Origin of the sequence: Fibrobacter sp. HC4 (assembly GCF_023373925.1) — a bacterium.
Lineage (GTDB): Bacteria > Fibrobacterota > Fibrobacteria > Fibrobacterales > Fibrobacteraceae > Fibrobacter.
The window spans coordinates 20,384-76,578 of the sequence record NZ_JALCZV010000020.1 but is presented as its reverse complement, the minus strand read 5'-3'; the positions used below and the strand labels follow the sequence as shown (position 1 = coordinate 76,578).

General features: G+C 48.0%; 47 protein-coding genes and 2 pseudogenes. 18 read left to right on the top strand and 31 right to left on the bottom strand.

Features of this window, described 5'->3' with window-relative positions; genetic code table 11:
- Window positions 1-43: 43 nt before the first annotated feature.
- Together MMG03_RS12705 and MMG03_RS12700 are read right to left on the bottom strand one after the other, a co-directional pair.
- Entirely contained in the window at window positions 44-220 is a 177-nt protein-coding gene (locus MMG03_RS12705; RefSeq protein WP_158535508.1) for a hypothetical protein, read from the bottom strand.
- Between the two features lie 213 nt (window positions 221-433).
- A complete protein-coding gene (locus tag MMG03_RS12700; protein ID WP_249506434.1) occupies window positions 434-2,041 on the bottom strand; it encodes a substrate-binding domain-containing protein in 1,608 nt (535 codons plus the stop codon).
- A 51-nt stretch (window positions 2,042-2,092) separates the two neighbouring features.
- On the opposite strand from MMG03_RS12700, the gene MMG03_RS12695 reads away from it, so the two are divergent.
- Window positions 2,093-2,785, top strand: a complete 693-nt coding sequence (locus MMG03_RS12695) for an AzlC family ABC transporter permease (protein ID WP_073157778.1) — start codon at window positions 2,093-2,095, stop codon at window positions 2,783-2,785.
- Window positions 2,782-3,120, top strand: a complete 339-nt coding sequence (locus MMG03_RS12690; protein ID WP_073157775.1) for a branched-chain amino acid transporter permease — start codon at window positions 2,782-2,784, stop codon at window positions 3,118-3,120. Before MMG03_RS12695 ends, MMG03_RS12690 begins: the two co-directional genes overlap by 4 nt.
- Here the strand turns inward: MMG03_RS12690 and MMG03_RS12685 are convergent.
- The 4 genes from MMG03_RS12685 to MMG03_RS12670 form a co-directional block, all read right to left on the bottom strand.
- Window positions 3,101-3,724: a flavodoxin family protein gene (locus MMG03_RS12685; protein WP_073283496.1), complete on the bottom strand. Its 624-nt coding sequence runs from the start codon at window positions 3,722-3,724 to the stop codon at window positions 3,101-3,103. The genes MMG03_RS12690 and MMG03_RS12685 overlap by 20 nt on opposite strands.
- Window positions 3,725-3,935: 211 nt before the next feature.
- Window positions 3,936-4,709: an SDR family oxidoreductase gene (locus MMG03_RS12680; RefSeq protein WP_073157769.1), complete on the bottom strand. Its 774-nt coding sequence runs from the start codon at window positions 4,707-4,709 to the stop codon at window positions 3,936-3,938.
- Between the two features lie 132 nt (window positions 4,710-4,841).
- A complete protein-coding gene (locus MMG03_RS12675; protein WP_073157767.1) occupies window positions 4,842-5,072 on the bottom strand; it encodes a DUF167 domain-containing protein in 231 nt (76 codons plus the stop codon).
- 15 nt (window positions 5,073-5,087) lie between these two features.
- Window positions 5,088-5,627 (bottom strand): DivIVA domain-containing protein, encoded by a 540-nt coding sequence (locus tag MMG03_RS12670; RefSeq protein ID WP_083538306.1) that lies wholly within the window; start codon window positions 5,625-5,627, stop codon window positions 5,088-5,090.
- Window positions 5,628-5,818: 191 nt separating this feature from the next.
- Here MMG03_RS12670 and MMG03_RS12665 point away from each other — a divergent pair, with 191 nt between their 5' ends.
- The 5 genes from MMG03_RS12665 (at window position 5,819) to yidC (ending at window position 9,631) form a co-directional block, all read left to right on the top strand.
- Window positions 5,819-6,901, top strand: coding sequence for a GGDEF domain-containing protein (locus tag MMG03_RS12665; protein WP_158236542.1), 1,083 nt, complete (start codon window positions 5,819-5,821; stop codon window positions 6,899-6,901).
- Window positions 6,902-7,018: 117 nt separating this feature from the next.
- Window positions 7,019-7,174, top strand: a complete 156-nt coding sequence (gene rpmH, locus MMG03_RS12660) for a 50S ribosomal protein L34 (RefSeq protein ID WP_073157761.1) — start codon at window positions 7,019-7,021, stop codon at window positions 7,172-7,174.
- A gap of 15 nt (window positions 7,175-7,189) precedes the next feature.
- Window positions 7,190-7,555, top strand: coding sequence for a ribonuclease P protein component (locus tag MMG03_RS12655; protein WP_249506433.1), 366 nt, complete (start codon window positions 7,190-7,192; stop codon window positions 7,553-7,555).
- Entirely contained in the window at window positions 7,527-7,796 is a 270-nt protein-coding gene (gene yidD, locus MMG03_RS12650) for a membrane protein insertion efficiency factor YidD (protein ID WP_083541928.1), read from the top strand. Before MMG03_RS12655 ends, yidD begins: the two co-directional genes overlap by 29 nt.
- The gene (gene yidC / locus MMG03_RS12645) at window positions 7,793-9,631 is read left to right on the top strand and encodes a membrane protein insertase YidC (protein WP_249506432.1); all 1,839 of its coding nucleotides are present in this window, start codon (window positions 7,793-7,795) and stop codon (window positions 9,629-9,631) included. The genes yidD and yidC overlap by 4 nt, the downstream gene beginning before the upstream one ends.
- Window positions 9,632-9,724: 93 nt before the next feature.
- On the opposite strand, the gene MMG03_RS12640 is transcribed toward yidC, so the two are convergent.
- The 11 genes from MMG03_RS12640 to hisE all read right to left on the bottom strand — a co-directional run bounded on the left by MMG03_RS12640 (window position 9,725) and on the right by hisE (window position 20,119).
- Complete coding sequence (locus MMG03_RS12640) at window positions 9,725-10,657, bottom strand: hypothetical protein (protein WP_249506431.1); 933 nt, start codon at window positions 10,655-10,657, stop codon at window positions 9,725-9,727.
- A gap of 2 nt (window positions 10,658-10,659) precedes the next feature.
- Window positions 10,660-13,032: a ribonuclease R family protein gene (locus MMG03_RS12635; protein WP_249506430.1), complete on the bottom strand. Its 2,373-nt coding sequence runs from the start codon at window positions 13,030-13,032 to the stop codon at window positions 10,660-10,662.
- Window positions 13,033-13,045: 13 nt separating this feature from the next.
- Window positions 13,046-13,798: a 1-acyl-sn-glycerol-3-phosphate acyltransferase gene (locus tag MMG03_RS12630; RefSeq protein WP_073157749.1), complete on the bottom strand. Its 753-nt coding sequence runs from the start codon at window positions 13,796-13,798 to the stop codon at window positions 13,046-13,048.
- Window positions 13,799-13,909: 111 nt separating this feature from the next.
- A complete protein-coding gene (pyrC, locus tag MMG03_RS12625) occupies window positions 13,910-14,911 on the bottom strand; it encodes a dihydroorotase (protein WP_073157746.1) in 1,002 nt (333 codons plus the stop codon).
- Between the two features lie 157 nt (window positions 14,912-15,068).
- Window positions 15,069-15,884, bottom strand: coding sequence for an ABC transporter ATP-binding protein (locus tag MMG03_RS12620; protein WP_083538298.1), 816 nt, complete (start codon window positions 15,882-15,884; stop codon window positions 15,069-15,071).
- Window positions 15,884-16,762, bottom strand: coding sequence for an ABC transporter permease (locus tag MMG03_RS12615; RefSeq protein ID WP_073157744.1), 879 nt, complete (start codon window positions 16,760-16,762; stop codon window positions 15,884-15,886). Before MMG03_RS12615 ends, MMG03_RS12620 begins: the two co-directional genes overlap by 1 nt.
- Window positions 16,762-17,400 (bottom strand): ribosome biogenesis GTP-binding protein YihA/YsxC, encoded by a 639-nt coding sequence (gene yihA, locus MMG03_RS12610; RefSeq protein WP_073157742.1) that lies wholly within the window; start codon window positions 17,398-17,400, stop codon window positions 16,762-16,764. Before yihA ends, MMG03_RS12615 begins: the two co-directional genes overlap by 1 nt.
- Window positions 17,397-17,993: a recombination mediator RecR gene (recR, locus tag MMG03_RS12605; protein WP_083538296.1), complete on the bottom strand. Its 597-nt coding sequence runs from the start codon at window positions 17,991-17,993 to the stop codon at window positions 17,397-17,399. Before recR ends, yihA begins: the two co-directional genes overlap by 4 nt.
- Window positions 17,990-18,853 (bottom strand): EAL and HDOD domain-containing protein, encoded by an 864-nt coding sequence (locus MMG03_RS12600; protein WP_073157739.1) that lies wholly within the window; start codon window positions 18,851-18,853, stop codon window positions 17,990-17,992. The genes recR and MMG03_RS12600 overlap by 4 nt, the downstream gene beginning before the upstream one ends.
- 169 nt (window positions 18,854-19,022) lie before the next feature.
- Window positions 19,023-19,862: an ATP phosphoribosyltransferase gene (gene hisG, locus MMG03_RS12595; RefSeq protein ID WP_073238009.1), complete on the bottom strand. Its 840-nt coding sequence runs from the start codon at window positions 19,860-19,862 to the stop codon at window positions 19,023-19,025.
- Window positions 19,859-20,119: a phosphoribosyl-ATP diphosphatase gene (gene hisE / locus MMG03_RS12590; protein ID WP_073157733.1), complete on the bottom strand. Its 261-nt coding sequence runs from the start codon at window positions 20,117-20,119 to the stop codon at window positions 19,859-19,861. The genes hisG and hisE overlap by 4 nt, the downstream gene beginning before the upstream one ends.
- 131 nt (window positions 20,120-20,250) lie before the next feature.
- On the opposite strand from hisE, the gene MMG03_RS12585 reads away from it, so the two are divergent.
- Together MMG03_RS12585 and MMG03_RS12580 are read left to right on the top strand one after the other, a co-directional pair.
- Window positions 20,251-21,306 (top strand): hypothetical protein, encoded by a 1,056-nt coding sequence (locus MMG03_RS12585; RefSeq protein WP_249506429.1) that lies wholly within the window; start codon window positions 20,251-20,253, stop codon window positions 21,304-21,306.
- Window positions 21,307-21,356: 50 nt separating this feature from the next.
- Window positions 21,357-22,583 carry a hypothetical protein gene (locus MMG03_RS12580; RefSeq protein ID WP_088666522.1) on the top strand — a complete coding sequence of 409 codons (1,227 nt, stop codon included), beginning with the start codon at window positions 21,357-21,359 and terminating at the stop codon, window positions 22,581-22,583.
- A gap of 95 nt (window positions 22,584-22,678) precedes the next feature.
- Here the strand turns inward: MMG03_RS12580 and MMG03_RS12575 are convergent, their stop codons facing one another.
- The 6 genes from MMG03_RS12575 to MMG03_RS12550 all read right to left on the bottom strand — a co-directional run bounded on the left by MMG03_RS12575 (window position 22,679) and on the right by MMG03_RS12550 (window position 35,288).
- Window positions 22,679-23,416 carry a tRNA (guanosine(46)-N(7))-methyltransferase TrmB gene (locus tag MMG03_RS12575; protein ID WP_073157724.1) on the bottom strand — a complete coding sequence of 246 codons (738 nt, stop codon included), beginning with the start codon at window positions 23,414-23,416 and terminating at the stop codon, window positions 22,679-22,681.
- On the bottom strand, window positions 23,416-24,666 hold the full coding sequence (locus MMG03_RS12570) for a carboxypeptidase-like regulatory domain-containing protein (RefSeq protein ID WP_139258236.1): 1,251 nt from the start codon (window positions 24,664-24,666) through the stop codon (window positions 23,416-23,418). The genes MMG03_RS12575 and MMG03_RS12570 overlap by 1 nt, the downstream gene beginning before the upstream one ends.
- Window positions 24,667-24,701: 35 nt before the next feature.
- Window positions 24,702-25,559, bottom strand: a complete 858-nt coding sequence (locus tag MMG03_RS12565; protein WP_073157948.1) for a TIGR02147 family protein — start codon at window positions 25,557-25,559, stop codon at window positions 24,702-24,704.
- 114 nt (window positions 25,560-25,673) lie between these two features.
- Window positions 25,674-27,791, bottom strand: coding sequence for an ATP-dependent RecD-like DNA helicase (locus tag MMG03_RS12560; RefSeq protein ID WP_249506428.1), 2,118 nt, complete (start codon window positions 27,789-27,791; stop codon window positions 25,674-25,676).
- Window positions 27,792-27,802: 11 nt separating this feature from the next.
- Window positions 27,803-31,588, bottom strand: a complete 3,786-nt coding sequence (locus MMG03_RS12555; protein ID WP_249506427.1) for a UvrD-helicase domain-containing protein — start codon at window positions 31,586-31,588, stop codon at window positions 27,803-27,805.
- Between the two features lies 1 nt (window position 31,589).
- Complete coding sequence (locus MMG03_RS12550) at window positions 31,590-35,288, bottom strand: exodeoxyribonuclease V subunit gamma (protein ID WP_249506426.1); 3,699 nt, start codon at window positions 35,286-35,288, stop codon at window positions 31,590-31,592.
- 131 nt (window positions 35,289-35,419) lie between these two features.
- On the opposite strand from MMG03_RS12550, the gene MMG03_RS12545 reads away from it, so the two are divergent.
- The 3 genes from MMG03_RS12545 (at window position 35,420) to MMG03_RS12535 (ending at window position 38,527) form a co-directional block, all read left to right on the top strand.
- Entirely contained in the window at window positions 35,420-36,751 is a 1,332-nt protein-coding gene (locus MMG03_RS12545; RefSeq protein WP_249506425.1) for an FISUMP domain-containing protein, read from the top strand.
- 121 nt (window positions 36,752-36,872) lie between these two features.
- On the top strand, window positions 36,873-37,940 hold the full coding sequence (locus tag MMG03_RS12540; protein WP_249506424.1) for a glucokinase: 1,068 nt from the start codon (window positions 36,873-36,875) through the stop codon (window positions 37,938-37,940).
- A 182-nt stretch (window positions 37,941-38,122) separates the two neighbouring features.
- The gene (locus tag MMG03_RS12535) at window positions 38,123-38,527 is read left to right on the top strand and encodes a hypothetical protein (RefSeq protein WP_083538295.1); all 405 of its coding nucleotides are present in this window, start codon (window positions 38,123-38,125) and stop codon (window positions 38,525-38,527) included.
- Window positions 38,528-38,583: 56 nt separating this feature from the next.
- Here MMG03_RS12535 and MMG03_RS12530 read toward each other — a convergent pair whose 3' ends face one another.
- Both MMG03_RS12530 and MMG03_RS12525 read right to left on the bottom strand, forming a co-directional pair.
- The gene (locus MMG03_RS12530) at window positions 38,584-39,372 is read right to left on the bottom strand and encodes a hypothetical protein (RefSeq protein WP_249506423.1); all 789 of its coding nucleotides are present in this window, start codon (window positions 39,370-39,372) and stop codon (window positions 38,584-38,586) included.
- Between the two features lie 9 nt (window positions 39,373-39,381).
- Window positions 39,382-40,794 carry a hypothetical protein gene (locus tag MMG03_RS12525; protein ID WP_249506422.1) on the bottom strand — a complete coding sequence of 471 codons (1,413 nt, stop codon included), beginning with the start codon at window positions 40,792-40,794 and terminating at the stop codon, window positions 39,382-39,384.
- A 267-nt stretch (window positions 40,795-41,061) separates the two neighbouring features.
- Here MMG03_RS12525 and MMG03_RS12520 point away from each other — a divergent pair, with 267 nt between their 5' ends.
- Together MMG03_RS12520 and MMG03_RS12515 are read left to right on the top strand one after the other, a co-directional pair.
- Window positions 41,062-46,779 (top strand): InlB B-repeat-containing protein, encoded by a 5,718-nt coding sequence (locus MMG03_RS12520; protein ID WP_249506421.1) that lies wholly within the window; start codon window positions 41,062-41,064, stop codon window positions 46,777-46,779.
- Between the two features lie 40 nt (window positions 46,780-46,819).
- Window positions 46,820-48,415 (top strand): DEAD/DEAH box helicase, encoded by a 1,596-nt coding sequence (locus MMG03_RS12515; RefSeq protein WP_249506420.1) that lies wholly within the window; start codon window positions 46,820-46,822, stop codon window positions 48,413-48,415.
- Between the two features lie 217 nt (window positions 48,416-48,632).
- On the opposite strand, the gene MMG03_RS12510 is transcribed toward MMG03_RS12515, so the two are convergent.
- Window positions 48,633-49,040 (bottom strand): Acyl-CoA dehydrogenase C-terminal domain-containing protein, encoded by a 408-nt coding sequence (locus tag MMG03_RS12510; RefSeq protein ID WP_346348720.1) that lies wholly within the window; start codon window positions 49,038-49,040, stop codon window positions 48,633-48,635.
- Window positions 49,026-49,187: pseudogene (locus MMG03_RS16165) on the bottom strand (acyl-CoA dehydrogenase family protein); the annotation flags it as partial. The pseudogene MMG03_RS16165 and the gene MMG03_RS12510, both read right to left, overlap by 15 nt.
- Window positions 49,188-49,773: 586 nt before the next feature.
- Between MMG03_RS16165 and MMG03_RS12505 the strand changes: the two are divergent.
- The 4 genes from MMG03_RS12505 (at window position 49,774) to MMG03_RS12490 (ending at window position 54,024) form a co-directional block, all read left to right on the top strand.
- Window positions 49,774-50,094 (top strand): hypothetical protein, encoded by a 321-nt coding sequence (locus tag MMG03_RS12505; protein WP_139259093.1) that lies wholly within the window; start codon window positions 49,774-49,776, stop codon window positions 50,092-50,094.
- Window positions 50,095-50,111: 17 nt separating this feature from the next.
- Entirely contained in the window at window positions 50,112-51,788 is a 1,677-nt protein-coding gene (locus tag MMG03_RS12500) for an FISUMP domain-containing protein (protein ID WP_158535534.1), read from the top strand.
- Window positions 51,788-52,309 (top strand): hypothetical protein, encoded by a 522-nt coding sequence (locus MMG03_RS12495; protein WP_112132653.1) that lies wholly within the window; start codon window positions 51,788-51,790, stop codon window positions 52,307-52,309. Before MMG03_RS12500 ends, MMG03_RS12495 begins: the two co-directional genes overlap by 1 nt.
- A gap of 95 nt (window positions 52,310-52,404) precedes the next feature.
- Window positions 52,405-54,024, top strand: coding sequence for an FISUMP domain-containing protein (locus MMG03_RS12490; protein WP_249506418.1), 1,620 nt, complete (start codon window positions 52,405-52,407; stop codon window positions 54,022-54,024).
- Between the two features lie 134 nt (window positions 54,025-54,158).
- Here MMG03_RS12490 and MMG03_RS12485 read toward each other — a convergent pair whose 3' ends face one another.
- The 4 genes and pseudogenes from MMG03_RS12485 to MMG03_RS16325 form a co-directional block, all read right to left on the bottom strand.
- Complete coding sequence (locus MMG03_RS12485) at window positions 54,159-54,959, bottom strand: nucleotidyl transferase AbiEii/AbiGii toxin family protein (RefSeq protein WP_249506417.1); 801 nt, start codon at window positions 54,957-54,959, stop codon at window positions 54,159-54,161.
- The gene (locus tag MMG03_RS12480) at window positions 54,959-55,501 is read right to left on the bottom strand and encodes a hypothetical protein (RefSeq protein WP_073283448.1); all 543 of its coding nucleotides are present in this window, start codon (window positions 55,499-55,501) and stop codon (window positions 54,959-54,961) included. The genes MMG03_RS12485 and MMG03_RS12480 overlap by 1 nt, the downstream gene beginning before the upstream one ends.
- Before the next feature lie 186 nt (window positions 55,502-55,687).
- Complete coding sequence (locus tag MMG03_RS12475; protein ID WP_406600064.1) at window positions 55,688-56,023, bottom strand: Acyl-CoA dehydrogenase C-terminal domain-containing protein; 336 nt, start codon at window positions 56,021-56,023, stop codon at window positions 55,688-55,690.
- A 30-nt stretch (window positions 56,024-56,053) separates the two neighbouring features.
- Window positions 56,054-56,134: pseudogene (locus MMG03_RS16325) on the bottom strand (acyl-CoA dehydrogenase family protein); the annotation flags it as partial.
- Window positions 56,135-56,195: the final 61 nt, after the last annotated feature.

The window sequence follows — 56,195 nt, the reverse complement described above, 5'->3', positions numbered from 1 at the left end:
AACGACGTCTAGTAAAGTTGTCGCTTCGCTTGTCTTGAATCAATTAAGCCTTCTTCGGCTTTTCGGCAGGGGCGGCATGATTCAAGCCCAGAAGCATCATGATTTCTTCACGGCCGCCCACGACGTTCGTTGCGTTCACGTAAAGGCTTTTCATGTTGCCGTCGTTCCAGACTACTTCTGGAAGGGAGTTGGCCGCTTTATTTTCTTTTTTTTCGTTCATGAGAATAGCTCCAAATAAAATGGCTATGTTCTACTAATTAGTAGGACTGCCATTTTATGTTGAATTTACTGAAAAAATACTAAAAAATGGTCTAACCCAACAAAAATTAGGTTAGACCAAGTATCTAAGATAAAGTTTTTAGATAGTTATATTACATCTACACTTTGAAAGAACATAGCCAATTTTATTTTTGAACGTTACACAAGGGACGTACTAGGAACGGGGATTTTTACCGAAAAATTCCTTGTAGCACTTGGTAAAATAGGAGGGAGCGGAGAACCCGACGCGGTAAGCCACCTCGGAAATACTAAGGCTCGGATCCTGCAAAAGCTCGCTGGCCCGTTGCAGACGACGCTCGCGGATAATCTCCACAGGGGACTTCTGGGCTAGACTTTTCACCTTGCGGTACAGCTGCACGCGAGAAACGCACATTTCCTGGCTAATATCTTCTACGGAAAGAGTGGGACTGTCCAGCTTTTTATCCACGCAAGCCAGGAATTTCTCCATAAATTCAATCTTTTGAGGGATTTCTGCGGACTTTTCCGGTTCCGTCGGCTGATTTTCAGTCAAAGTTTGGGTTGTAGCGTCCAAAAGTTGGTCTCTTTGTTCCTCAAGTTGGTCTCTTTGCAGTTCCACACGGGCCTTTTCAGCATCAAGTTCCTCATTTTTGCGGATCAGTTCGTCATTTTTCTGACGAAGTTCCTCATTCAGGCAGTCTTTTACACGATTTGCATGAATAATCAGGATCAAGAAAACGAAAACAACGCCAGTGAAAAGGCACATGGCAATGCTAAGCATGGCTCGAGTTTCCGATTCATCCTTGATTTTACCAACCAGATTGTGCATCTTGGCGATATAGCCCGCCCTTTTTTGGACTTCGCGGTACTGAAGCAGCAAAACATTGGCATTTTCCTTGGTAACAATGCTGGTTTCTAGTACATTGTTCTTTTCATAGGGTTCGCCACGGAGAATTTTTAACGCAAGTTCAATCAGCTCATCGCCGCAGATGGGGTAAATGCCTGAAGCGATCAGCAGACCGTCACGGACATTTTCCATACCGCCATCGGGAATGGGCAGGGCGTCCACACCCAAATACAGAACTTCATTTTTCTGACCATCCAACTGCCCGCGGGACGAAAGCACCTTGCGAGCCCCCAGGGCCATGCGGTCGTTATCCCCAAAAACCAGGTCGATGGGGCCATCATAATACTTGAGGATTTCCTCCATGGCCTTGGCACCGGATTCTTCCTTCCAGTCGCCCTCGGCGTAACCCACAATTTTCAGATCCGGATATTTTTTGATGGCGTCCGCGAAACCCTGATGGCGCTCCTTAGCCGGAGAAGAACCCTTGAGGCCACCGATTTCGGCAATGTTTCCCTTGCCTTTCAGCTGGGCTGCCGCAAATTCTCCCATCATATTTCCGATGGCGTAATTGTCTGCTCCCATGAACGCTGTAAATTCCACGTCGTTCATCTTGCGATCATAAAGGATCACAGGCACCTTCATGTCCTGGGCCCGCTTCATACTTCCAGAAAGGCCCTTCACCTGGTTAGGAGACACAATCAGAAGGTCTAGTCCTGTATTCAGAAGAGAATCAATCTGACGGCTCTGCTGCACATCATCGTCGTCGGCAAAGGCCATACGGATTTCCACATCCTCATTAAAATAGGATGCCAGCACCAGCTCATCTTTTAGCTGGTAACGCCAATCCGTTAGCGAACACTGAGAAATTCCAATCACATACTTGTGTTCGTGACTGCCACAGCCCATAAGGGTCGCGCACACAAACGTAACAAATAACGCCCCAAACATTTTCATCATGTTTCCAATATACAATAAATTTTCGGTTCTGTTTTCTATATTCCCACTACAATGCAGCCGACTCAATCCTCATTCAAGAATTCTCTGAAGATCGCCTTCAAGCGTTCTTTGCCAGTACTTACAGGGTACTGGTTTCTGGGCATTACTTATGGGGTGTTGGCGGAGTCCATGGGCTTCAGCTATCTTTACCCGCTGAGCATGGCGCTGTTTATTTTTAGCGGGTCTGCGGAGTTTCTTGGCCTGGGAATGCTTGCGGCGAATTTCAATCCGCTGGCCGCTGCAAGTATGGCTCTGGTGGTGGGCGCACGTCATCTGTTTTACGGAATTTCCATGCTGGACCGTTATCGCGGTATGGGGTGGCGAAAGCCCTTCCTGATTTTCTGGCTTACGGATGAAACCTTCGCCATCAACTATAACGCCAAGGAATCAACGCCTACGGAAATGCTGTTGGTGAGCCTCCTGGATTACCTTTACTGGATATCCGGCGGCTTTATGGGCTACATGTTCGGTTCCCTTCTGAAGGTGGATATTCACGGTCTGGAATTTGTGGTGACCGCCATGTTTGTGGCCATCTTCATGGATCAGTTCCTGAAAGAAAAGGAACATCGTCCGGCGTGGATTGGAATCGGTTGCACGGCGGCGGCGCTGTTCATTTTTGGAAGTCAGTACTTTGTGATTCCTGCCATGATTGGTATTCTTTTGCTGTTGACCACTTTCCGTAAAAAGTTAGAGGTAAACCTTTGACATCCCAACAACAAATATTGACCATTGCCATTCTGGCCTTGATGACGGTGTTGACGCGAGCCTTGCCTTTCATCATCTTTTCGGAAGGGAAGTCCCGGAAAAAAGAAACGCCCAAGTATATTCAGTACCTGGGCAAGGCTTTACCGCTAGCTGTTTTTGGAATGCTGGTGGTGTACTGCCTTAAGGATGTTCAGTGGCTTCAGGGGGTGCACGGCATTCCCGAGGTAGTGGGCATTTTGACTACCGCGGCAGTTCATGTGTGGCGTCGTCAGCTGTTCCTCTCCATGGCTGTAGGAACCGCGATCTACATGATTCTTATTCGCGTTCTGCAGTAGCCTTCATCTTCTTTGCGAAATCTGCCATACGCTGCAGGTCGTTTTCGTTAGGTCGTGTTGCTGCATCGGCCCAGCGTTTCTTGCAGGCTTCAAGGTCTTCGCCCCTGTGGCCGGGAACGCTTCCTTCGAGGCGTCGCTTGATTAGTGCCGGGTTGACGGCTCCCTGGCAGCTGAAGGTCCCGAGGATCCTGTTGCCTGGTCCCAGCATGGAACCTGCCCGGGCAAAGGCCGTGATGGTGTGTTCCGTTCCGTCGTAGGCACCGTGGGTCTGGAACAGGGCGACCTTCTTGCCGGAAATTCTAGAAAGTAAAATGGAGGACTTGCGGTCGGGAGCGCCCTTGCGGAGCCAGTAACCTACCATGACTCCATCGTAGCCGGAAAGTTTTTCTTCCAGCTTTCTGTCGAGAGTTTCCGATGAAATGGCGAGACTGTTTCTGCAGACGTCGATGGAGACAGATTCCTCATCGTCTTCTTCGCGAATATCTGCGGGTCCAATAATTTCCTGAACGTTCAATAAATCGGCGCCCATTTCACGGGCGGCCACTTCAGCCAGTTTGCGGGTGTTCCCCGTAACGCTGGAATAAACAACAATCCATTTCGCCATGTCCCTAATCTAATACCAAAAGCGCGGGGCAAAAATCATTTTTTTCTTATTGTTGAACATAAAAAACGCCCGCGTTTCCGCGAGCGTTTTTAGCTTAAAGCTTAAAGTTTAAAGTTTAAAGTTTAAAGGTTAAAGGAAAGCGGATTTTTTTCTGAATTTCTTTCCGCTTTCTACATTCACCTTTCCGCTTTACTCTATCCGCTTTCACCTACTACATGCAGGTGTAGCCACCGTCAACCGGAACCATGATGCCGGTAACGTAGCTGGAAGCCTTGGATGCAAGGAAGATTGCGGCGGTATCCAGTTCGCCTTCGTTTCCATAGCGTTCTGCCGGGATCATAGTCTTGGCATTTGCCTGGAAGAAGTCGGAATCCAGGGTTTCCTTGGTGAGCGGGGTGTAGAAGTAACCCGGGCAGATGGCGTTAACGTTGATGCCCTTGCTGGACCATTCAGCGGCCAGGGCGCGGGTCAGGTTAACAACTGCGCCCTTTGCGGCGTGGTACGGTGCAGAACCGCAGATCTTGTTACCAACAAGGCCGTACATAGAGGCGATGTTGATGATACGGCCATACTTTGCCGGGAGCATTGCCTTCTTGGCGACGGCGCGAGCCATCTTGAAGGTGCCGCCCAGGTCCACGTTCATTTCGTGGTTCAGCTGGTCGTCGGTAATGTCTTCTGCCGGAGCGACAGCGCCGGTACCGGCGTTGTTGATCAGGATGTCGATGCGGCCAAGCTTTGCGAGGATTTCGTCAACGGCTGCTTCGACCTTGGCTGTGTCGGTAATGTCGCACTGGACTGCGATAGCTTCGACGCCGTAGGTTTCAGAAATTTCCTTGGCGACAGCTTCGATCATTTCCTTGCGGCGGGCGATTGCAACAATCTTTGCGCCCTGATTTGCAAGTGCCTTGGCCATCTGAACGCCAAGACCAGTGGAACAACCAGTAACAACTGCGACCTGACCGGTCAAATCGAAATAATTCTTCATCTTTATTCCTTGTGTGATGAGTTTTTTAATGCGAAAATAAAATACACTTTAAAACCTTTAAAGTGCTACAAATTGGAGCAATTTTTCAAAAAAATTACGGAAGTTCGTTGAAAATCACAAAAAAAGACCCGATTACGGGTCTATTCCGTCGATCTCGACGACTTTCTTGTTGTTCGTTGAGCCTAAAACCACCCGAACATCCCGCTTGTGAACCTTAAAATGGTCCGCCAGCAGCTCGCAGATGGCTTCGTTGGCGGCACCCTCTACCGGCGGGGCCTTGACTTCCACCTTAAAGCTGCCGTCGGGCTGGGGCGTTACCGATTCCCGCTTGCTGCGGGCGTGAACCTTGATATTGATTCTCATGGGGTTCCTGCGGGCTTAGGCCAGGACGTTTCCCATGGTGGGAACATTGACCTTGGCAGGAGCCACGCGCTTGGGTTCCCGTTCCAGGGCTTCCATTTCGCGCTGGTCGTTTTCCATGGCGGTCAGCAGGTCCTGCTGGCCCTTGATCAGGGCGCGGCAGCGGATGAAGTAGTTGGTGCGCAGCTGTTTCAGCTGTTCGATTTCGGCGCGGAGGTCTTCGGCTTCACGCTTGGTACTTTCCACTTCGCGGACGGCGCGGGCCTTGGCTTCGGCGATAATAATTTCGGCTTCCTTTTCGGCGGTAGACTTTACTTCGTCTACAGTCTTCTGCATGGTCACTACGGCGTCCTGGATTGTCTTTTCAATCTGGCGGTAATAGTTGACGCGCTCTTCGGCCACCTTCAGACGTTCAGTCAGGTCGGTTCGCTCCCTGGACATCTGTTCAAAGGCGTTGGCTGCCGTTTCCAGGAATGCCTTGACTTCTTCGGGGTCGATGCCGCCAAAGCTCTTCTTGTGGAAAGTCTGATTTCGGATATCTAGAGGTGTCAGTTCCATAATTAACCTTGTAAAGTTGGAAGTCCTTTTTAAGACGTGTAGAAATATAATAATAAGAATTCCCAATTTAGTCCGTCTAACTTTATAAAGTGGGTTAGAGGTGCCGAAAATTGAAAAAAAATCAATTAAAAATGTGGACTTTTTTTGTTTTCTGCAGAATTCGTTTTATATTTTGGTGCAGGATAGGATTGATGAGAATAATAAAGAATTTCTGGAAACAGCAGAACACCCTGGAAAGGAAACTTTTCTGGTCGATTCTTGTTGTGGTGACCCTGGCTTCTACGGGTTCGGCTATCTTTACGGTAGCTGAAGGGATGAGCGCCATAGCTGCGGCCTGTGGCTTCGGCTGTGTACTTGTCTGCTTGATGGTGGCTGCCGTTGCAGTAAAAACTTCCCTGTATAACCAGTGTTATCTGGTGATGTGCTGCCTGCTCACCTGCTTTTTGATGCCGTTGCTGTTCTTGTTCTGCGGCGGTATTACCAGCGGAATGCCTCTTTACTATGTGACGGCCATTGCCTTGATCGCCTATGCGGCGCGGGGGACGGCCAAGATCGTGGCTTTTTCTGTGTCGGTCCTGGTGAACGCCATTGTGTTTTTGGCGTCCTGGGTCTACCCGAACCTGGTGGTGGCGGAATTGGATCGGGATGGCGCCTACCTGGATATTCTGGTAACGAGCCTCTTCACTTCGTTGACCCTTTTTGCTGTGGGGGCGTTCTCTTTGAGGGCTTATGCCGAAGAACGCAAGAAGTGTGAAGTTTTGCTGTATAAATTGGATTATTTATCGCAGCGAGACCCGCTAACCGAGATTTATAACCGCAGGCACTTGATTTCCCACTTGCAGGATGTGGTCTGGCGCCGTCGAAATGAATTTTACCTGCTGATGCTGGACCTGGATGACTTTAAGCGGATAAACGACCGTCTTGGACATCCGTTCGGGGATCAGATTATCAATGCCGTGGCTCGAATTCTGGCAAATCATCAGGACGAAGGTTGTGGGGAATGTGTTGCCCGTTACGGCGGCGTTAATTTTGTGTATGCCATGAACGCGTCGTCCGAAGGCGAGGCTTTTGCCAGGGCGGAAGTTATCCGCAAGGAAGTTCGCCAGCTCCAGTTTGAAGATTTTCCAGACGTTTCCGTGACTATAAGCGGTGGTTTTGTGCCTTGTTCTGGGCGGTCTTTCTCTGATATTCGGCAGGTTTTGAGCCACGTGGATGAACTTCTGGTATTTGCGAAAACCCATGGAAAAAATCAAATTCGCAATGGGGCTGATTAAGAAATTCGTGGAAAAGGTGTTGATAACCCCGATTTCTTAGACTACCCCCCTTGATTTATCCTTGAACTTTACTAAATTTGCATTTCAAAAATTTGACTTTTAATAAAGGTTACTACAATGAAAAGAACTTTCCAGCCTCACAATCGTAAGCGTGTCAACAAGCATGGTTTCATGACCCGTATGGAAGACCGTTGGGGTCGTGCTGTTTTGAGCCGTCGCCGCGCCAAGGGCCGCAAGCGTCTGACCATCAGCGACACTATCTACAAGAAGTAATTTGGGAATTGGCTCGTGGCCAGTCTACGTTCTTATAGGCTGCCCAACCAGCCCGCTTACCGGCAAGTAGCCGTCCAAGGGAAGTATGTCCGCGGTTCATCGTTCTCGATGAGGTGGATTGATAGTCCGGACGGTTTTTGTCGTTTCTGCTTTTTGGCAAAAAAGAAAAACGGTAATGCCGTTTATCGCAATAGGTGCCGCAGACTTCTGCGCCCGTTGTTCTATGGGATGGTTCCCCAGATCACCAAGCCTGTTTGGGCTATGATCATCGTAAACGATAAGGCCGAAGAAGTTACTTCGGAACGTTTCCGCGAAACCGCCGAGAAAATCTTCAAAAAGATGGAATGGAGCCATGCAGACTCCGACGTCAAGAATGGATAAGATACGGGATGTTGCCCGGAGCGTGATGATTGCTCCCATACGTCTGTACCAAATTATCCATCCTTTTTTCTTTAGTGGCGTCTGCAGGTTTCAGCCGACCTGTTCTCAGTATGCAATTGAGGCTATCCGCGTCCACGGAGTCTTCAAAGGTTTCTATCTTGCGGTTTTTAGAATTTTAAGGTGCAATCCATTTTGCAAGGGCGGCTACGATCCCGTACCCCCTAAAAAGGAAAGAAGATGAACAAGAATACCCTAGTCGGAACTATTCTTATTGTAGCCATCATGATCTGGTGGTTCAGTACCAATGCCGCTAATAACGAGGCCTCCATGGCAGCCAGGGCCGCCCAGAAGGCTGCTGCAGATTCTGTTGCTGCCCTCCAGGCCGAACAGTCTGCCTCTAATGGTAGCCTGGTTCTCCCGGTAACGGGAAATACGGAACTGAAGGCCGCTCCGGTTCTGGGTGGTGCTCCTGCGGTTGCCGCAGCGGATTCTTCTGCCAAGGATTCTGCAGCTGTTGATTCTTCCGCTGCACCTGCCAAGGTGATTGAAGCCCGTTCCGTCGTGGTGGAAACCGAAAAGTTCATCATGACCCTCACCAACAAGGGTGCAAAGATCCAGAGTGTGATCGTGAAGGCCCTGCCGGATTCCGCAGGCAAGTTCCCCGAACTGATTCAGGATACCACCCTCGGTGCCCTGGACCTGAAGATTGACGGTGCTGACCTGAGCGAAGTGCTGTTTGATGCTGGTGAAGTTCCCGCTAAGATTGATGTGGCTTCCGATACTACAGTGCAGTTTGTTTTCAAGGACGCCAATGGTAACCAGGTTATCCGTAGCTATGGCTTTACCAAGGATGGTGCTGCTGTTCGCCAGTCCAACAAGGTGGTGGGTTTCCGCGCTAACGGTTATGAACTGTCCTGGAAGGGCGGCATGAAGGAATCCGAAGACATTCCTCAGGGTAAGAGCTTCGGTGGCGCCTCCTACTTCTTCAGCGAAGTCGTCTACAATAATACCAGCAATGTGGAACGCGAAATGGTCCGCGAAGAAACTTCCTTCAACGATGGCCGTCTTTCCTGGGCTGGCCTTCGTCGCAAGTATGTCGCCATGACCATGCAGTTTGACACTCCGGTTCCTGCGACCCTCAAGGCAAAGCCCATGAAGGTGATGGAAAACGACAAGGATCCCGGTACCTACAAGCTGACTGTTTCTGATGAATTCCATGGCGACGAACTGGCTTACAACTTCATGGTTCTCCCGCTGCAGTGGAACGAAATTGAATCCCTGAACCAGGACTACGAAAAGATCATCGTCAGTGGCTGGACCTGGTGCGGAGCAAACGTTTGGTTCGTATGGATCTGCAAGATGTTGCTGAAGCTCCTGAACCTGTTCTACAGCATGTTGCCCAACTACGGTATCGCCATCATTCTGGTGACCTTCATTGTCCGCGGTATTACCACTCCGTTTACTGTCAAGCAGATGAAGTCTACCAGCGCCATGAGCAAGCTGAAACCCCAGCTGGATGAAATCAACGTGAAGTACCGTAGCGATCCTCAGAAGAAGCAGGCCGCTATTATGGAACTTTACCAGAAGAATGGCGTGAACCCGCTGGCTAGCTGCACTGGTGGCTGCCTCCCCATGCTGTTCCAGATGCCGGTGTTCATGGGCTTGTTCTTCGTGCTTGGCCGTGCTGTGGAACTCCGCGGTATGCCGGCATTCCTCTGGATTACCGACTTGAGCCGTAGCGATGTTATTTTCGATGGCTTCAGCATTCCGTTCCTCATGCCTGCCGGTCTCGCTGTTCTCCCCTGGATCATGGTGGTTACCACCTATTTCCAGACCAAGGTGACCATGGGTAGCAACTCCGCGATGGATCCTGCCCAGGCTAAGATGATGGCTTGGATGATGCCCGCCATGATGTTCCTGTTCAGTGCCGTGATGCCTTCTGGCCTTGTGCTCTACTGGATTGTTTCTAACATCTGGTCCATTGTCCAGTACAAGATCATCAAGCGCGATCAGAACGGCTCCGATTCCAAGACTATTAAGGGCAAGAAGGTCCAGGACGCTGAAATCGTCAAGTAGTCTGCTGGCTTTCTAGACTGTAGTCTTATAGAATTGAAAAACTCCCGAGTCTGAACTCGGGAGTTTTTTTATAGTATGAATTTTTCCGTTTGACTACTCGTATTCTGCGCCGTCTAATTTGCGGCCGAGAATCTTGTATTTCATCTTGATTGCCTTCCGCAAAATGGGCCAGCCGATTTTATGGAATCCCTTTTCCAGCAGGGTGTCTCGGGTCTGGGTGATGATGTTCCCTGCGGGCTTGGGGAGCCATTCTTCCTTGAAATCGTTTGCGAGACCTGCTTCCTTGATAAGGGCTGCGTAGTCTGCCGAGAGGGCGTCGTAGGCCTTGTTTCGGATAAAGTGCATTCTTTCCTTGGCGTCGAATCGGTGCTGCAGGAGTTTGCGCTTTACAAAACCGCAACCTTGTGCGATCAGTTCCGGATAGGCGAACATGACAGGTCGTTCTGTGTAGAAAAGACTTTCCGTCTGAACTTCAGCTTCTAGGAATGCGTTGGAAAGCCCGATTTCAAGACGATGGACCACATCGTAGAAAGTTTCCTGTTCGGGAGTTTCCATGAGGTGCATATAGAAGGCCCCAAGTGCTTCCTGTTTTAGATAAAGGAAGAAAGACTGCAGGTGGGGAGTGACTTCGTTGTTCATGGTAAGAGAAACCGCGTCGGCAGTGCAGGTTTCGGCCCGCTTGATAAAATCGGCGAAACGGTTCTGGTAGTAGACGATAGAATCGTTTACCAGCAGGATTCGTTCGATACTGGTCAATGGGGCAAACTTGCCTTTGCCTTGTGCCAGATCCTTGAGAAAACGGTGCCACATGCCGAAGTCGAAGCCGTGGTTTTCTGTAAGGTAAAGCCTGATCCCGTTTTCTTCGAGGAACGTGTTTGTTTCTGCAGAAAGCGGACGGTTATTTGTCAGAAGGACCACGGTAAAGTCGGTTTCTGCCAAGTGCTTTAACGCAAAGCGGACGTAGCCGGGGAGGTCTTCCCCGACTTGGTACGAAGCGTATAGGACTAGCTTGGAATTTGTAGGCATGATTACCTGCGGCGGGTGCGGACCTTGCCTTTACGGGGCTTTTCGCTGCGGCTTCTGGGGGTAGCGCGAGTTTCCTTGGCGGCTGAACTGTGTCCGCGGTCGGCTCTGCCTCGGGCGGCACGTCCGGTGCGTTCGAAGCTGGGTGCGTCCATGTCGGAACCACGGCGGCCACGACGTCCTCGTCCGCGCATGCCTGCGGAAAGGAATGCCGGCATGCCGTCATCGCGATCGTCATCGTCGGGCTGACTCAGGTAGCCCATGGCTTCTGCGGCTTCGGCTCGGTCCATGCGTTCGTTGTAGTTGCGAGCGTCTTCTTCCACGTCGCGGCGGGTGCGGCGCTGCTTCTTGGGCTCGGGAGAGAGTTTCTCGATAATGGAGAAGTCCACCTGGCCGCGTAGCGGGTCCACGCGGAGCAACTGAGCCATCACCTTGTCGCCACGGCGGAAGGTGCGGCCACAGCGCTTGCCGAATGCAAGACCCTGATCCGGATTGTATACGTAGAAGTCATCGCCGGCGATGTCGCGGTAGCGGCACAGACCTTCGGCGATGGGATCGTTAATGGAAAGGTAGATGCCCCATTCCTCGATGCCGTTGACGGTGGCCTCGAAGTTGTCGCCGATGCGGTCCTTCAGGAGCCAGGTAGAGCAGACCTTGATGGCCTGGCGTTCCACCTTCATGTTCTTGATTTCGTTGGCGGAAATCAAGTCGCATACGTCAATGACGCTTTCCTTGCGCTCTGCGGAAATTTCCTTGCCCTTGCGAGCCAGTTCGCGATGGCACCAGAGGTCGGCGTAACGGCGGATGGGGGAGGTAAAGTGAGAGTAGTCCTGCCAATTCAGGGCGAAGTGGCCGAAACTGTTGCTGTCGTAATGAGCCTTCTGCATACTACGCAGAATACGGTTCATCAAGGTCTCGTCGTCACCAGCCTTCTGCACCAGGTGTTCATAGAGCTTGAACGCGGTGGGATTCAGGTTGGTGTCGCCGCTGCGGGGTTTGCCCAGATCGCGAAGCATCACCGGAGCGCCCTGGAACAGGTTGGGGTACATATAGTACAGTTCCATGATGTCCTTGGTGTCGGGGGCTTCGTGAATACGGTAGATGCCCTGCAGACCGCGCTTCTTCAGTTCCTTGGCGCAGCAGTTGTTGGCAATCAACATACATTCTTCAACCCAGGAGTTGGAGATGTCTGTGGTGCGGGGGTAAATGTCAGTGGGTTCGCCGGCTTCGTTGAAGTGGCAGCCCAGTTCGGTACTCTTGAATTCCAGCAGGCCTTCCTTGGTACGGTTGGCTTTCAGCTTGGCGGTAACTTCGGCCAGGTCCTGCATATCCTTGTCACCTTCTTCCCACAGCTTCTTTGCTTGCTGGTAGGTGAGGGAGCGGGTAATGCGGACGATACTGCGATGGAAATCCCAGCTGAGAACATTGGCGTTCTTGTCCAGCATGATCATGCAGGTGTGGGCGCAACGGTCCACATCTTCGTGGAGGGAGCAGATGTCGCTGGAAAGTTCGTCGGGAATCATGGGGACTGCGGTCCAGGGCAGGTACTGGGTGTAGCTGCGTTCCATGGCTTCCTGGTCCAGGGCGCTGCCCTCGGGAACATAGTAGCTTACGTCAGCGATATGGACTCCCAGCTTGTAGCCGCCATCTTCTGTACGTTCGATAGAAATGGCGTCGTCATGGTCCATGGCGCCTTCGGGGTCGATACAGAGGATGGTGGTCTTGCGGTAATCCACGCGACCCTTGAAATCTTTTGCGGTAGGAGCCTTGATGGTCTTGATGTAATCCTGGATTTCCTTGCTGAAGCCCTTGGGAAGGTTAGACTCTTCCATGAACTTCTGGGTAATCTCGGACCAGGAAACGTTCAAGATTTCGGCGGAATGGTCCACCTTGGCTAAATAGCTGTGCTTCAGACGGGGGTGGGGGTACAGGGTAAAGCTGATGACTTCCCCTTCCTTACCCGGAGCCTGACGGCGGTGGCACATTTCGAACTGCTGTTCTGAATCCAGTTCGGTGACGATCCAGGATTCTTCGCCAGTCTGGTGCAGTACGCCTCGGCGGACGCGGGTGCTCTTATCGTCGGTGGTCTGGCGGCGGCTACGGGCTCCCGGACGGCGGTTGTCGCCATCGCTTGCTTCTGCCAGCTTTTTCAGGCGTTTTTCACGCTTTTCTTCCAAAGGTTCGCCGTCACCAATCTGGTATTCCTTGTGATTGGTACGCTTCAAGACGCCCTGGCTGACCAAATCGGCCAGAAGCTGCTTGAATTCCATTTTCTGTTTCTTGGGAAGGCCGAGGGAGGCGCGGAGTCTGCTCCCAACCATGGGTTCTTCTCGGAGAACGGCGACAATCTGCTCGACTGTCGGTAATTGCTGTGCCATGTTAAGCCTCCTTTTATGCTTCGGCCTGGGCCGCTGCCATTTCCGCCTGCTTATAGGGCAATGCGGATTCAATCAAATCGTGTACTTCGTCGCGGAAGTCTGCCATAGGTTTATCGGCGTAATCTTCGTATTTGTAAACCGGATGGACGACAATCTTGACTTCACCGGGAACGAGCGAAAACTTCGTCTTGGACAGACGTTCGCCGGTTCCAATTAATGTAATTGGCAAAATTGCAAAATGTTCTTCTTTCGCCATGCGAAATATTCCATTTTGGAACTTCAGCATTCGGCCATCGGCACTACGGTGTCCTTCGGGGAACACGCTGATGGTGTAGCCCTTGGAAAGTCGGTCACTGACCAGCTTGCCCATGCCGGCATTTTTCTTGGGATCCTTGTGGTTTACTGGGATACAACCTACGTGGTTGAGGACCCATCCGAAAATGGGGATGTTCCAAAGTTCGCCCTTGGCGATAAAGGAGCTAATGATGATGCCCGGCCAGATAACGTTGATGTCCAGGAAACTCTGGTGGTTGGACACGATAACGAAATTGGTGCCTTCGGGGATATTTTCTTTGCCGATCACGTTCAGCTTGATTCTAAAAATCTTGAACAGTACGTTAAAATAGGTGATACAGACACGGGTACATTCTTGCCATTGACCCAAAAGTCCACCACGGAAAAGCATGTAGGGGACGCCGATGATGATAAGGGAAACGGCGATGGTCAGGTAATAAAGTATTGCTCTAATAAAAGATACAAAAGCCATAATTGGAACCTTAATGTTGTGATGCGATGGGTCCTTGTTCTCTTGTAGACAATCTACATAAAAAAAGGGACCCCTGCGTCATCAAGGGTCCCGTACTAGATGTTTTTTAGCTTACTTCAACTTCCATTCCAAGGTTTGGCCGGCTGCCAGGGGAACCACTCCGTTGACGACCTGGGGAACAGTCCAGTTTTCCTTGACCACTTCGATTTGACTGGTGGTTCGGGGAAGTCCGTAGAAGTCTGCACCGAAGCCCGCGATGAAATTGGCTAGCTTGTCCAATGCACCTGCCCGATCAAATTCCTGCACGAGAAGCGGGATGGCTACGGGGGCGCTATAGACGCCAGCGGCACCGCAGGGGCATTCCTTCTTACCCTGCTGATGGGGAGCGGAATCGGTGCCCAGGAAGAACTTGGGATTGCCGCTAAATGCGGCTTCGCGAATGGCGGCGCGGTCTTCGGGGCGCTTGGGCAGAGGTTTGCAGAAGTGGTGGGGACGCAGGGCGTCGCCAATCACATCGTCCAGAGTCATCATCAGGTGATGAACGGTAAAGGTGGCTGCCACATTGGCGGGCAGACGCTTTACGGCTTCTACGGCCTTTGCACTGGAAAGATGTTCAAAGACTATCTTCAGCTTGGGGAATTTTTCGGCCAGAGTTTCCACGCGCTTGATGAATGCGGGTTCGCGATCCAGGCAGAATTCGCCCGGTTCTTCACCATGGACGCAGAGAATAAGGCCCAGTTTTTCCATCATGGCCACTACGGGGAATACGGCTTCGAAATCACTGATTCCGTCGGCGCTGTTGGTGGTGACGCCTGCAGGATAGTACTTGCCTGCCACGACACCTTCTGCCATCATGTCCTTTAGATCCTGTTCGGTGTAGTTCGGATTCAGCTTGAAGGTCATGAGGGGCTGGAAATCCGGGCGGACACTCTTGGCGGCTTCAAGAATCTGCTGCTTGTATTCCTTGATGGATGCGGCAGATGTCATGGGGGGCATGGTGTTGGGCATGATGATGGCACGGCCGAATTGTGCAACAAGGTCGCGGACATAGCCGGGCATCAGTTCGCCCTGACGGAGATGGGCGTGAAAGTCATCGGGTAAAGGAAGGAACATAATAGTGAACAGTGAATAGTTGGGAGTGAATAGTGAAGAGTTATGAGCGATGAGTTATGTGCTAAAGTTAGGTGCCTTCGGCGCGATTATCTAGCTCATTGCTCTCGGCTCAAAACTCACCGATGAAAGGAGCCGTAGGCGACCGCCCTCGCGCCTCTTATCCGCTTGTTCTTAGGTCTCGGAACAGTTCCCTGGAGATTTCGCTGTTGGAGGTTCTCCAGTATTCAAAGGAGTTGGGTTCCGTAAGAACTTTGCGGTGCAAGAAGCAAATATTGCAATCCAATTCTTTAGAAATCAGCAAGTCATGGGTCACGATGATGATTGTTGTCTTAAACAGCATTCGCATGTTGTCGATCAGAGGCAACAGGTTTCGGCGATTGTAGTTGTCCAGACCTGCGGTAGGTTCATCCATCAAAAGGAGCTTCGGGTCCATGGCCCAGGATCTTGCGATGGCCACGCGCTTCTGCATACCCATAGAAAGCTGGTGCGGGTAAAGGTCTGCTTCTTCACGGACTCGCATCAAGTCCATGGCCATGTTGATCTTTTCGTCGATTTCGTCGGGTGAGCCCATCTTGTGGTATCGCAGGGGGAGGGCGATGTTATCTCGCACCTTCAGATTGGAAATGAGGGCTCCATTCTGAAAAACCAGTCCTACCTGACGTTTTGCCACTTCCAGTGCCGTTAGACGTTCCGGTGGGATGTATTCACCAAAATAATATAGGTTCCCCTTGGTGGGGCGCACCAACCCTGCAATGATTCGCAGAATGGCACTTTTTCCCTGACCGGATCCACCACCGATACAAATAGTGTCGCCACGGGTCACGGTAAGATTCGCTCCGGTCACTAACTCTTTCTGGGGGTCGTCTTCAACTTTCTTGAAGAATCCCAAGGCTCGGGGCTTTGAGAAAATCGTTCCTGCCAGATCGTTGTAGGACAGGTGAATATCTTCCATTCTTAAAGCTTCGTCAATCATTAGATAATCGAGTTGATGTTGTTCATGTAGTCGACGAAATAGAATATAGAAAGCACTACGTCTGCGCACACAATATACAGGAAGGACTTGATAACGGATCGGGAGGTGGCCTTGGGGACCTGGCGGATGTCTCGCGGAATATTCAGTGCCTGGTAACAGGCGTTGGTTGTAATGATTGCCCCGAAAACGAGAGGCTTGATTATGATATAGACGAAATCTGTAAGGGTCAGTGCGCTCAGGATTTCAGTGGTCAGATAATCCCAGGTCAGCTGGATGTTGATGATATTTCCGGTGAGGGCGATCATGGCCTTGGTTACGAGGAACCCTGCACAGATGGCGCTTGCACTGAAGATGATGTTCATGAAAAACAGGGCGATGCATCCACCAAAAAGGCCCGGCATAACAAGGAATCGAATCGGGTCCACACCCATGGTGGCCAGCGCATCAACTTCCGAATTAATGACCATGCTTCCGATGTATGTGGTCAGCGAGGATCCACTTCGGCCAGCGATAAGGAATGCCGTAAGAATGGGCCCTAATTCTCGGATGATTACAATAACAATCAGACTTCCAACCACATCGGAGAAACCCATCCTGCCCATGAGGGAGATTACTTCGATGATGACGACTGTACCGAACAAGGTGGCCACGACGAACAATACCGGAAAAATTTCTACGCCGGTAAAGAACGTCTGGGTGATGATATTCTTGGTGTCTGTCTTGAAATTACGGTTGCGAGAGAAAAGACTGGTGATGGCGTTCCAGAAAAGAGCGCACTGCTGCCCAAAGGTACGATGCAGCAAGAACATTCCCAGGTAGTGGAATATCTTTGCCGGGGGGCTGAGCTTCTGCCAGTTTTTTGATCTCTTTGTTCTCACTAGACCTTTTCGCCTTGGTTCATTGCTTCAAGAATTTCAGTCCAGAGCTGGTCAAGACCGAATTTTTTTAGGGAGCTCACGCAAAGAGGGTTAGATTCAAGACCGAACTTTTCCTTGATGGAACGAAGTCCCTTGGCAAGTTCAGACTGATTGACCTTATCGCGCTTGCTGGCAACGATCAGCACGGGGCATCCTGCGGCGCGGATATTTTCCACGGCGTCGATGTCTACGTCATGTCCGCCGTGGCGGATGTCTACCAGATAGACCAGACCCTTCAAGTCCTTGCATTTTGCGATGTAGTCTCGAATGGCGGTGGACATCTGCTCGCTTTTGGACGAACTGACCTTTGCGTAGCCTACACCTGGTAAATCTACTAGAAAAAACTTGTTGTTGACTTTGAAGAAATTGATTTCGCGGGTTTTTCCGGGGGTAGAACTGACCTTGACCAGTCCGTTCTTGCCCATAAGTGCATTCATAAGGGAAGATTTTCCCACATTGGATCGTCCAAGAAATGCGATTTGAGGGAGGCGTTCCTCGGGAAGCCCTTTCATGTTTACGGCTGCCGTTACAAAGACTGCCGAGGTGACGGTGAAGCCGCCCACTTCAACGGGGGCTTGGTGCTTTACGGGTGCGCTCATAGGCTTACTCTTCCTTCGAAGGCTCTTAACATGGTGACTTCGTCTACAAATTCAAGATCGCTGCCCATGGGGATGCCGCGGGCCAGGCGGGTACGCTTAACGTTGACTCCGTTGAGCATGCGGTCGATCATGAGGGCGGTGCTGTCAGCTTCGGGGCTGGAACCTAATGCCAGGACCAGTTCTTCGATCCCTTCGGTCTTGATGCGGTTGACCAGTTGGTTTAAGTGGAGTGCCTCGGGACCGATACCGTCTAACGGAGAAATGACTCCCCCCAGTACAAAATAAAGTCCGCGGAAAATGCCTGACTTTTCAAAGGGGATGATGTCTGAACTTTTTTCTACGACGCAGATGGACTTTGCTCCTGCCCTGGCCTTGCAGGTGGGGCAGAGGTCTTCATCGGTAAAGGCGTAGCAGTTGGGGCAATGATGAACTTTGGTAATGGCGTTCACCAGGTTCTCGGCGAAGCGTTCCACGTCGGATTGCTTGCGGGTGAGAATGTGGTAGGCCAGGCGTCGGGCTGTCTTTTGCCCGATGCCGGGGAGACCTGAAAATTCCCCGATGAGAGCTTCAAGACTTTGTGGTTCTACCATCATAGGCTATTTTCCGGTCTGGCGTATAACATGAGCAGCAACCATTCCTGAATGTGGCGCATACCAACCCAGACGACTGCATCTTTTATGTTGTCTATATGGTCGTGGGCCTGGCTGTCGGAATTGACGAACTTTAGAAGGTTTGCGGCAATTTCCGGATGTTTGTCCAAGTTGCTGCAGAGTTCTTCTAGAGTGGGGCGGATCCGCAATAGCTGGAGCAACTGCAAAATGGCTGTAGATGTGGCGTCAATTTTTTGACCGGTGACCATTTCGGGTCGGGCGAAATAGAACCCTTGAAAATAATCGTAACCGGCTTCTACGCAACGCTTGAAGGTTTCTTCGTCTTCGACTTTTTCGGCTAGGAGCTTGATGTTCCTTGCCTTGAAGAAGGCGGCGGCCTTGCTCATGCTGTCTAGGCTGTTTTCTACAACGTCCATCTTGATGTAGCTGACGTAGGGGAACAGCGGGGCGAAGCGGTTGATGAAGTTCTCTTCGAAGATAAAGTCGTCCAGGGCGATTTCGAAACCCATGGACTTATACTCCTCGATGGCTTCGATGACGCGATCGTCCACTTCTACACTTTCGAGAACTTCCAGAACGAAATATTTAGGATTCAGCAGGCCGAATAAATTGTCCAGCAGCATGTTCCTGCTGCAGTTGACAAAAGCCTTGCTGCTGCCGACCAGACGCTGGATGCCGATGTTGTTCAGTACGTTCTCCAACACCTGTGCGGTTGCCAGCAGGTCGCTGGATATAACAGCCGTACTGCTGTTCGGAGAATCTCTGAACAGCAACTCATAGGCGCATACCTTGCCATCGCGGTCAAGGATCGGCTGACGGGCTAAATAAGCGAGTGATTCCATGGAGAGACGTGAGGTGCGAGGTCGCTCGCAAAGCTCGCTTTGAGGTTTGAGCTGAACAATCGCGCCGAGGGCGCCCTAAAAAGAGCGCGAAGCGCCATGCTTTCACTCAAAGTGCCGGAGGCACGACCTCATTGCTCAAAGCCTTACGGAGTAAGGCGACCTCGTTGCGTTAAATTCGGGCGGACTTGATACCGAAGAGCAGGATGCTGCGTGCGCCTGCGTCCCAGAGCTTGTCCATGATGGCGTTGGCATCTTCCTGGGGCACCATGGCCTTTACGGAGTACCAGTCACGACCGTGGAGCTTGGCAACGGTAGGAGCATCGAGACCCGGGGTCAGGGCTACAGCCTTGTCGAGAACGTCTGCGGGGCAGTCGTATTCGATCATCATGTAGGACTGTGCGACCAGCTTACCCTGGATGCGGCGGATCAGGGTGTTCACTTCTTCCAGGTCGGTCTTCTGGGGGTTGCAGTAGAGGGCTGCGTTGGAGCGGAACAGCGGTTCGCCGATAATGCGAAGGCCAGCCTGCTTCAGGGTGGTACCGGTTTCCACCACGTCGACGATGGCGTCTGCAACACCGAGGCTTACGGAAATTTCCACAGCGCCTTCCAGAACCACAAAGTTCATGGGCTTCTTGTAGTAGCCTTCAACAATGTTGGGGAAGGAGGTGGCGATGGTAGAATCCTTCAGTTCGTCCAGAGTCTGGATGGGGCTTTCGTTAGGAACTGCAGCGCACATCTTGGAAGCGCCAAAGGGCAGGTCCAGAACCTTGACAGCCGGGCTCTTGGCTTCGGCGTTGAAGTCGATGCCGGTGATACCTGCGTCGATGATGCCGCGACCCACATACATGGGGATGTCGCTAGGGCGCAGGAAGAAAAATTCGATACCGTTCTTGGTGTCGATCTGGGTCAAAGTCTTGTAGGGCTTGGATGCCTTGTAACCGCAGGCCTTCAGAAGTTCCTGGGTGGGTTCAAAGAGCATGCCCTTGTTCGGGAGAGCTACTTTAATCATAGTTTAGCGTACACTTCTTCGAGGGTGAGACCTTTTTCTGCCATCATGCAGGCCACATAGTACAGAACCTGGGAAAGTTCCAGGCACTGGTCGTCGCGAGTTTCGTAACGGGCGGCCATCCAGCTTTCGCCGGCTTCTTCCACCAGCTTCTTGCCGATACCGTGAGCACCCTTCTTGAAGAGTTCAGTGGTGCTCTTGCCTTCGGGCATGGTTCTCTTGCGCTCGCAAACCAGCGCGTAGATTTCTTCAAACGTCATGATTGACCTCTTTTTGATATTTCTTTACGAGGTACAAGATAGAAAATTCAAAAAAGTCCACTTATGCATTTTGAATGTTCAATAAGGTTTAACGTCCTATTTTGCGGAACATCTATTTTATATTTGGAAATATGAAGTCTTTCGTGAAAGTTCTTGTTGCTGTGGCTCTTGTATTGGTGTTGGGAGTGTCACTTTACCAGTTTATCAGTTCTCGTGAAAAGGGGATTGCCCCGCAAAAATTGAGTTTCCCTGAAGCCCTTGAAAAAGCGGACCGAATGGAAGTGACTGCGGCGGGCCTTGGTAAAATTGAACGTAACAAGATAATTGATGGTCGGTTGTACCAGAACTTTGTACAGATACTCCGTGTCGGTCTTCTTTATGAACATCCGCAGGATACTCTCGAATCTGACTGTAAAGAGGGTACCTATATTACTTTGTATCGCGGTGCGGATTCCCTGGACAGATTCCGTTTTACCACTGCGTTTAACCGAGAAGGTTCGGTGGGATACTGGAGTACTCCCAGATTGCATAAGATTAATAAATTCCTGAAGGATGTGGGCGTTCCCTTTAGAGGTTGCAAAATCGAATCTGACATGGTTACTGAAAAATCTGAAAAGACCGAAGTAATGACTGTTCCCAAATTCAAGAAAAGACATGGGAAACGGGATGCTGATTCTTCTGAGATCCAGTATGAAGTAGACAGAGACGGTAACGTGTTTGAGTTGGGCGATTCTGTAAAAAAACAGGTTGCCGTAACGATGGAACTTTTGAACGAACTGATTTTCCCGGCCGATACGGCTCTTGGAACGCCGCTTAGTGAACTTGTACGAGACTGCAACCGGGCCGAAGTGATTTTTAACTGCAATGAGGATTGTAAGAAAGAGGTTCGCGTAGCTTCTAAGAAGGTGGTGCTTGATTCTGTGCAGCTGGCGGAATTCAAAAAAATGTTGCTGAACCCCACGTTTGAAACTTTTGCTGGTTCTACTGCGTCTCGTGCCGAAACGGTTATTACTTTGTATAAAGATTCCGCCGAAGTTCTAGAACTTTGGACTATTGGCTCAGGCTTCGGAAATATTGACAAGCATCAGCGGGACAAGGATTTTGATAGAGGTGGCGCCTGGTATAAGAAAGAGCCCAAGGATTTGGATGCCTTCTTCGCCCCAATCAAGGCTGCCGCATTTGAATAGACATCCCGTTATTTCTATATTTGCCACCGATTTTTTTAAGGTGGAAGAAAATGAACAAGTTTGCAAAGAGTATTTGTGCTTTGTCCGCTGTGGCCGTGACGGGTGCCGCACTGATGGCCTGTGCCGGCGGTTTCAAGGTCAAGGATCCGGAGTCCTTCAAGAATAAGTCCGGCGTGATTGGCGTGTTTCGCCAGGCCGCTTTTTATTGCAGCGATGTGAATCCCCAATACATGACTTTGGGCGACAAGCGAATCCTGGTAAAATCCGGTTGGAGCAGCGAACAGGACAACCTGTTTGTGAACGAAATGAATCCCGGCGTTGCAACTCTTTATTCCTACGAATATACTTGCGGTGAAAACGATAACAAACTGGTTCTGGATACTGCCGATAATGGCAAGCGTCCGTTCCCTATTGCCGTAAAGATTCCGGATGACGGCTTCTGCAAGATTGTGATTTCCTTCCTGGAAAATGACAATCTGTTCTCTCACAATGACGCCCTGTTGCAGGAACAGTTTGAGAAGGAGAAGGTGGCCCTGAATCCGGATAATGTTCCTTACTGCGATATTATCGATACCAAGGGTAACGTGGTCTCCTTCGTCAATCGCGATTCTTTGATTGATGCCCAATATGAAGCAGCACTGAAGAGCGCTCCCAAGTTGACTAGCGATGACATTCAGCCCCTGGTGAACCTGGACCAGAATTCCAGCGTCGCTACCTTGAGCGGCGACAACACTCAGGTGATGTTGGTGACCTGGCACAATGATCCGGACCAGTTCAAGGATGGTCAGATCATGACCTTGAAGAAGGACTTCGTGTGGGCCTTTACCGACAAGGAATTCATGAAGTGGTTCAACGAAAATAAGGATGGCGTGAACAACTGGACTTTGCGCCTGAAGCAGCTCCTGGGCAAGGCTCCTGACTTTGACGGAACTTACTTTACCGTATTCTGGGTCCCCGTGAAGGATGTGTTCCGTCCGGCATTTGTTCCCGATCCCACCAATGACGTGATGAACGTGGCGTTCCCCAGCTCTTTCGAAGAAGACCGTAGCGAAAGCGCCATGTGGTTCAAGAAGTGGTTCGACAAGACTCGCTCTCAGGCCTATAGGCGCGAAGGCGGTTTCCCCTGGACACGTCTGGGCTATACATACGACTGGGGTCGTACCGATGGCGGCAAGTATGGCCTTACCGAATTCATTGTTAGGGAAGGTGCCGAAATCGAAGTGAAGTTTACCCGTGGAACCAAGGGTTTCCTGGCCTGGACTAGGGACCGTAAATAATAGGGTTCTGCAGGTCTAGTACCGCTAACTTTTAAAAAGAGCGGGTTCACCATTTGAGTGAACCCGCTTTTCTATTTGAACTCAATTTGGGAATTCTATTTGCGGACTAGAGTTCGCCAGAGTTGCTGGCCTGCTTCCTTGAATTTTCGCTCGAATGCCGTTTCCGGATTTTCGGGATTGAAGGATTCGCAAACGACAGTGGCTGAAGTGTTCACGATGCGGGCTGCTTCTGCAAATTCCTGTGCGTAGATGTCCCAGTTGGTACGAAGTTCCGTAACGGGACTCAGGGACAGCAGCGTAGGAAAGATGGGGTGCAGATGGAATCGTCTGCCGGCTTCGCTTTCCTTGGGCCAGGGGTTGGGGTAGAACACGGCGTGATGTTCGATGATCCAGTTGCCTGCAAGAACTTCTTCCTGGGCTAGACGCCAGAAATCCAGAAGTTCGGCTCGGATCCAGAAAGCGTTGGCGGGCTGGTCTGTGCCTGCGGCCTGTTGCTGGTGCTCGTTACCGGCCTTGTTCAGGCGAACTGCAGACTTGTCCACTCCGATGACAGGAATGCCTGGAAAACGTCGGGCCAGATGTAGCGTGCTTTCACCTGCGCCACAGCCCGAATCCAGAACGATGCGGAACCCTTCGGCGTTGCCAGAGACCTTGTTCCCATTCTTCTCGTAAAAAGATTTGACGTAGTCCTTTGCGACCCCAAAAGCCTCGCGGGTATGGTCGGCTATAGGACGCAAAAAACGGGTCGCAATATACTTGCGAACCGTTTCGTCTAGATTTTTGTAAAGACCGTCTTGATTAGATGTTACCGCATGAACTGCGTTGTCTGTCATTACTTTTCCCAAATGCTCTGTCTGTCGCCACCAATCAGTTTGACATCATCCATCCAGAAGTCAACCGTATTAGTGAACTGCCAGGTCAAGATGGTGACGCAGCTGAGGCTACCCTTGGTTTCGTCGACGATGTCGGCGGTCGCCACGGTAACAGTTTCCCACTCGTCAGAAAGTTCCTTAAATCCGTAGGACTTGTTTTCGACGGTGATGGAACCGTTTCCGTCGGTAGGCTTCTTGTGTGCTTCGTCTTCGATGATGAAGTAATAGCTGCCAGTACCTCTAACCTTAAAACTAATGGAATCGACGGAAGAAAGGTCGTAACAGATAGACTTGTCGTTACTGCCGATGCCGACGCCCACATTAGCCCAGGGGTAGACTAGCAGGGCGCCCTTGTCGTCGGTGTTCGTGTCGCGCAAGGTGTCGAAATTGAAGGTGACGTGCAACAGACGCTGTTCACCGTCGTCGTACATCTTCAGGTATTCGCTGGTATCGCCTTTTGCAACGACAATCTCGGTACCTGCATCGATGATGACATTGGAATGATGAGACTGGAACCACCAGCCGCCATCACTGGGACCAAAATACTTGGGACCAAAACGATGCTGGTTGTTGCCGTCTTCGAAGTCGTCCAAAAGCAAGGCTTGGCGTTCGTTGGCAAAAGTGCTAGTGGAGGATTCCTTACCTGCATCAATCTTCAGGTATGTGCTGGTGGTATCCTTTGCCTTTTCGTTGGGAATGTACACCAGGTCGAAATGACCGGCAGGCAGGGAATCCAGAACGAATTCGCCGTTGACAACTTTTGCGGAATGGTCGAGGCCGCGAACCTTGATGGTTCCTTCATCGATGTAACCCAGGAAACCGTTGATGGTTGCCATATCGGCCAGGTTCACTGTTCCAAGATCTACTCCGGCGTCAGAAACCTTGACCTTTGTCTGGATGGCCTTGCCCTCGAGGGAGGCTTCCAGAATGTAGCTGCCGCTGGCAACGCCTTCAACAACTACCTGACCGTTCTTATCGGTTTCGGCGGTGTAGGCATCCTTGGAACCTTCGAGGCTTGCGCTTTCTACAAGCTTAACCTTGGCTCTTGCGGCAGGAGTCTTGTCGGCTGTTAAAATCTGTGCGGTAATGGCGTTTCCGGCTTCGGTGCCAGAGGGGCCGCCGCCTGCAACCTTGTCGTCAGAACATGCAGAAAGACCGAGGCCAAAGCCAAGGACTGCTGTAACTGCCAATGTTCTATAGGACTTGCTCATACCCAAAAAATAAAAATTTTTTCCGAATAGTTCCATCATCCCTCCTTCTTTGGCGGCTCGGAACCCGTGCAAGGGTCATCCACTTTGTTGGAGAGGGGGAACATGGCGATATTCAGTGCGTAAACTCGGTCGGCGCGTTCACTCTTGCGGGCGAACTGCAGAAGTCCGCGGCGGAATTCCTCGATGCGGTGGCGGATTTCCGGCAGATCGGACTCGTCTGCGGTAAATACCACGCTGGAAATGTCACGGTCTTCGGGCTTGTGGCGGTCGATAGATTCCAGGGCCAGTTCCATGGTATGTCTATGGAAGTCGCGGACAGCGGTGCTTTTGACTTCGCCGCCGGTACTGATAATCTGGTCGGTAATGTTCCATCCGCCGTTGCCGTCGGGTACCACCAGGCCCAGCTGCTTCATGACGCCCAACGCGTTGCGGGCTTCATCCTGGGAAATGGCGGGATTCAGGTTGGATGCCAGCTTGTTGATGTCGCTGGTGTCCTTGGTAATGCCGATAAGGGCGCGTAGAGCTGCGCATGCCCAGCTGCCGAAGTAGGAAAGTTCCGGTGTAGAGAGCACTCGGGTTTCCAGGGAGCGCAATTCCATAAGGCGGTAGTACAGTTCGGAAAGAGCCTGCTTTGCCTTGGTCTTGTTAAAGCGGTAAAGTGTCTTGAAATATTCCGCACGGCGGTCGTCGAGTCCGCAAAGGCGGATGAACACCGGCAAGGTGCTTTCGTTCAGGTGTCCCTCTTTCTGGAACACGCGAACAAGCCAGGCCGGGTCAACGCCGGTCTTCTGGCCAAGATAGCGGTATGAGGTGAAAGGATTGTCTTTTTTCGTTTCGACAAACCAATCTCTCAAAAACTCACGATACTCTAGATACTCTAATACTTCGGGCATGTTCATAAATCTAAACAAAAGTAGTTACATAATGCCACTCTGGAAACCGGGTGTTGAGAAATGCCGTTGAAAAAAATACAACGAAGTGTAAAAATGCCTTTTTTTTGGAAAAAACTACAACTCAATCCCTGTTTCGCGTTCGGTGACCGTGCAACAAGCCGCCTTGAAGGTCTCGGGGGAGGCTATTATGGTTACAGATTCCTTGGCGCGGGTAATGCCCGTATACAGAATTTGGTTCGTTAATAGGGGGTGGCCCTTCTGCTTTGGGAGGTACATGGTTACATGTTTGTATTCGGATCCCTGGGATTTATGGATGGTGATGGCGAAGGCGCTTTCAATGGCTTCTTCTGGCAAAACCGCAATGGGATAGAATACATAGTTGTCCCTTTGGATGTTGGAATCCTGAGGTGGCGCTTTTTTTAACATCAGGTAGGGAGTATGCCCATCAAAAACTACAATACCGGTATCACCATTGTACAACTTGTACATTTCTTGGTTCTGGGTGATAATCAAAAGTTGACCGGGGAAATATCCGGAATCCTGAATGGCTATAGTTTCGGTGGGTTCTGTTTCTCGCGCAGTCTGTTTGGATTTCTTCCAGAGGCTGCGGAGTTTACTGCAAGCTTTCTTGTTCAGGTTTTCAACACCGCGGGGGCCGCGACGTTCTGCCGAAAGCATGCGCTGGGTGAGGCTCAAGTTCCAGAGTTCATCACGGAGTTCTGTTTCGCCAGTGGCCTTGTTCGGGTGAACCTGTTCTGCTAACTGGGAAAGTTTGCTGAAGTTGCTGACCCAGGCATTTACGATTTTTTCGATGCGTTTTTCTTCGATCTTTTTGGCGGTCTTACATTCGCTTTCGGATTCCAGTCGGTAATATGAAACCAAGTCCTTCATCTTTTCGGAACCGTTGTCTGCACTAGACATTGTATCGCCTTCGGAACAGAGGGCCGGATGCAACAGGAAATTATGGGGCTTGAAGTTGCCGATGTCCTTGGTTTCGGCTACAGTCTTGATTTCGTGAGCCAGGCGTCCGATGAGGGAATCATCGGTAAAACGGTTTGATATTTCTAGTTTGACAGTAAAGTTGCGAGTGCTGTTTTTGGCCTTTAGGATTTCTCCCAGAACTGCTCCCGAATCCACAGAGGGCAACTGGTACGGATCACCAAGAATAAAGAGGCGTGCACCTTCGGGAATGGCCTGCAACAGGGCGGCGAACATTTCAATATCGATCATGCTGGCTTCGTCAATGACGAAGATGGAATTTTTGGAAAACTGTTCATTCTTGTTGTAATGAAAGTCGCCTTTTTCTCGGGAGAATTTCAGCAAACGGTGAATAGTGCTGCTTTCCAGATCCTTCAGCTTCTTGAGTATGGGAGCGCCTTCTTCGCTTTCACGGATTTCGTCGTTGATGGCGGAAAGACCATCAGAAAGGCTTTCTCGCATACGGTCTGCAGCCTTGCCGCTGGGGGCTGCCAAATAGATAGACCAGTCCAGCATATCGCTGTTAGATTGCAATAGCTTCCACAGGATGTAGAGAACCACGGTGGTTTTACCCGTACCCGGGCCACCTGTAATAATCAAATTCTCAGAAAGTCCGCGAAGGATTGCCGTTGCCTGTTGTTCATTGACCAGGAATGGTTTACCGTTTATAGGCTTTCTAATTTTTGAAATTTCATCAATGCATTTCTTGATGGATGTAGCAGAAGGGTTGCTGCCGTTCTTGAACAGAAGTGCTGCCGACTTTTCAATGAGACATTTTGCATTGAAATGCTTGGCAAAATAAAGGTAGGGCGTTACGCCGGTGGTGATGATAAATGGCTTAGAATAGTTATCATTGTCAATGGCTTCGTTTACCAGGCGTCCTTCTACGATTTCAGAAAATTTTAGGCTCTTGAATTCGGAGATTCCCGCGTCTATAATGTCCAAAAATTCCTGCGGTGCGTGGAAGTTGTTTTCGTCTATTTCTGTTTCAGAAGCGCTGATGCTCAATTGCACAAGGCCTTGCCACTTCTTGGACCACATTTCAAAAAATTCTTCGGCGATAAGAGGCAGGCGGGTATTGCCATCGTCCAGCAACGAAAAGCAGAGAGCGAGAAACTTCTGTACCTTCAGGCTGATATCCGGCTGAATGTCAAACAGCAAAGAGAGAAGGTGCTTGTCGATGGCGGAAATCCCACGCATTTCCTTTAATGCGTTGTAGAAATCTTCAAAGTTTTCTGTTTCAATAAAGTTCATTATGTTGCCTCCTACTTGCTCATCAATTTTTTGATTTCGCCATAGGCATTTTTAAGATCGTCATAACATTTCCAGGTCTGGGCGTAAATTCCCTTGCCTGTTCCGCCCAGGGTGCCGCGGACAAATGCGTAGTAGATGCCGCCGAAATGCTTGTTGAAGATTTCTTCTTCAGTCAGGTTTTCTGCAGTACCTTCTCCATAGAACTGTTTCAGCCATTGAATAAGGCAGTAGCTGTATAGCACTCGTTGAATGGAATAGTCTGCATCAACGCGTTCCTTTAAGGCTTCTGGCGTATAGCGATTTTCCTCCAGAACGTCGGATTTCCAGTCCAGAATGCTGTAGAGGTTGTTGCCCTGGGCATCAGTTCGCACGAACATCAAATCGATAAAACCCTTGCAGAATCTGCGGAGCTCTTCGGAGGTTCCTGCATTCAGGTTGAACTGCATTTCTGCCTTATGATTTTCCAGAGGAATTTCTGTTAGGGTGAAAAATTCTCCTGTAGCGCAATTTCCTGCGATGGCGGGTAGTTTTGCATTCAGTGTATTCCACAAGTAGGCAATGGCGATGTCAGTCCATTCCTTCTTGTGATTCCAAATAGGTAACGCCTCGTTCTTGAATTCTTCTTCGACGACATTTATGCATTTGGAATCTGCCAAGGCACTTTCTAGAGTAGGCAGCTGTTGTCCGATTTCAAAGAACTTGGCTCGTTCAAAGACATGGTGGATGGCGTTACCCAATTTGCTTCCGCGAGGGAACTTCTTTAGATTTTCTTCGTAGTGGCTCTGATAATCGCGAGATTCCTCGTAGGCAAGGGTACAATCTAGTGCATTGACATCAATACTCTTGATGGAGACCTTGTTCTTGCCTGCAACATCAGCCACAGAAGATTCTTCGTTGCCGTCTTGATCGATGGGAGTATCGTCTTCGTTGCTGATGCCGTTGTCGGCCTTGCCCGAAAGGGATGAGTAGGAATACTGCATAATGCAGGCCTGAGGCACATGCTTCTGCAGGTCTTCCATGATGCCTTTTTGTTCCTGAATCAGCTCTTCGATATTGTCTGTGGATTCCGCAGAGGAACTGTTTTTGCTTAATGGCTGCAGAATATATTCCCGTACGAGTTTTTTCTTTTCGGCAATGCTCCAATCGCTGTCTGTTTTTAGAATTGTGTAGCAGGGATATTCAAAAATTCTGTTTTCAGCATTTTCGATACATACGGCATTTTCACAAAATTCCTTATGGGAATCATGTAGAAACTTGAATTCTGGTTTAACAGAAATAATGGCTCCGCTCTTGTCCTTTTTGGTCCAGTTTTCGTAGCGAGGTAGCATTAGAATAGATGATGCTCGTGTAAAGTCCACGTAGAACAAACGCTTCCATTCTTCCAGTTCTTCTGCCTTGCGAATTTCCTTGGCGTCGCTGCCTAAGCCCAAATGGATTCCATTGTCGTCATGATACAGGAAGGGACCTCTAGAAAGATTATTCACGCCCTTGAATCCTGCCACAGAAATTACCACGGGGAATTCCAACCCCTTGGAGGCGTGAATGGTCATGACCTGAACGGCATCGTAGTCGGTTCCCTTTTCAACGAGGCTTCCGTCTTCATCGTCGGCGTCATCACGGAATGCAGCCAGTCCTTCCAAGTGACGGACTAGATCTTCCAGGGAACAGTTGTGGCTATAAAGGAATTCTACGGCGTAGTTTCCGATCTGACGGAGCTTCGCCAAATTTTGCAACTTGGAAATATCCATTAGACGTTGCTCAATCTGGGTGTCGCTATAAATACGCTCCAGCATTTCGGCGTATCGACGCTTAAGAGCCAAGTCTCGCCAGACATTCAGCAGTTTGCGTTCCCTATTATTGGGGTCGTCAAAAACCTTGCTGTCAACATAATGAAGTTCATCCATGCTGTGATCTTCAGAAGAATTGTCTTTTTTGGTAAAGACCGTCTTAAAGAAATCGGTAATGAGAACTTCACTTAAAAGTTTACGGTTCCATGCAGAAAAATCCGGAGCATTCAAGGCACGGAACAGGGCTATCCATTCGGCACATTCACGGCTGTTAAACAGGTTGTTGTCTTTGTAACGACTGAAAGGGATACCTGCGTGTCGCAGTGAATCTTCCATGACCTCCATTTCGCTGCGAGTACGGGCCAGTACGGCAAAGTCCTTGAAGGAAACGTTGCGGTATTTGCGACAATCTTTCTTGTCGAAAACCTGGAGCTTGGTCTTTCCGTTTTCGAAGGAACACCAGTCTACGATTTTTGCCACAGCGGAACGTGCGAAATTCAGACTGGAAATTTCGTTTTCGCTAATCCAGATCGGTGCAACTTCCTTGCCGCTTATCATAGGCGGAACTTTAACTTGGCTTTCGTTGGTAGGAGCACCAGATGGTTGGAATTTTACCAGTTCGGGAGAGCTTTCTGCAGGAGTAAAGAAACTTCCCTTGAACAGTTCGTTGCAACCTTCAATGATTCCCGTTGTAGAACGGAAGTTGTTGTTGAGAGAAGTTCCGTTGTTGATTTCCAGGATCGCTTCCTTATAGACGTTTACGTCGGCTCCCTGGAAACTATAGATGGATTGTTTTGGATCGCCTACCACAAAAATGGAATGACCTTCGACGGCCTTGCCCTGATCTTTCAAAAAGATTGTGCGGAAAATATCCCATTGCAGTTTATTGGTATCCTGGAATTCATCAATGATGGCGAAGTTGAACTGCTGACGCAACTTTTCCTTGAGATTGTCACTTTCGGTGATAGCCTTATGCACCGAAAGAATCATGTCGTTAAAGGATTGCCTTTTGTCATCCTTCTTTGCTTTTTGCCACTTGTCAAAAAGTATGGGAATCTGCTTGCAGAGAAATTCCTCGTACTGGGCGCGATAAAGGTGTTTTGGGGCGCTCTTGATCAGTTCCTTGATTTCCTTGATTGCATTGAAATGGGGAAGGGTTGTCTCGGAGAATGATTTTGTTGTGAATGAGTGGCCGTTAAAAAGAATGTCCTGACTTTCGTTGGTCCATGACTTGATTTTTTCGGTGAACTCCGTGGCTCTTTTTTCTGTATTAGAAACGCTGTCGAAAAAAGTCAGCTCATCTTCAAAACCGGGAATACACTTCAAATCGTTATAACAGGTGGCTTTAGAAATTTTTTCAAGAGCGCTTAGGGGGACCTCCTGACCATTGATTTTCGGAAGACTGGGCCCGTCTAACGGAATGATTTCGCCTTTTTTACAACAGCCTTTATAGTTGTTGATGGCGCTGACAATGGTTTCCGTTAACTGGTTGGTCAAGGATTCTGTTTTTTCAGATGCGAGAAGTTTCTGGAATTTTTCGTCATTGACCCACTGGTCGCGAATATACTGTTCTACCAAGGTGGTAACCGCGGCATCATCGATCATACCCATATCAAAGGGGCGGCCCGCGTCGTAGGCGTATTCCTTCAAGGCCTTCTGACAGAAGGAGTGGATGGTGAAGATCGCTGCGTTGTCAACATCCTGGTTTGCCTTGGCAAAAAGGGACAATACGTCCTTGGAAAGTTCCGGTTCGTCAGAGTCATCCTTGTTGATTTTTTTGAATTCAAGGACTTCGTTAATCTTTTTGCGGATACGGTCCTTTAACTCACCCGCAGCTTTTTCGGTGTAGGTGACGATAAGAATCTTTTTGAGAGGCGTGCCTTGACTAATCAGCTTGGATACCATGAGCTGAATGGTATAGGTTTTGCCTGTTCCTGCTGACGCTTCGATAAAGAGGCTGTGTTTCGGATCAAAATTTTTCAGATTGAAACTTTTCAATGTGTCGCTCACCTTATGCCCCCTTCTTCGTTGCGGATTTTGTTCCCTTTGCTGTTTTAGCAGGTTTTTCCGGTTTTTCGTAGGCCTTGATTTCCATAAGGGACTTCATCTTGGCCTTCGCTTCTGCCCACTGCTCCTTGAAATTTTCGGAATCGAATCCCACATCCTTTACCGGATCGAAAAGTGCTTTCTTGCCGAAGTAGGACCATGGACCATCCAATAGTTTTCCTCTGTATTCATATATATCGTCGCTTTCCTTGATTGTGTCAAGAAGGTCTGCGGGGACAGCCTTACTGTAAGGCATCTTCCTTGTCTTTTCGCAACCGTAGGCTTCGCTGTATATACGTTCCAGCATTTCCCTAGCTTGAACGGGTGACATTTTTACAGATGTTGTTGCAGGGCCACCGATATTCTCGTCGCAAGAATAAATGGAAATGCCAATGGTCTGTTCCTTATTTGCCGAGTCCGGATGCTTTTCGCATTTAAGGGCGAGAAGGGCCAAGGCCTTGATATACGGGCTTAAGTATTTACTGAAATTGATTTTATCGGCAGTGCTGTTAGATGTTGTTATAGAAATGATTTCTGTAACATCTCCCAGTTCCTTGTTGTTGCACCAGTCCATGGTTCCGGAAAGGTTCCACTTGGTTCCGTCACCACGCAATAATTGCAGATCTTGCAAACGGTCTTTATACGTCCAGCCGTTGCGGAGTTCCTGAATTTTTTCTTCGCCCATCTGGCAAAGAATAAGGTTCTTTTTTACGTTCAGGTCTTTCCAGATTTTTTCACTGAAAATCTGGTCGGGCATCTTGCCCTTCAGCTGACTATCCCTCTTGAATTTTTCCAGTTCGTCTTCCTTGCCCGAAAGTTCTGCTGCCAGCATCATTTTCAGTAAGTTGCTTTCTTCCAACTTGTTAAAGAAAATCGGTTCAAAAAATTCTTTTTCGGGATCGTCATCATCTTGCTCCATCATCATCAGGCCGATTCGGAATTCAAATGGGTCTTCCAGGAATTTGCACAACTGGAACAGAGAAACTCGTTCGGGAATCTTGATGGCAATGTTCTTGATGTCAGTAGACTCGTCACCTCGAACTTTTATGTTGGTGCGGGCCTTGGCATTTCCGTCGTGGACCATGTCTACGTAAGCCTTTTTGTTACGGAGGCTTCTGGGCGTAAACAGTTCTGTAGTGTCGCGGGTCTCGTCCAGCGAGATTGATTTTTTATTCCATGCGATGCCATTCTTCAAAAGAAATTTCTGGATGTCATTGACGACGGACGTGGGGTAAAGTTCCGCATCCTTTTTAATGTCCTGGTCGACAAAGCTAATATGGAAGCTTTCGCTTACGCTCATGAGCTGACAGAGGAAGGCGTAGCGTCGCTTGGAGATAGGGGAGCCATCACCAGGCCAGGGGCGGCAGGATTTACGTAAGTCCAAAGTGTTCTGTTGCTTGGCTCCAGGGAAGTTGATGGAATCTCCACCAATAAAGAACAGGTGCTTTACAGGAATGATTCGGTTAGGGATGAATTTCATGAAGGTTATGCCATTCACGAACAGGTTACCGCAACTATATGCGGATCCCTGGACTGCCGTAATCAGACTCTGCTCGATAATTTTCCATGAAATGGCCTCAATGCCGGTATCCAGCTGGTAGTGAAGATTTTCCACGGATTCCGTCACTCGCTTGAAGATGATGGATTCTCCTCCAAGACCTTCGGGAGCGCCAGTCATGGCGAGCCATCCGTTTAGGTGATCGTTCAGCTTATTAAGATCCGCAATTTTTCCTTGGGAACCGAAGGCAATCCAGTCTCTTAAATCGTTAATGGCTTCTACAAAGCGGCAAAGGCTGGCGTTGTTGCTGGAGGCCATATCGGAGTATGGTTTTAGCGAGTCTTCCTCGCCAGAGAACTTCACCAGATTTTTTGTCATCTTGGCCAAAAGCAGTCGGCGGACTCCGTCGAGCCAGTCCTGTTTCTTTGAACTGCGGTCGCGATAAACATTGGTTTCTTCAATCCAGGTTTCCCAATCGTTAACTTCCTCTTCCTTGATGCCGCGGGTTTGCTGCACTACAGGATTGCGCATCAAGCTAAAGAACTGGGGACGTCCAATGGAGTTTCCCTCTAAAATAGAGAACAGATCCTGTAGGGCGGTTTCGGTTAAAGAGCTGTGGGCCGGTGAATCAACAATGGAAAATGGAATATGAAGGTAGCCGGAATTGTTATGGCCTGCCACGTCAGAAACCTTTCGGTCGGGAGTCTGGTCGAATACGGTCTTGATGGCTGTGCGGTAACTATCCAAGTCTGGTGAAACTACCAGAATGTCATTGATGCGGGCTCCGCTCTGCAGAAGTTTGCAGATGCTGGAATGCAAAGCTTCCACTTCACGAATTTTTGTGGGAGCTGCCGTTAATGTTAGGCTGTTCTCTTCTGTTGCCCCTTCGCCGATAATGTTGGTTCGGTTGGCGATAGCGTACTGCAATTTATGCAATAGGGTGTCCTGGGGCAAGTCGCTTGCCGATGAAGCACTCCCATTGCTTGCGTCAAAATCGAAATCGTAATTTGCGGCCTGACACCACAACTTGATGTTGTCGCGGCCGGATCTTCCCCAGGTGCAGAGCAGTGTGTTTTCGGACTCCTCTTCGGCGAGATTCTGATATTCCGGGATGTCGTCTGGATCGGTCGCACTGACTTCTGCAACGCTATTTCCCGCTTCGCCAAGATTTACATCCATGCGGCGTTTAACGCTGTTCAGTTCGTTGCCATTTTCATCATTCCAGGAACCGTTAGATGCAACCCACCTGCGAACAATCTTATCGCTGGCAATATCTTCCCAGAATTCCATACAGGGATTCTGGATGTAGGCAAAAACGTCGTGCTCCTCGGCAAACTTATGAAGAATCACCCGGTAGAACTGCCCCATACCAGATAGACCGAAAATGAACAGGGGCTGGTCCTTGATTTTTTCCAGATGGAATTTGGCGATGCCGTTTTCATCGAAGCAACTGTAGTAAAGGAAAGGGATGGTCAGATAGGTAATCTGGTCATCATTCTTGCGTTCTGCCTCTTTCTTGAAAACGCGGGTGAGAAGGGAGTCCTTGTTACCGTGCTGGTGAAAAATGGCGGAGTACAATTTCTGCTGCCATTTTTCGCGGACCGCCACGTCTCCATTGCGGTTGCCTGTAAAGAAAGGTTGTAAATCTCCCTGTTTCCACTTATCGAGAATCCCATCGGCTGCACTGCCATCGGCGTTCTTCACAAAATCTCTGGGACGGCTCGTCTCGTATTCCAAAAACAATGTGGCGATTTTCTGTGCGAAATCAAAAAGATGGGTCTCGTCCAGTTTGCCCTTGCCGTTTGCGTCTTCCACAATCAAGTACCGACGGACTTCGTCGCCCAGCTTTTCGTAATTGTAGTATCCACCTTCTTCCATTTTCAGATAGGCGAGAATCACATTGCACAGCATATCTGCCGTCAGCTTCTTTTTGCTGTTGTCGTCACCCACCAGAATTTCCATGAGGAATCGGTCGATCATCATGGTGCTGAGGCCAGCCAGAGCGCCCTTCTTCTGAATCCAGCGGAGCCTGAACCACTGCTCCAGTTTTGGATCCGGAAACACGACTATTGGACATACGAAAGGGTTCTTCCAACTGGTGGAAATGGCGTCGATCATTTCGTCGGCGAGGTTCTCGAGATTCAGTGCGAATTTTAAGTGAAGCATAGTGGGCAATATATTTTATAAAAAAAGGATTGTTCTATTTGATTATCGTTTTCAGCCCCGATTTTGTCAAATGATTTGGGAATCTGCAGGTAAGGAATGCTAATTTTTAACGAGAAAAAAGGAGTTTGCCCATGAGGAACGCTCGTGTACCTTTTATTTATGTCACATCACTTCTTGCGATGTTCTTTTTTGCCTGCGAGGATTCCACCAGTGCGTCCGGTTCTCAGGATGAACAGAGTCGTGTAGATACTGTCTATGTAAGAGACACCGTCAACATAAAAGGTGATACCATTCGCGTAAAAGGTGATACGGTCGTTGTAACCAAACAGGATACCGTTATCAAAAATGGCGATACCGTAGTGGTCTCCAAGAAAGATACCTTGGTCGTGAAGGGCGATACCGTTGTGGTGACCAAGAAAGACACCTTGGTTTTAGATGGTGATACCGTAGTTGTCCGTGATACACTTTATCTTCGTGATGCGGTTTACGCCCGTGACACGATTTTAGATACTCTTTACCTTGCGGAAGAAAAAATTCTTCAGGAATGCGCCAATCATAAGTTTGATGAAAAGTCCCAATTCTGTTATATGGGTAACGTATATCCCCTGTGCGGAGGCAAAACCTATAATCCCGATAGTGCGACCTGCGTGAATGATGTGACGGTCCTTGCCTGCGGCGGTACTGTATACGATAAGGCCAAGAAGATCTGTTATAAGAACAAACTTCACGATCGCTACGTCCGTATGGGTAAATTCAATTACGAATATTTTGTGGATGATCGTGACGATCAGTTCTATCGCAGCATCTCCATCGGTAATCAAACCTGGATGGCTCAAAATTTAAACTACGCCGTTGATAGCAGCTGGTGTGCTGGCGGTATCGCCACTAGTCCCGATGACTTTACTCAGGGCGATTGTGAAAAGTACGGCCGTGTGTACAGATGGGCTAGTGCCATGAATATCCCTGATGAGTATAATGAGATTAGTGCCGTAGGAACCGTGGTGGATACAACCAAGGAATATCAGGGAGCTTGCCCCAACGGCTGGCACGTTCCCAATCACCATGAATGGTATGCCCTCGAAGATTACATTTATACCAACATAGACCCCGATTCTTCGCATTCTATATCCGAACACCTGAAGTCTGATAGCTTGTGGGTCGATGGCTATGGTTGGATGGGTTCTGGCGATGACCGTGTGAAAGTTGAAATTCCGAAGGGAATTAACTCTGTAGGGCTGAATATACTGCCTGTAGGAAGTTTCATTTATTACGATTCAAAAGTTTACCCTTCGTATTTTGGCCAGGATTCCCGCCTTTGGAGTGTTAACGAAACGTACAATACCGGAGTCTATGTGGTGTTCTTTAGCTATTCCACCGATTACAAGACCCTGAAGTATTATAAGGGCTCTGCGGCTTTCAAGAATTGGGCTTGGTCTCTCCGCTGTTTAAAGAACAATAATTAAGAACGTAGGGCCCAAAAAACATCTATTTATAAGGGAAAATTTTATTCGTTAAACATGGAACGTCTAATCTTATACTAGATTAAAAGGCGTAAATTATTTACCGTAAACTCGGAGTTTTATTATGGAAATTAAATGGCGTAATCCTGATGCAAAGTTTGATCGTCTGGTTTTGGCTGGCGATATCGGCGGTACCAACACCAACCTTGGCGTTGTTGGCTACAAGGATGGAAAGTTCACCTTGATTCTCGAAACCGTATGTCCCTCCAAAGACATTGACGGTCTGGATGCTCCCATCCGCGAAACCCTTAAGCTGGCTGCAGAAGCTCGCGCTGACCTTAAGGTGAGCCACATCTGCATTAGCGCTGCCGGTCCTGTTGCCAATAACAAGTGCGTCATGACCAACCTCCCTTGGTCTGTGGATGGCGATGCCATCTCTGCTGCAACGGGCATTCCCACTCTCGTGATCAATGACTTCATGGCTATCAGCTACGGTATCCCCACTCTGGACGTGGACGATCCGGAACAGATCCACAAGCTGGTCCACACCGACGGATCCTCTCCCGCTCCCCAGGCCGCAACCAAGGCTGTGATTGGTCCGGGTACCGGCATGGGCGTTGGCTTCCTGGCATTCGACGGTCAGAAGTACATTCCCGCTTCTTCTGAAGGTGGCCACTCTACTTTCGCACCTTTCGACAAGGACTCCCAGGAATTCCACGATTACATGGAAAAGAAGCTTGGCGTTGTTCCCGGTGTAGAACCTCTGGTTTCCGGTATGGGTCTTCGCAACATGTACGAATGGTGGAAGGAAACCCGCGGCGTTCCGAACAACGAATACTTCCAGAAGATCGAAGAGACCGAACCCAACGATCGCCCCAAGTACATTTCCCGCGCCAGCGACAACGATCCGGTGGCCGCCGAAATGATGCGCCTGTTCGTAAAGATGCTGGCCCGCTTTGCTAGCGACGCTGCAACCCTGTTCCTCCCGCTGGGTGGCTTCTACCTGGCTGGCGGTACCGTACAGAAGGATCTGCGCTGGCTGGAACGCGATAACCTGTTCATGCAGTACTTCGAAAAGAACTATAACCCCAACATCCGCCCGCTTCTGAACAAGATTCCGGTGTACGTGATCAAGGATTATAGCATCAGCCTTTACGGCGCTGCAAACGCAAGCCTGAATCTGCAGAAGTAAGCGGTCACGCGCAGCGTGTCATCCTGAGCCCGTAGGGCGAAGGATCTAGCTAAAAAGTCCCCGATCAATCGGGGATTTTTTATACAAATTGCGATTTGTTTATGCTATTTGTATAAAGTCCGTTCGGTCTCAAGATTTTTTGTTTAAATTGAAAATAAAGAACTTCAAAAAAGGAATGAATTATGGCTGTAAAAAAGTCCGCTGCTAAATCTGCTCCCAAGAAAGCTCCTGCAAAAACTGCAGCAAAGAAAGTTGCCGCAAAGCCCGCAGCAAAGAAGGCTTCTCCGAAGGCTGCTGCAAAGCCTGCTGCAGCTGAAGAATCCGAAGGCTTTGACATTGAACTGAATGCAAACCCGGCCATGGGTGCCATTGTTGTCGAAGCTCTCAAGAGCGAATACTTCGAAAATGCCGCCGACGAAATGGAAGCTTTCTTCTCCAAGGAAGAAGTGAGCGATGTGGATGTTCAGTCCCTGCTGTTCAAGGTGTTTATCCAGGGAACTATCGCTGGTGCCGCTATTGCCGCTGACGAAGCCCAGAAAGGCTTTGAAGACGTCAATAAACTGCTGAAGAAACTGTCCAAGAAGTAACTGCTCAAAGTAACTAAAAAAGGCATTCCGTTTTATCGCGGAATGCCTTTTTGCTTTTAGTAAAGTTTTGCTTCCCAGGTTATGGCGTAATCGTCGTTATCTTCGTCATCTAGGAACGTTTCCGTATCCTTGATGTATCCGATATCCTTTGCTGACATGCATCGGCCAGAACTGACGATTTCGTCTTCTTCGTCATCGCCTGTCTGGCTGATAACGACGGGGCAAATCCTGATTTCGTCAATGCCGCGGACAACCGAAATGGGGTCAAAGGAAGTCGTATCGCGCCATTTCTTTTCTTCAAGTTCTAGGGGTAGCACTCCCGTTGAAAGGGTGTTCGCCTTGACGCTGTCGCTGTACAGTTCAACCTTGAAACGAACCGTCGGGTTGCTGGCCTTGTCAGACTTCTGCTTAAAGGACTTCAGCGTAATGGTGATGTTCTTGTTTTCCTGCAGGTAGTAGACTTCCACAACGGTATCCTTGGGTGTCACGTTGCTAGTATCTTGCGGCGTGACGTTGCCCGTAGTGTCCTTTGAACCATCGTCGTAGGTGTATTCGCCCTTGTCGTTGTAGTACGGATTGGAAATCTGCGGACAGTCGTAGGAACCGAATTTCTTGTAGAAATTGGAGCAGCGTTCCTTGCTGTAGGTTGCCAGGCAGTTATACAGATCTACGCGGCCCAAGTTGGCTTCCAGGGAATCCAGGAGACCTTTTTTAGGACCCTTGTGTTCGCTAAGAATTTCATTTTCGGCCTCGATAACACTTGTTTCGCTACAGGCGGAAAAAATAACGGCGGTAGATGCAATTGCAGATGCTACAAGAAGTTTTTTGATAAAATTAAATCTCATAATTCCTCCTTACTTTAGACTCAAATCCACCATTACGCGCCATGAGGGCATGCCACCATGGTTAATGGCGTGGAATCTATGATTGTCTTTGGTGGAACCAGCAGCGAGGAGTACCTGGTATTCGACAGAGATGTATTTGCAGTCGATGCCTGCACCGGCCCAACTGCTGAACTCCCAGTCGTCTGCGTAGAAATTACCTTCAACAGTGTAGTTTTCGTAGGCCGGATAAAGTCCTTTACTTTCAAGAACGGCCAGGTCTTTCTTCAGTTCCTTGGACGGATGCTTTACGGTATATTCGCGAGTTGTATTGATCTGGTCGAAAATGGACTTTGTGATATCCCCTGCAAGGCTGAGGAAAATGAACGTTGTGTGGCCGGTGTGAGCTCCGAGTTTCAGTGTAAGAGGAGCGTCAACGGCGATGTCATGATAGTCTACGGTAAGCTTGTTGTTGACGTCAAATTGGGTTTCCTTGTATGTGATTCCGTCCTTGATTTCGTCATTCTTTGTGAATCTTGCATAACGGTATATGGCGCCAAGGCGTCCCTGCAAGGCAAAGAAACTGGTAAAGTAGTATCGATAGAAAAGATATACGCCAAAGTTTCCGTCCCAGTCGCTGTTTTCTTCGAGATTGCCCAAACGCTTGTCCTTGGCTCTTCCTCCGATAAAGGAAAGACCGAAGTTGTAGGTGATCGAGGCGATGCTGTCTCTGATGGCGTTCTGGGTGCTGTCGTATTCCGCGACGCTCTTCTTCTTGCGCATGGCCTTGAAGCGGTTGGCGTAAGTCTTCTTTTCGGTGAGAGTCTCGTCTTCAACCTTGTTTGCTGTGTCTGCAACTGCTGCAGTGGTCGCCTGTGTCGAGGTGCCTCTCAGGATAAATGTCTGCTGACCGGGCTTCGTGTTCAGTACCGCCGGATTAACTGCAGTTGCCTTGGCTGCCGGCTGTGCTGATGCTTGTGTTGCGGGCTGTGCAGCCGGTTGAGGGGCGGGCTGTGCTGCGGGCTTGGCCTCAGGTTGCGGAGTCGGTTCTGCAACAGGTTGAAGTGCGGATTCTGCCGGGGGAGTGGGAGCTTGTTCCGGTGCGGCACTGGACTGCACTTCCTCAAATGCACTTTCAAGGTCAGACTGTTCTTCCTGCGGAACTTCGGCCTCGGCGGTCTGTTCTTCGGCGTTATCTTCAACGGCTTCTGTAGAAGATTCTGCTGCGGATTCTTCTTCAGCAGTCTCGACAGCCTGTTCTGCCTGTTCTTTTTTCTTTTTCTTCTTCTTGGATTTCTTTGCCTTTTTGGCACTCTTTGATGTCTTGGACTTTGCCTGTAGAACCTTCTGTGTCTTCTCCACAGATGTTGCCGGCATAGATGGCGCAGCCAAGACGACCGCAGCCATGAAGGCCAAGAATGTCAGTATTTTTCGAATTAAAGCCATTTGAAAAAACTCCCGAGATAAGCAAAAACTACCACTAAACTTACGCAATGTTGGCTTGTCGTGCAAATGTTTTTTCGAGAAAATGTCCTTTTTCCCGCATTTTATCCCTTATTTTTGATGAATTTGACTCGTTTATTCCAAATTGGAGTGCTTCTTGGGTGTCATTGGTCACATATAATGGGTGGCTGCTCCCTATTTTGGGGGTAAATGCTTATTTTTAACGTAAATGGAGGCGCTTTTTTTATGAAATCGCTTAATTGTGTTTTTTTGTCTGTTTTGTTTGTCCTGCTGTTGGTAGGTCAGTCTTTTGCTGCGCTTAAAGATACCACGGTCAGTAGTAAAACGTACAAGGTCATTGCAACGTGCGAAAACTTGGTGGAATTTTCCCGTTTGGTAAACACGGTTGTTTGCCCGTCTGGTTATGACTATGTGTATGGCGACAATAAATGCCAGAAAATAATAAAATCTGAGGCGTCCTTCCCCAATGCCGGGCTTAATGCGATTGTGACTGGTCCTATTGATATGACCTGTACCGAAAACTTTGAGCCGATGGGTTATGAAAATAGTGGTCGTCAGTATGTTGGTAATTTTAATGGCCAGGGATATCCTATCCGTAATTTGAAAATCGATAGTGATGATCAGAATGTGGCCCTGTTCGGTGTGATAACGACAGAAGCTGTGATTGAAAATGTGGTTCTTGAAAATGTGGAAATTAAGGCTACGGGTATACAGGAAAGAGGAGGAAGCCGCCCCATTAGTGTGGGTACTATTGTCGCATGGCAGGAAGATGGTACGGTCAGTGGATGTTATGCCTCCGGCTCTATTGTTACAGATGGTTTGGCTCAGAGTGTTGGTGGTATAACAGGCTATGCAACAGCTGGTACGATAAAGGATTGCTTGAGTTCTGTTGAAATTCATAACTTGAGTAACGCAAGCTTTGTGGGCGGTGTTGCAGGAACCCTTAGCAATGCAAAAATTGAACGTTGCGTGTATGGGGGCAATGGCGTTTACAATGCTGGCGATGGTACGTTGGGCGGCCTTGTGGGGCAGAAAAACGGGGGTACAGGATCGATTGCGAACAGCTACTATGACAATAAGACTGTTGATAAACCTGTCGGAAACGAAGATAACGGTTCCGGTAGCGGTGTAGGTCTTCCTGATGTAAATACGTCAGAAACCGTTGAAAATTTGAATGAAGGGTGTGGCGAAAAATGTATTTGGTCTAACGGATCGGACAATATCACCAATACCGGTATTTCCAACGATAATGTTGACAATACTGTGTACACGATCTATTTCGCTGCCGGTACAGGTTGTGCATTCCCGTCAGGTGCCATTACTTCCAAGGCTTTGAAGTTTGATAGTCCGATTACATCTACCGGTATTACGGAACCTGTTTGCGACGAGAAGAAGTTTCTCGGTTGGTCTTTGAATGCTTCTGCTACAAAACCGGATGAAAGTCTGGGCAAGGTGTTTGGCTCTAGCACGGTGTATGCCGTGTGGGAAGACTATGTAACCGTGACCTTCCATTCTAATGGTGGTAAGTTTGCTGGTGACAAGACTGAACTGGCTAAGAAAGTTGCCAAACAGTCTGTGATTGTCTCTTCTGATATTGAAATTCCCTCTAGAGCTCCTGAAGGCACCGGAGAAGATACGAAGTATTTCTCATTCAAGGGCTGGGCTTTGACAAGTGATGCTGTTGATGTTCAGAGCCTTGGTGCGGCTGAGGGTGATGTTAATGTTTATGCTGTTTGGGAAGAGACGAAGATAGTTTATTACTCCGTCATCTATGATGTGAATGGACATGGTGAAACTCCGGCTATTGATCGTGTGAAGGAACATTCAACGGCTTTTAGACCCGAAGATCCAATTGCTGATGGTTATAAGTTTGATGGTTGGTACACCTCTGCCGATGGCAAGGGCTTGCCTTATGATTTCGAAAAAACGGTTTTGAATGATTTGAAATTGTATGCAAAGTGGGTTCCCGTCAGCTACGCCATTCTTTATGAATTGGGTGAAAATGGCGTGAATAATATTGCTAATCCTGTGTCCTATACGATTGAATCTGCAAACATTATTTTGCAGATTCCGTCCAGGGATGGTTATGATTTTATTGGCTGGTATGACAATGCTGACTTTAATGGCGAAGCCATTAAGACGATTCTTACCGGTTCCTTTGGTGATAAGAAATTCTATGCAAAGTGGAGTGTGAAATCCTACTACGTCTACTATGCCGAAGGTACTGATGGCGTCGGTGAAGTTCCTGCCGCACAATTGGTGAATCACGGGGATTCCGTTAAGTTGGCTGGAAAAGTCTTCACGAGGAATGTCTACAAATGTGATAAGGATGGTAAAAATTGCTCTGTACAAACGACAGTCAATCAAATTGGTTGGTCTCTTTCTGATGGTGGTAAAAAGTTCTATGATCTTGAAAGCTACTATAAGGGAAATGCATCTGTTACGTTGTATCCTGCCTGGGATGAAAGCGCTTTGACGTTGTATGCCGTTACTTTCAAGATTGTTGGCGCTGCGTCGACTGAAGCTGCTGAATATCTGGAAGCTAGGTACCTAGATGTGTCTAGCGCTTCCGATGTGAATGTCAAGTATCCCACAATGTTGATTCATGATGGATATGAAATTACTAAAGTGTCTTCCAGTGATGTGACGTTAGATACGAAGACGACAAGTTTTGTGATGCCGAAGAAGAATGTTGTAGTGACAATCGATGTTGCTCCCAAGAAGTATAAATTGGCTTGGAATCTTGAAGGTGGCAGTGTTGCAACGGCAGGAACTGCAGCTGGTGAAGTTTCATATGGAACTTCCTTGGATGCTCCGGTTGTTGAAAAGGAACATTATACTTTCTCTGGTTGGAATCCGAGTGTCCCGGAAACGATGCCTGCAGAAAATGTTTCCTATACGGCTGTGTGGACCGAGAAAACGATTGATGTGACGGTTAATCTCGGAGGAAATAAGATTACGGTCACTGTAAGTGAAGATGCTTCAAAGGATGAAATTGAAGAAAAGATTAACGAACTGCTCCGTGATCCGAATTCTGACTTGAAGGTTCCCGAAAAACCTTCCGATGATGATTTCGTTTATGAATTCAATGGTCATTGGAAGGAAGATGGTGGCGAATATGTTCCCGAATACGATGCCATTTCTCGTGAAGACCAGAATATTCATGTTGTAGTGGGTGGTTCTCAAGTTGATGTTACCGTCAGAAAGGATGATTCTAAGGAAACCGTTAATCAGAAAATTAACGATGCTGTGAAGGATGACGGAATTGTAGTTCCCGCCAAGGATGGCGATGGTTATAAGTTCAATGGCGAATGGGAACAGGATAAGGACGGTAATTATGTTCCTGTTTATGATGTTGTAACAATCAAGGTGGTTGTTGCTGGTAAGGAAATCGATATTGATATCAAGAAGGGTGATAGCGCCGATGACATCAGCGATAAGATTAATGATGCTTTAGCTGAGGCCGCCAAGACTGATCCTGCCGTTGTTGTTCCTGCCAAGGATGAAGCTGGTCGTGATTTCAACGGCAAGTGGGAAGACGCCGATGGCGACGACAAGTACACTCCGGTGTATGTTGTACCTGATGACAGCAAGGTCATTGAAGTTGTTGTTGGCAAGGATACCATCGAAGTTGTTGTTCCCAAGGATGCTTCTGACGAAGAAGTTGAACAGAAGATTAGCGAAGTCGTAACCAAGCCTGTCGTTGGCGACAAGGATGAAGATGGCTACCAGTTCAATGGCGAATGGGAACAGAATAAGGATGGCGCTTACGAACCCGTCTACGAAAAGACTGTCCAGGCTGAAGTTGCTGGCAAGGATATTCCTGTTGATATCAAGAAGGGCGATAGCGCCGATGACATCAGCGATAAGATTAATGATGCTTTAGCTGAGGCTGCCAAGACTGATCCTGCCGTTGTTGTTCCTGCCAAGGATGAAGCTGGTCGTGATTTCAACGGCAAGTGGGAAGACGCCGATGGCGACGACAAGTACACTCCGGTGTATGTTGTACCTGATGACAGCAAGGTCATTGAAGTTGTTGTTGGCAAGGATACCATTGAAGTTGTTGTTCCCAAGGATGCTTCTGACGAAGAAGTTGAACAGAAGATTAACGAAGTCGTGACCAAGCCTGTCGTTGGCGACAAGGATGAAGACGGCTACCAGTTCAATGGCGAATGGGAACAGGACAAGGATGGCAATTACGAACCTGTCTATGAAAAGACTGTCCAGGCTGAAGTTGCAGGCAAGGACATCCCCGTTGACATCAAGAAGGGTGATAGCGCCGATGACATCAGCGATAAGATTAATGACGCTGTAGCTGAGGTCGCCAAGACTGATCCTGCCGTTGTTGTTCCTGCCAAGGATGAAGCTGGTCGTGATTTCAACGGCAAGTGGGAAGACGCCGATGGCGACGACAAGTACACTCCGGTGTATGTTGTACCTGATGACAGCAAGGTCATTGAAGTTGTTGTTGGCAAGGATACCATCGAAGTTGTTGTTCCCAAGGATGCTTCTGACGAAGAAGTTGAACAGAAGATTGAAGAAGTCGTAACCAAGCCTGTCGTTGGCGACAAGGATGAAGATGGCTTCCAGTTCAATGGCGAATGGGAACAGAATAAGGATGGCGCTTACGAACCTGTCTACGAAAAGACTGTCCAGGCTGAAGTTGCTGGCAAGGACATCCCCGTTGACATCAAGAAGGGCGATAGCGCCGATGACATCAGCGATAAGATTAATGACGCTGTAGCTGAGGCAGCCAAGACTGATCCTACCGTTGTTGTTCCTGCCAAGGATGAAGCTGGTCGTGATTTCAACGGCAAGTGGGAAGACGCCGATGGCGACGACAAGTACACTCCGGTGTATGTTGTACCTGATGACAGCAAGGTCATTGAAGTTGTTGTTGGCAAGGATACCATCGAAGTTGTTGTTCCCAAGGATGCTTCTGACGAAGAAATTAAGCAGAAGATTGAAGAAACCTTGAATAATCATGATCCCAAGATTGAAGTTCCTGAATCTGAAGATGGTTTCGAATTCAATGGCGAATGGAAGAAGGATGATGATGGCAATTATGTTCCTGTTTACGAAAAGGAGATTGTCGTAGTCATTGGAAACACTACTATCAGCGTTGTTATCGACAGGGATGATTCTGATGATGATGTCAATCAGAAGATTAACGATGCTGTGGCCGAAATTTCCAAGAAGGATTCTAGCATTGTCGTTCCTGTCGTTGGCGACAAGGATTCTGTTGGTAATGAATTTGATGGTAAGTGGGAAAAAGATGAATACGGCAATTATGTGCCTGTTTATTCAAAGGCATACAAGATTGTCTATGTGATGCCTTCAAATGCGGTTCTTTCCAGCGACGTTTCAAAGTACGTTCTTGGTAAAGGTGTGCAGCTCCCGTCTGCTTCCATCAAGGATGATGAATCCTGGAAGTTTATGGGTTGGTATGAAACTGAGGATTACGCTGGTCTCAGGGTAAAGTTTGTCGGTGCCGAAGCCAAGGGCCGAAAGACTTTCTATGCCCTGTTCCAGAAGACTGTCCATTATAAGGCTGGCGATGTATCCGGAAAAATGGAAGTGGTGTTCAACTACGACGTAGAAAATTCGGATGAGGTCGTTCAGCGTGCCTTGATGGGTGTTGCTCCCGAAGGCTACACCAAGAAGGGTGTGGACTACGTCTTTGACAAGTGGGTTCTTTCTGACGGTGTGTATGTGGCCAAGTTTGTGGATGCTTCCACTGGCATGAAGAACATTGCTGTGGCACGTCACTTTGGTGTCTCTGTTAGCGGTCGCACTCTGAACATTGTTGGCGCTAAGCAGGGCGACAAGATGCTCGTTGTTGATATGAAGGGCAAGATTGTGGCCCAGGACAGAATCAGCGGTGTAAACCACATTGTTGAACTGACTTCCGCAGGGAACTATTTGGTTCGCGTCAATGGAGTTTCTACTCGTGTGATGGTGCGATAAGATATAGGTTGGACTTCAAATTTCTACATTTGACTTTAATATGAAATTTGAAGAACTTCCTTTGGCAAATCCGCTGCAGCGTGCTGTTCGCACTGTAGGCTACGAAACCCCCACTCCCATTCAGGAACAGTCCATCCCCAGTTTGCTGGAGGGTAAGGACCTGCTGGGTATCGCCCAGACGGGAACGGGCAAAACCGCAGCCTTTGCGCTCCCTATTCTGCAGCGCTTACTGGACTCTGGTAAGTTCCGTCAGCCTAAAACTTGTCGCGCCCTGATTTTGCTGCCCACTCGTGAATTGGCAATTCAGGTGGAGGAATGCTTTAAGCAGTATGCCCAGTATACTGCTATTTCTACTGCCTGCATTTTCGGTGGCGTTAGCGATGTGAAGCAGAAGAACGTTCTTGTTCGCGGTGTAGATGTTCTGGTGGCAACTCCGGGCCGCTTACTGGATTTGATTGGCCAACATGCCGTGACCCTCAAGAATGTGGAATTTTTCGTTTTGGATGAAGCAGACCGTATGCTGGATATGGGCTTCATTCACGACATTCGCAAGGTGGTGGGCATGCTTCCGGGCAAGCGTCAGAACTTGTTCTTCAGCGCCACCATGCCTAAGGAAATTTCTGACCTGGCTGCAACGATCCTCAGTGCAAATCCGGTTCGTGTGGAAGTGGCTCCCCAGAGCACTCCCATTGAACGAATTCGCCAGGAACTGTACCGCATTGATAAGCGTCGCAAGGGTGCCCTGTTGAAGGAACTTCTTGCTTCTCACGAAGAGATGAAGAAGGTGCTGGTGTTTACCCGCACCAAGCATGGCGCAGATAAAATTGTACGCGTGCTGGAAAAGGCTGGTGTCAAGTGCGCCGCCATTCACGGCAACAAGAGCCAGAATCGTCGTCAGGAAGCTCTTGGCAATTTCAAGGATGAACGTATCCGCGTGCTGGTGGCAACAGATATTGCTGCTCGCGGTATTGATGTGGATGATGTGACCCACGTCTTCAATTATGACCTGCCCAACGAACCGGAAACTTTTGTGCATCGCATTGGCCGTACGGCTCGCGCTGGCAAGGAAGGCGTCGCCATTTCTTTCTGCGCTCCCGATGAAGAACAGGATCTGCGTGCCATTGAAAAGCTGACCAAGGTGAAGGTTCCCGAAGGTGACAAGGCTATTTACGAAAAGTTGCCTGAACAGCAGAAGGAAACTCCTGAAAGCGAAATGCGTAATGCTCGCGGACGTTTACCTCGTGGTCAGAAGGGCGACCGTCGCGAAGAAAATCGCGGCGAAGGCCAACAGCCCGCAAAGTTCGACTGGCGTAAGCACCAGGCCGACAAGCGTAACGCCCGCGCTGCAGAACAGTCCCGCGAAAATGGTGAACAGCCTCGTCAGTCTCGAGAAGAGCGCCGTGGCAATCGTGCGGAAAAATTCGGTCGCAAGCCGGAACAGGTTCGAGGCGCCTCCAACCCGCAGAACCGTCCCGGTTCTCAAAATGGTTCCGTTCCGCAGAATGGTTTCGAAGGCGACAACCTGAACCGCCGTACCATCGGCAAGAATCGCCCCGGCTCCCGTGCCCGTAAGCGTATGCGTGAGGCTGCCGCTGCCAGTGCCGCCGCCCAGGCACTCCTAAGTAAAGTGAAGTAGCGCTGTTAATCAACTCATTCTACCTAAAATAGATGAACTATTTTGGGCAGCTTGTTATGAAACCGTATTCATCATCAAGATGCAAAAAAGGCCCCGACTCATTCGAGTCGAGGTCTTTTAAGTTTTGCTGGATACTTCATTTCGTCGCTTTCGCGACTTCATTCAGGATGACGTGCTGAACCGCGCGGCGCTATGTCCGCGTAATCCCAATCAGCGATTAAGCCTTCTTATAATCAGCGATCTGTTCTGCAGTCAGGTTCATGATGAAGTTGGAGTGCTTCATCACTTCTGCTTCAGCGAGGTTCAGGTAGACCTTGGCGCTCTTGCCGAACAGTTCTGCGTTTGCAGAAGCGTCGCGGATGAGGAGCTGAGCCATGACGCAGTTACCGGCCATTTCGTACAGGCGGCGGCTGCAGAGGTCCAGGAACTCGTTGTTTTCAGCGGCCTTGACGTAGTCGATGGCTGCCTTGAACTTGTCGTCCATAGCCTTTGCGCGGGCCTTGAGTGCTTCAAATTCCGGTGCAACAGCGGCTGCTTCCAGTTCGTCGAGCATGGAAGTGTAGGTGCCGGTGGTGATGTGCGGAAGGGCTGCAACAACCTGGAGCTGGGTAGTACCTTCGTAGATGGAGGTAATACGAGCGTCGCGGTAGAGGCGCTGGCAAGCGTATTCCAGCATGTAGCCGGAACCGCCGTGAACCTGGATGCTGTCGTAGCTGTTGATGTTTGAGTATTCGGCATTCATGCCCTTGGTGAGCTTATGATGGTGGGGGGAGGTTTCCCCCTCGCTGCAGCCCCGGCCCCGCCCTTACAATCATTCCCTACGGGAATAAAGTTCCGAAACCCACCCGGCCGGGTCTTCCGCTACCCCCTCTGCGGAGCTCAGTCGCCGCCCCGCAATGCCCTGCTTGTCCGTATTCTTGAGATTATCATATTGTCTGAAAAACGTTTTTTGAAACGTTTTGGTCCAGGTTCCCAAAAAAAGAATGCATTTGTAAACTTTTTGTGCGAAAACTACTTTTTTAATTTATTTTTGTGGAAAATAGAGTTTTGCTCTTGTTCTCTAAACGAAATCTCGACCATTTCCTTAGACGAGAATAAGGCGAACGCTCACGCAAGCATACCGCTTTTTGCTGTATGTTTCAGTTTGTCGTGCCGGCTTTTTAAGCGGGTCTTTGGTCGTATGACCATGGGCAACAGCCCTTTTGGGGCGTGGGTCGTTTGTGTTTGTCGTCTAAAGGCTGTCGAGAGCCTCGTTTAGGCAAATGCATCGACCTGCGTCCTTTTTTATTTCCTGAAAATTGATGTGGCTCTTTGATGAATGAGGGTGAACTTCATAGGTGTATACAATGGAGGTTTCTGTGGCTGAAGAAAAAAAAGAAATCGAAAATTTACGAGAGAAAATTCGTCAAACATTTCAGGATGTTGCGAATGAAAAGGGGTATGGTTTTGACGATAGTCGTAAGTCTTTCAGTATTTATTCGAAACGGTGGCATTCTGTAGAGTTTAGGTTTCAATGGATAAAAAATCACTATGTCGTAAAGTTTGTTGGTTACGATTCCGAGGGGAAATGGAAAGCTAGTCAAGCTATTGTTTCCATTTGGACTTATGCAGATGCAATTGAATTTCTGGCAGCATTCAAAATTCTTTTTGACATGCCTGCAAAACGAAAGATTAAATGAATTTCAAAGGAGAATATATGATGAATAAAATAATTTCAATTTGTTCTTTGTCTTTTGTTGCTTTTACATTTGCAGAAGTTGTTTCTGCTCCGAATTTAGATGATCCAAGAGATGGTAAAACATATAAAACTATTCGGATAGAGAATCAAGTTTGGATGGCGGAAAATTTGAACTTTGATACTCACAATAGTTTCTGTTATCATAATGATGACAAAGAGTGTGCGAAACTAGGCCGGTTTTATACATGGCGTGCAGCTTTAAATGCATGTCCACAAGGATGGAGATTGCCGTCGCGTAGTGATTGGATGACTCTTAAAACACTTGTAAAAAATGAGGATAGGTTATATTTGTGGGATGATGATGTTCCCGAAATAGGTTATCAGGTATCCGCTCCAAATTTTAATGCTTACACAGTTGGATTTAGGGATCCTTATGGAAATTTCGATAAGGAAGGGATATCGTATTATTGGACATCGTCAAAAGAATCGAGTGATGATCAGGGTAACGCCTTGTGTACCACAATAGATGACTTAGATCCTCAAAAAACAAAATGTGCAAAATCTCGTTATTTTGGAATGACAGTTCGTTGCATTCAAGGAGAAGAATCATCTCCAACAAGTAAAGAAAAGTACTCTGTGATACAAGGTAAATTTGTAGACAGCAGAGACAAAAAAGAATACAAAACTGTACAAATAAATCAACAAACATGGCTTGCGGAGAACCTAAACTTTGAAACAAAAAATAGTTATTGTCACAATAATGATCCTTTGGAGTGTGAGAAATATGGCAGGCTATATAAGTGGGAAGATGCCGAAAAGGCATGCCCTGCTGGGTGGCATCTTCCTTCTCGTTATGAAATAAAACGGTTGCTTTGGGCTGTTGGAGATGATAGCGGTGAAAAATTGAAGAGTAGAAGTGGGTGGGAGAGTAATAATGGATGGGATGAACTAGGTTTTAATGTGCTTCCTGTTGGTAATGCTCAATTATCTGAGAATAAAATTGACCGATTTGATCCGAATGGACATGCTGTTGCATTTTGGACATCTACACATAATGAAAAATACTATTATAAATGGTTCTTTTTCAATGATAACTGGGTAAGCAGACTTGATGAAACCCAGGCGGATTGGGTTGCTGAACCAATTCGTTGTATGAAAAACTATGAAATTGATGCTGTTGCTGTAGGAACCTTTAAAGATAAACGTGATAAAAAGGTGTATAAAACAGTGACCATAGGAAATCAAAAATGGATGGCTGAAAATTTGGCGTATAACGAAAAAGGAAGTTCTTGCTATGCAAACGATAAAAGAAATTGTAAGGAGTATGGAAGGCTTTATTCTTGGAATCAAATCAAAGATCTTTGTCCAATGGGTTGGCATATCCCATCAAAAGATGAGTGGAGAGTACTATTTGCTTATGTTGACAACAATGCTAGTATTTTGAAATCAAAAACTAATTGGCCTAAGAAAAATGGCTTGGATGAATTAGGGTTCAATGCTCTGCCTTCTGGTTCAACAGTAAAAAATGATTTTGGGAAATCGGCCTATTTTTGGACGACAGATTCAAGGAACGATAAAGCTGAAGCAATGGAATTGCTTGATTATTTGGATGTTGCTTCTTTTGGGAGGCACACATTTAATGATGGTTTATCAGTTCGTTGTCTTGCTGATTCAGAAAAAAAGGGGAATAATTAATGTCAGTGAAATTCACCATTCATGGTCCTATCCCTGTTCCCACTGCTCCAAAGAAAATTAAGGGAGGCTCGGTATCAATTTCTCAGTTGAAAGATGTTAATGCCGCATTATGGAGATCAGCACCTTTCTCTGAGTATGCTAATAAGAAAGGCTGCTATGTTTTTGCAAATGCCGTGACTCGGGGCTCTACTCCGATTTATGTTGGCAAGACGAATACTTCCTTCAAAGATGAATGTTTCTCGATACGCAAGAAAGCTATGCTCAACGACTTTCTTGCTTGTGCAACGAAAACAGGGCTGCAAATCTATTTTGTTGTGTTGAACAATCGGAAAAGTTGCCCAGAAGAAATAGATTCTTGCGAAACTTTGCTTATACAAAAGTGTAAGGACGCCAACAAAAATTTATTGAATGTAAGGAAACTATCAACAACATTTTCCATTGAAGGAATCCACGGAGACAAAAAGCCGGGAAAGCCAACAGAAGATGTTTCCAATTTCAAAAAATGTCTCAACATTAAATAAGATCTATTTCTAAAAAGGCTCCTGGAAGTTGCAACTTTGAACTCGCTTCCAGGGGCTTGTTTAACTAATTCTTTGGTGACTAAAGGGTGCTGAGTATGTTTGTAAAACGACTATTGGTGTCATTACTCTTTTGGGGTGTTACTTGTTCAATTGCAGGAACTCTTGTTGATAATCGCGATGGTAGGAAGTATAAAACCATTAAAATCGGAGAATACACGTGGATGGCAGAAAATCTTAAGTACAAGGCATCTCCATCCTACTGTTTTGGCGGTAAGGAAAGTAATTGCCAAAAGTTTGGTCGAATGTATCCGTGGCATACCGCAATGAAACTACCTGCAAAAAAAGCATATGATGACGAAAATGTTAATGATTATGTAAAGCGAATGCATCAGGGGATTTGCCCAAGTGGATGGCATGTTCCCACAGTTGCTGAATTTGATTCCCTTAGCGAATTTGCCTATAATGAAGGCGAACGTTTTGAAACTTCTAAAATGTTCGGATTGAAATATGGCGGTCAATTGATGATTCTTGGTGCCGAATATTATAGGGGGTATGTAGAGGATGACCCAACAGCGGCGGCGCGTTTTTTTAAAACAGGAAAAAGAGGAGAGTTCCCTCTAAGGTATCTATATAAGGATTTTAAACATATTGAGACGTTCTCTACCACAGAGGCTGAGGATGCCTCTGTAGTGTATTATTCTGCATATAGAGATCGGTATAATTTTGAAATAGGTCCGGTTCGTGTGTATCGAGGAGCCTCTGCAAATTATTTGCGCTGCGTGAAAAATTATAATGTTGATGAAAATGGTAACATGGTGCAAAACTGTGAGAAGGGATTTTTCTATCAGGATGGAGAATGTCGTAAGCCTTATGATTGTGATGAATTTGAATATGCTGTAGATAAGTGGACTTGTGCAGAACTTCCTGAAAATGCAAAGAAGAACAAGGGTGTGGGTTTTACTTGTAAAAAGGGATTTGACAAAGTAAAACTTTACGAAGATTATGATTGCATAAAACCCTATGACTGTGGTGAAGATGAGTTTTATGTCAGTAAATATGAATGTCAGGGGCTTCCCAAAAATGCTCGTCGAAAGAAGAATAAGAAGATCGGATTTGAATGCGATGATGGCTTTGACAAAGTCGAGATTAACGAAATCCCGTATTGCAGAAAGCCATATATTTGTGAAGATGCAGAATACTCTGTAGCACAATATGAATGTGCATCCTTGCCGAAAAATGCTCATCGACTTGACTCTATTGGATATGCATGTGATGACGGTTTTGATAATGTACAAATCGGAAATTTTAGATATTGCAGGAAACCTTATGACTGCAGTGAAAAAGAGTATTCAGTAAATCAATATGAGTGTGCGAATTTGCCTGCAAATTCTCACAAAAATGAATCGCAGGGATTTGACTGTGATGAGGGGTATTATAAGAAAAATCAAAAAGAATGTGAAAACTTGCCAGCGAATGCCCATAAAAATAATTTGCAGGGATTTGACTGTGAGGAAGGCTTTTATAAGAAGAATGGAAGTGAATGTATAATATTCCCGATGAATGCTCACGCAATTGGCTCTAATGAATTTGAATGCGATGAAGAATTTTTTAAGAAAGAAATTGGCGGAGAGGTTATTTGTCTGGAAGAAGGTTATGAGTGTGAATATGTGGGAGATGAGTGGGAGTGTACGCTGTCGCCGAGTTATGTAAAGTGACGTGAAAAAATGGGATTTACATGCGGTGAAAAAGTTATAAGGAAGAATGTCGTTTCAATTACCAGTAGAATAAAGAACTCGTGGAAAAGACCCCGGCATTTCTGCCGAGGTCTTTTCTCGTTCGCTCGATAAACTTACAGCGTACGCAAAAATTCAATTAGACCGTCACAAGCCATGTCGTCATCAATGTCGAGCCAATTCTTTTTTGAACGGACAACTTGTCTTCTAAAGTTTTTGTCTCCATAAACCTTTTCGATTCTCTTGATGACATCACTCGTTGAGTTTTCTTTCATTCCCGCATCGGAAAAGATGAATTCATTCATGCAGTTTCGCAATTTTTCTTTGTTGATGTTTCTGGATAGCCAGAACAAATCAAATACATCCTTGTAACGTGTAGAATGAATGCCGAACTTTAACGAGGAACGTAATTTCTCGGAGAACATCTGCTCCTTTGAATTTATTAAAAGGCTTACGCAATCATTTTGCAAAGCAATGTCGAAACAGAACTCTTCTTGCGAAATGTCAATGTGCTTATGAACTCCAATGTCGACTTTACTAGTTACTTCAAAGCCAAATGAATCGGATAATTTCAAGAACACCCGTTTGCCGTGGTAATCCTGTTGCTTCAAATCTTCCATCTGGCCTACCAAAGAAACAGATACGCCATCAATATTGTTCAATGTCTTGATAAATGATCTTATGGAATCTTCCTCGAGGGAGTAACGAATGAAATCAATGTCAATATCCTGCGTGGCTCGGCGGTTGTTGTGCGACAATTCTCTCATTACGACGCCACCTTTGACGGTTATACTTTCACTCAGGTGGCTTCGGCTTATTGCGTACAGAATGACATCTTGCCCTACTTTAGCAATGGCTTGTTCTTCTGCAAAGCCTTGGCTTACGCACTTCTGAATTTCTTCCTCAAGACTGATCATCAAAAAACCTCCAACCTAATCGCATTCATAATTTTCTTTGATCCCGGAAATTTAGGAACATTGTCCTCGAACCATTCCTCGTCAAGTTCAAAAATTTTATTCCTGTAGTTGCCCATGATTTCTTTGTAGTAGTCAAAAGGCAACTTGTTTGAACGACGTATTAGTTCGATTAGCAGTCGCTCTTTTGTGTGGATTTTTATTGAAACTCCGTTAACCTCTTTTTCTTCGACGCCGAGCATTAGAAGATTGTCTGGAAAAAAATACTGGTGTACTCTTTGGTCTCGGATTTTTGTGAAATCGCGATCGGTTCCTAAAGTGTAGTGTTCTGGAACGACGTCGGTTAAACCGTGATAATAAAATGCACTCTCCATAGTGAAGACTGCGTCTTTGTTTTTGAAGGCTACCAGGGCTAATTCCCGCCATGTGGAAGAGTCCGAATAAATCCCGTTTTCTACTTTAAACAACTTGCCGTTACGAAGCGCTTTCTCAAGAAAGTGGTTGGAACCGTAATTGGATATGCAATCTTCGTAACTGTAGAACATGTGAACCTTACCTGTGAGAAAATATACCTGATTTTATTATTTTTGTCAAGTAAACGTCCGCAAATTAAATTAGTTGCGGATATTTACTTAAGTATGCGGCGTACAAAAAAAGACCCCGGCATTTCTGCCGAGGTCTTTTAAGTTTTGCGAGATCCCCGCCTTCGCGGGGATGACTCCTAGACGTGATTATGCCTTCTTATAATCAGCGATCTGATCTGCAGTCAGGTTCATGATGAAGTTGGAGTGCTTCATCACTTCTGCTTCAGCAAGGTTCAGGTAGACCTTGGCGCTCTTGCCGAACAGTTCTGCGTTTGCAGAAGCGTCGCGGATGAGGAGCTGAGCCATGACGCAGTTACCGGCCATTTCGTACAGGCGGCGGCTGCAGAGGTCCAGGAACTCGTTGTTTTCAGCGGCCTTGACGTAGTCGATGGCTGCCTTGAACTTGTCGTCCATAGCCTTTGCGCGGGCCTTGAGGCTTTCGAATTCCGGTGCAACAGCGGCTGCTTCCAGTTCGTCGAGCATGGAAGTGTAGGTGCCGGTGGTGATGTGCGGAAGGGCTGCCACAACCTGGAGCTGGGTAGTACCTTCGTAGATGGAGGTAATACGGGCGTCGCGGTAGAGGCGCTGGCAAGCGTATTCCAGCATGTAGCCGGAACCGCCGTGAACCTGGATGCTGTCGTAGCTGTTGATGTTG

What these genes read in the sequence shown, in the direction of transcription:
- MMG03_RS12570 (WP_139258236.1), bottom strand. Translation starts at nt 24,666, where the DNA reads ATGAGCAAGTCCTATAGAACATTGGCAGTTACAGCAGTCCTTGGCTTT.
- MMG03_RS12670 (WP_083538306.1), bottom strand. Translation starts at nt 5,627, where the DNA reads ATGGAACTGACACCTCTAGATATCCGAAATCAGACTTTCCACAAGAAG.
- MMG03_RS12635 (WP_249506430.1), bottom strand. Translation starts at nt 13,032, where the DNA reads ATGGCACAGCAATTACCGACAGTCGAGCAGATTGTCGCCGTTCTCCGA.
- MMG03_RS12485 (WP_249506417.1), bottom strand. Translation starts at nt 54,959, where the DNA reads ATGATCAGTCTTGAGGAAGAAATTCAGAAGTGCGTAAGCCAAGGCTTT.
- MMG03_RS12685 (WP_073283496.1), bottom strand. Translation starts at nt 3,724, where the DNA reads ATGGCGAAATGGATTGTTGTTTATTCCAGCGTTACGGGGAACACCCGC.
- MMG03_RS12535 (WP_083538295.1), top strand. Translation starts at nt 38,123, where the DNA reads ATGGCTGTAAAAAAGTCCGCTGCTAAATCTGCTCCCAAGAAAGCTCCT.
- yidC (WP_249506432.1), top strand. Translation starts at nt 7,793, where the DNA reads ATGAACAAGAATACCCTAGTCGGAACTATTCTTATTGTAGCCATCATG.
- MMG03_RS12680 (WP_073157769.1), bottom strand. Translation starts at nt 4,709, where the DNA reads ATGAAGAATTATTTCGATTTGACCGGTCAGGTCGCAGTTGTTACTGGT.
- MMG03_RS12575 (WP_073157724.1), bottom strand. Translation starts at nt 23,416, where the DNA reads ATGACAGACAACGCAGTTCATGCGGTAACATCTAATCAAGACGGTCTT.
- recR (WP_083538296.1), bottom strand. Translation starts at nt 17,993, where the DNA reads ATGATGGTAGAACCACAAAGTCTTGAAGCTCTCATCGGGGAATTTTCA.
- MMG03_RS12630 (WP_073157749.1), bottom strand. Translation starts at nt 13,798, where the DNA reads ATGGCTTTTGTATCTTTTATTAGAGCAATACTTTATTACCTGACCATC.
- MMG03_RS12530 (WP_249506423.1), bottom strand. Translation starts at nt 39,372, where the DNA reads ATGAGATTTAATTTTATCAAAAAACTTCTTGTAGCATCTGCAATTGCA.
- MMG03_RS12665 (WP_158236542.1), top strand. Translation starts at nt 5,819, where the DNA reads ATGAGAATAATAAAGAATTTCTGGAAACAGCAGAACACCCTGGAAAGG.
- MMG03_RS12565 (WP_073157948.1), bottom strand. Translation starts at nt 25,559, where the DNA reads ATGCCCGAAGTATTAGAGTATCTAGAGTATCGTGAGTTTTTGAGAGAT.
- MMG03_RS12525 (WP_249506422.1), bottom strand. Translation starts at nt 40,794, where the DNA reads ATGGCTTTAATTCGAAAAATACTGACATTCTTGGCCTTCATGGCTGCG.
- MMG03_RS12480 (WP_073283448.1), bottom strand. Translation starts at nt 55,501, where the DNA reads ATGTTCTACAGTTACGAAGATTGCATATCCAATTACGGTTCCAACCAC.
- MMG03_RS12700 (WP_249506434.1), bottom strand. Translation starts at nt 2,041, where the DNA reads ATGATGAAAATGTTTGGGGCGTTATTTGTTACGTTTGTGTGCGCGACC.
- MMG03_RS12560 (WP_249506428.1), bottom strand. Translation starts at nt 27,791, where the DNA reads ATGAACTTTATTGAAACAGAAAACTTTGAAGATTTCTACAACGCATTA.
- MMG03_RS12515 (WP_249506420.1), top strand. Translation starts at nt 46,820, where the DNA reads ATGAAATTTGAAGAACTTCCTTTGGCAAATCCGCTGCAGCGTGCTGTT.
- hisE (WP_073157733.1), bottom strand. Translation starts at nt 20,119, where the DNA reads ATGACGTTTGAAGAAATCTACGCGCTGGTTTGCGAGCGCAAGAGAACC.
- MMG03_RS12500 (WP_158535534.1), top strand. Translation starts at nt 50,112, where the DNA reads ATGATGAATAAAATAATTTCAATTTGTTCTTTGTCTTTTGTTGCTTTT.
- MMG03_RS12585 (WP_249506429.1), top strand. Translation starts at nt 20,251, where the DNA reads ATGAAGTCTTTCGTGAAAGTTCTTGTTGCTGTGGCTCTTGTATTGGTG.
- MMG03_RS12600 (WP_073157739.1), bottom strand. Translation starts at nt 18,853, where the DNA reads ATGGAATCACTCGCTTATTTAGCCCGTCAGCCGATCCTTGACCGCGAT.
- MMG03_RS12550 (WP_249506426.1), bottom strand. Translation starts at nt 35,288, where the DNA reads ATGCTTCACTTAAAATTCGCACTGAATCTCGAGAACCTCGCCGACGAA.
- MMG03_RS12490 (WP_249506418.1), top strand. Translation starts at nt 52,405, where the DNA reads ATGTTTGTAAAACGACTATTGGTGTCATTACTCTTTTGGGGTGTTACT.
- yidD (WP_083541928.1), top strand. Translation starts at nt 7,527, where the DNA reads ATGCAGACTCCGACGTCAAGAATGGATAAGATACGGGATGTTGCCCGG.
- MMG03_RS12620 (WP_083538298.1), bottom strand. Translation starts at nt 15,884, where the DNA reads ATGATTGACGAAGCTTTAAGAATGGAAGATATTCACCTGTCCTACAAC.
- MMG03_RS12545 (WP_249506425.1), top strand. Translation starts at nt 35,420, where the DNA reads ATGAGGAACGCTCGTGTACCTTTTATTTATGTCACATCACTTCTTGCG.
- MMG03_RS12705 (WP_158535508.1), bottom strand. Translation starts at nt 220, where the DNA reads ATGAACGAAAAAAAAGAAAATAAAGCGGCCAACTCCCTTCCAGAAGTA.
- MMG03_RS12495 (WP_112132653.1), top strand. Translation starts at nt 51,788, where the DNA reads ATGTCAGTGAAATTCACCATTCATGGTCCTATCCCTGTTCCCACTGCT.
- pyrC (WP_073157746.1), bottom strand. Translation starts at nt 14,911, where the DNA reads ATGTTCCTTCCTTTACCCGATGACTTTCACGCCCATCTCCGTCAGGGC.
- MMG03_RS12580 (WP_088666522.1), top strand. Translation starts at nt 21,357, where the DNA reads ATGAACAAGTTTGCAAAGAGTATTTGTGCTTTGTCCGCTGTGGCCGTG.
- yihA (WP_073157742.1), bottom strand. Translation starts at nt 17,400, where the DNA reads ATGAGCGCACCCGTAAAGCACCAAGCCCCCGTTGAAGTGGGCGGCTTC.
- MMG03_RS12695 (WP_073157778.1), top strand. Translation starts at nt 2,093, where the DNA reads ATGCAGCCGACTCAATCCTCATTCAAGAATTCTCTGAAGATCGCCTTC.
- hisG (WP_073238009.1), bottom strand. Translation starts at nt 19,862, where the DNA reads ATGATTAAAGTAGCTCTCCCGAACAAGGGCATGCTCTTTGAACCCACC.
- MMG03_RS12475 (WP_406600064.1), bottom strand. Translation starts at nt 56,023, where the DNA reads ATGCTCGACGAACTGGAAGCAGCCGCTGTTGCACCGGAATTCGAAAGC.
- MMG03_RS12640 (WP_249506431.1), bottom strand. Translation starts at nt 10,657, where the DNA reads ATGCCTACAAATTCCAAGCTAGTCCTATACGCTTCGTACCAAGTCGGG.
- MMG03_RS12675 (WP_073157767.1), bottom strand. Translation starts at nt 5,072, where the DNA reads ATGAGAATCAATATCAAGGTTCACGCCCGCAGCAAGCGGGAATCGGTA.
- MMG03_RS12540 (WP_249506424.1), top strand. Translation starts at nt 36,873, where the DNA reads ATGGAAATTAAATGGCGTAATCCTGATGCAAAGTTTGATCGTCTGGTT.
- rpmH (WP_073157761.1), top strand. Translation starts at nt 7,019, where the DNA reads ATGAAAAGAACTTTCCAGCCTCACAATCGTAAGCGTGTCAACAAGCAT.